Raw genomic sequence first — 45,582 nt, 5'->3', positions numbered from 1 at the left:
CTGCTACTCGACCAGCGAACCCACCGCTGGTCGAGTAGTCGGGCTTGGCGAGGAACGAGCCTGAGCCCGACGTATCGAGACCACTCTGGGCCGTCGCTGGGGGTTGGTCCGCGCGGAGCTGTTGCCGGGTGGTCTCGATACGCAGGGACTTCGCAAGCTCGTCCCTGCTACTCGACCAGCGAACCCACCGCTGGTCGAGTGCCTCCACGAGCGTTAGCGAGGGGAGGTGTATCGAGACCACTCTGGGCTTTCGCTGGGAGCCGGCTCGCGCTGGGCCGTTGCCGGGTGGTCTCGATACGCAGCACGACGCTCGTTCCTCGCGCGTGCTGCTACTCGACCAGCGGGAGGTCTCGCCGCTTGACCACGAAAACTCTTCGCAGCGCTCGGGGCGGGCCGACGGCGTCCTGTGGACACCCGACCGACGGTGCGGAGGGGGCCGTCTAGGCTCGCTGGCATGCCTGACAGCCCGAGTGTCCGCGACGTCCTCCACGCCGCGGTCGGGGCGGTCGGGGGCACGGAGCGACCCGGGCAGGTGGCGATGGCGGAGGCGGTCGCGGAGTCGCTGGAGTCCGGGCGCCACCTCCTCGTGCAGGCCGGGACCGGCACCGGCAAGTCGCTCGGGTACCTCGTGCCGTCGCTGCTGCACCGCAAGCGTGTCGTGGTCTCCACGGCCACGCTGGGCCTGCAGCACCAGCTCGTGCAGCGCGACCTTCCCGCCCTGGTGAAGGGTGCGCACGAGGTGCTCGGCACCACACCCAGCTACGCCGTCGTCAAGGGACGCTCGAACTACGCATGCCTGCACCGGGTGCGCGAGGGGGTGCCCGACGACCAGGGCACGCTCGTCGACGTCCCGGAGGGGACGCTCGGTGCCGAGGTGCTCGAGCTGCGCGAGTGGGCCGAGGAGCTCGCCACCCAGCGGGGGAACGGCGACGGGTCGCACGGCGACCGCGAGTCGGCACCCTCGCACACCGACCGTGCGTGGCGGCAGGTCAGTGTCACGCACCGCGAGTGCCTCGGTGCCACGCGGTGCCCGCACGCTGCCGAGTGCTTCGTCGAACTCGCGCGGGAGGCCGCGTCGACGGCCGACGTCGTGGTCACCAACCATGCGCTCCTCGCCATCGACGCCATCGACGGCGTGCCCATGCTCCCGGAGTACGACGCGGTCGTCGTCGACGAGGCGCACGAACTGGCCGCCCGGGTCACCCAGGCAGCGACCGCCGACCTCGACCCGGCCATCGTCGAACGTGCCGCGCGGCGCGGACGGCCCTACACCGACGGCGAGACCGACGACCTCAGCGACGCGGGCGACGCGCTCGCGGCCGCGCTGGCCGGCGTCCAGCCAGGGCGGATCGACCACGTCGTCGACGAGCTGCACGAGGCGCTGGCGCGCGTGCGCGACGCCGCACGCGCCTGCCTGTCGGCGTTCCCTCGCGAGAAGGCGGAGGTCGAGGGTGATGCCGCACGGCAGCAGGCCAAGGCCGGACTGGAGGAGATCCGCCTGGTCGCCGACCGGATGGCGTCCCTGCGCGAGACCGAGGTGCTGTGGATGTCGGACGCTCGCGGACCGGTGCTGCACGTGGCACCCATCGACGTCTCGGGCAGCCTGCGCGACAAGCTGTTCGAGGAGAAGACCGTCGTCCTCACCAGCGCCACGCTGACCGTCGGCGGCGGGTTCGAGCCCGTGGCCGCGTCTGTCGGCCTGTGGCGCGACGATGCTGACCGGTGGACCGGGCTCGACGTCGGCTCGCCGTTCGACTACCGACGTCAGGGCATCCTCTACGTCGCGAAGCACCTGCCTCCGCCTGGACGCGACGGCATCACCGACGCGCAGCTCGACGAGATCGCCGACCTCCTCGAGGCCGCCGGTGGCCGGACCCTCGGGCTGTTCTCCTCACGTCGCGCCGCGGAGGCCGCGGCCGAGGGCGTCCGCACGCGCCTGCCGGGGCGGGAGATCCTCTGCCAGGGCGATGCGCACCTGTCGGAGCTGACGCGCCGGTTCGCCGCCGAGGAGGAGACCAGCCTGTTCGGCACGTTGTCGCTGTGGCAGGGCATCGACCTGCCGGGCGACACCTGTCGGCTGGTTGTCATCGACCGGGTGCCGTTCCCTCGCCCCGACGACCCGCTGATGAGCGCCCGTCAGCGACTGGTCGAGAAGCGGGGCGGCAACGGGTTCATGAGCGTCGCCGCGTCGCATGCAGCGCTGCTCCTCGCCCAGGGTGCGGGACGGCTGATCCGGCGCACCGACGACCGCGGCGTGGTCGCGATCCTCGACCCACGCATCGTCACCGCCAGGTACGGCAGCTTCCTGGCTGCGTCGCTGCCGCCGCTGTGGCGCACGACCGACCGTGCTGCCGTGCTCGGCGCGCTGCAGCGGCTCGACACCTGAGGGCCCCGAGAGCACGCAGACCCCGCACCTCACGGCGCGGGGTCTGCGGGTCGGGCGACGGCGACCAAAGGACAGGGTTCAGAGACGACGCAGGACCGTCGTGACCTTGCCCAGGATCGTGGCGTGGGTGCCGTCGATGGGGGAGTAGTCGTCGTTGTGCGGGAGCAGCCAGACCTGGCCGTCCTTGCGCTGGAACGTCTTGACAGTGGCCTCGCCGTCGAGCATGGCGGCCACGATCTCGCCGTTCTCGGCGACCGGCTGCTGTCGGACGACCACGTAGTCGCCGTCGCAGATCGCGGCGTCGACCATCGAGTCGCCGCGCACCTCGAGCAGGAACAGCGTGCCGTCACCGACGAGCGTGCGGGGGAGCGGGAAGATCTCCTCGACCTGCTCCTCGGCGAGGATCGGCCCGCCGGCGGCGATCCGCCCGACCATGGGCACGTACGTGGCCTCGGGGCGCTGGTCGCCGAATCCCGTCTCGTCGACGAGGGAGTCGTCGGCCGAGCTGAGCGTCCGTCGGGCCTTGACGACCTCGGGCAGGAAGATCTCGATCGCGCGGGGACGGTTGGGGTCGCGCTTGACGTAGCCGAGGCGCTCCAGCACCCGCAGCTGGTGCGCCACGGACGACGTGCTGGCCAGTCCGACGGCGCCGCCGATCTCACGCATGCTCGGCGGGTAGCCGCGCTGCTCGATCTGGTCGCGCATGAAGTGGAGGATCTTCTGCTGGCGTCCGGTGAGACCGGTCATCTCGTCGACCGGTCCGTCGGGGAGCTCGCGCACGGAGTTGCGTGAGCCCTTCGGGCGGCCGCGGCGCGGGGCCTCGCTGGACGGGTCGACAGCGTCGTCGGCTGGGTCGTCGGCTGGGGTGTCGTCGCTCATGGGGACCACGCTAGACCTCGGGAAGGACGTTTACAAACACATGTTCGACAGCGTGTCGCCGTTCGAACAAGACCCTCCACGGGGCTCCTCGCGGGTGCGCTCGAGCTTGAAAACGGTGGCAGGGACGGGTGTCATCGGTCACGATCGAACATTTCTTCGCATGACTTCTGCCTGGAATCGCAGTGGTGACCGGGCAGAGATCGACATCCTGTTCGACAGGGGGCTGCTTTTGTCGGCACCTTCCCCTACAGTCGTACACGTGTTCGATCGAACATCTGTTCGCCGGATTCGCTGAGCAACCGCCCGCGGAGGACCGACGTTCGAATGACATCGGCAGGCGTTCGATCGACACACCAGACCTCGCACGATCCTCTTCCTTCCCCGGAGGCCCCCATGAGCACCATCTCGATCACCACGTACGACCGTCGCAGCCTGCGTCGTCCCGCCGTTGCCGCTCCTGTCCGGCTGACCCGCCGTGGTCGCCTGGTGCTGGTGCTCGCGGTCATCGCCGCGCTCGCCGTGGGTGCGGTCGTGCTCGGCTCCTCCACGGTCGCCACCGACGAGGCCGGCGCCGTGCCCGCCACGCGCGTCGTCACCGTCCAGGAGGGGCAGACCCTCTGGCAGATCGCCGCCGAGGCCAACCCCGAGGGCGACGTGCGCGACACGGTCGACGACATCATGCGCATGAACTCCCTGCCGAGCGCCGGTGACCTGCAGCTCGGCTCCGACCTGGCGGTCCCGGTCTACCAGTGACCCGGCCGTCCGGCCCCGCGCGTCGGGCACCATGGGGGCATGGCTCCCGGACCTGACGCGCACCCCCTGGTCGTCCACGTCGTCGCAGATGCGACCGACCGCGACGGCGGGCACGTGCTGGAGCGGCTCGAGGAGCGCGGCGCCGAGATCGACTGGCTCGACCGCGACGACCTTCCGCCGCACTGGGACGCCAACGGCGTCGACCTGCTGCTCCTGCTCGGTTCGGAGCGCTCCGCGCACGACCCGCGGTGGGAGTCGGTCGTCGAGCAGGAGTCCGACATGGTCCGCGTCGCCGTCGGCACCGGGACGCCCGTGATGGCGATCTGCTACGGCGCCCAGCTCGCGGCACGAGCCCTCGGCGGCACGTCGTACCGCGGCGACGGAGCCGAGGCCGGCTGGAAGCGCATCGACACGATCGACGAGGTGCTCTGCCCGGAGGGCCCGTGGGCGCAGTTCCACCAGGACGTGCTGGCCCCGCCGCCGACCTCGACCGTCCTCGGCCACTCCTGGTTCGGGCCGCAGTGCTTCGTGGACGAGGCCTTCGGCGGGCGGGTCATCGCCTGGCAGTTCCACCCCGAGGTCACGACGGCGACGTTCGCCCGCTGGGTCGACGAGGACGCCGCGCTCGTGCGCGCGGAGGGCTCGTCGCCGGCCGAGCTCAAGCGCCAGGCGCTCGCCAATGCCGTGCGGAGCCGTCAGGCCGCGCACGACCTCGTCGACGCGGCGCTGGCGTACCTGCGCGTCCGGACCTCCTAGGCGTCCGGGTCAGGACGTCGTGACGTTGAACAGCCAGGCCACGCCGAACTTGTCGTTCAGCAGGCCGAACTCGTCGCCCCATGGCGCGGGCGCCAGCGGCACCACGACCTCGGCGCCGTCGCTGAGCGCGGTGAAGTAGTCGCGTAGGCGCTCGTCGTCGCCCGTGAGCGCGATGTTGATGGCGGTGCCCATCGCGGGGTCGTCGCCACCCGGTGGCGTGTCGGAGGCCATGATGTCCAGCCCGGCGTCGGACACGAGGTGGCCGTGCATGACCAGGTCGGCCCGCTCGGGGTCGTCGCTCATGCCGTAGTCGCCGAAGGTGGCGATCGTCAGCTCGCCTCCGAGGACGGAGTGGTAGAACTCCAGCGCCGCGCGCGACTGGTCGCGGAAGTTGAGGTACGGGTTCAGGCGGATCGTCATGGACCCATCCTGCTCGCTCCTGTTCCGAGATGGAACAGAACGGCTGGATCCGCTGACGAGACGTCCCGCGACACGCGCTCCGGGGCGCCGTGCAGGAGGAGTCGTAGCGCCCTGACCTGCGCAAATGCGACCCCTGCGAATTTGTCGGAGCAGATCGGTTGACTGGCTTGCACGACCTTGTGCCGAGGCGTACCGTAGCCACTACATCTAGTGATTACACCGATGTAGTTCTCCACATCTAGTCCCACAGAGAACGATGAGTTACCCACAGGAATGACGGGGAATCCACCGGGAATCCCCAGATCCGTCCCCAGGTCGGTCGGCCCCGACCGACCCGATCAGCCCACCGAGAGGAGAGCACGATGAACTGTCCCTTCTGCAAGGACGGCGACACCCGCGTGCTCGACTCGCGCGTGGCCGACGACGGCGGCGCCATCCGCCGACGGCGCGTCTGTGGGAACTGCCAGAAGCGGTTCACGACCATCGAGCAGATGCAGCTCACCGTGCTCAAGCGCTCCGGCGCCACCGAGCCGTTCAACCGCGAGAAGGCCGTCGCGGGTGTCCGCAAGGCGTGCAAGGGTCGCCCCGTCTCCGACGACGACCTCGCACGTCTCGGCCAGCAGGTCGAGGACGCGCTGCGCGAGAGCGGGGCGGCGGAGATCGCCGCCGACGAGGTGGGGCTGGCCATCCTCGAGCCGCTCAAGTGTCTCGACGAGGTCGCCTACCTGCGGTTCGCGAGCGTGTACAAGGCGTTCGACTCCGTCGACGACTTCGCGACCGAGATCGCCGAGCTCATGGCTCGCGCGGCCGACGGGGAGCTCGCCGAGCACACGGCCCACCGTGACGAGCCCCGTGAGCACGACAGCACCACGCAGCACCCCTGAACCACTGCTCGTCCCGCGGGACGAGCGGACGCACCACAGCAGCACGGCCTGAGCCTCGGGCCCACCTTTTACACACCCTCAGCGAGACCACAGGAGCAATCTCATGACGGAGACGGTCGACGGATCGACGAGCCGGGCACAGTCCGGGCGCGCGCGTGCACGGAAGGCCAAGGGCCTGTCCATCGAGCGCGTGTACACCACCGAGGGCGTGCACCCCTACGACGCCGTGACGTGGGAGCGTCGCGACGTCGTGCAGACCAACTGGAAGACCGGCGAGACCGTCTTCGAGCAGCGTGGCGTGGAGTTCCCCGACTTCTGGAGCGTGAACGCGTCCACCATCGTCACCACCAAGTACTTCCGTGGTGCCGTCGGCTCGCCCGAGCGTGAGCAGAGCCTGCGCCAGCTGCTCGACCGCGTCGTGCTCACCTACACGAAGGCGGGCAAGGAGCACGGCTACTTCGCCACCGACGCCGACGCCGAGGTCTTCGAGCACGAGCTGACCCACATGCTCCTGCACCAGGTCTTCAGCTTCAACAGCCCCGTCTGGTTCAACGTCGGCACGTCGAGCCCGCAGCAGGTCAGCGCCTGCTTCATCCTCGCCGTCGACGACTCGATGGACTCGATCCTCAACTGGTACCGCGAGGAGGGTCTGATCTTCAAGGGTGGGTCGGGCGCCGGCCTCAACCTCTCGCGCATCCGTTCGTCCAAGGAGCTGCTCCGCTCCTCCGGCGGCACCGCGTCCGGTCCGGTCTCCTTCATGCGCGGCGCCGACGCGTCCGCCGGCACCATCAAGTCCGGCGGCGCCACGCGTCGTGCGGCCAAGATGGTCGTCCTCGACGTCGACCACCCGGACATCGTCGAGTTCGTCGAGACCAAGGAGCGCGAGGAGGAGAAGATCCGCGTGCTCCGCGACGCGGGCTTCGACATGGACCTCGGTGGCGAGGACATCACCAGCGTCCAGTACCAGAACGCCAACAACTCGATCCGCGTCGACGACGCGTTCATGCGTGCCGTCGAGGAGGGCACCTCCTACGGCCTGCGCGCCCGCACGAGCGGCGAGGTCATCGAGGAGATCGACGCGAAGGAGCTGTGGGGCAAGGTCGCGAAGGCCGCGTGGGCCTGCGCCGACCCGGGCATCCAGTACGACTCGACGATCAACGACTGGCACACGACGCCGGAGACGGGCCGCATCACCGCGTCCAACCCGTGCTCGGAGTACATGCACCTCGACAACTCCAGCTGCAACCTCGCCAGCCTGAACCTGCTCAAGTTCCTCTCCGAGGACGGCACGACGTTCGACGTCGAGCGGTTCGTCAAGAGCGTCGAGCTGATCATCACGGCGATGGACATCTCGATCTGCTTCGCCGACTTCCCGACCGAGGCGATCGGCGAGACCACGAAGGCCTACCGTCAGCTCGGCATCGGCTACGCCAACCTCGGCGCGATGCTGATGGCCTCGGGCCTGGCGTACGACTCCGACGGCGGCCGTGCGCTGGCCGCGTCGATCACGTCGCTGATGACCGGCGTGTCCTACCGTCGCTCGGCCGAGCTGGCCGGTGTCGTCGGCGCGTACGACGGCTACCAGCAGAACGCCGCCCCGCACACGCGGGTCATGCGCAAGCACCTCGCCGCCAACGACGACATCCGCACGATGCACTCGATGGACATCGCCGTGCAGCGTGAGGCCACCAAGCAGTGGGCCGACAACCTGAAGATCGGCGAGAAGAACGGCTGGCGCAACGCCCAGGCGTCCGTACTCGCCCCGACCGGCACCATCGGCTTCATGATGGACTGCGACACGACGGGCATCGAGCCCGACTTCTCGCTGGTCAAGTTCAAGAAGCTCGGCGGTGGCGGCTCGATGCAGGTCGTCAACCAGACGGTCCCGGTCGCGCTCAAGAAGCTCGGCTACACGGGCGAGACCATCGAGGCGATCATGGAGTACATCGCCGAGAAGGGTCACGTCGTCGACGCCCCCGGCCTGAAGACCGAGCACTACGAGGTCTTCGACTGCGCCGTCGGTGACCGCGCGATCAAGCCGATGGGCCACGTGCGGATGATGGCAGCGGCCCAGCCGTTCCTGTCCGGCGCGATCTCCAAGACGGTCAACATGCCGGAGACGTCCACGGTCGAGGAGATCGCCGACGTCTACTTCCAGGGTTGGAAGCTCGGCCTGAAGGCGCTCGCCGTCTACCGCGACAACTGCAAGGTCGGCCAGCCGCTGTCCTCGCAGAAGAGCCAGGACGACAAGACGTCGGCCAGCGCGACCGCCGAGGCGACCCCCGAGGTCAAGACGGTCGTCGTCGAGAAGCCGATCCGTCGCCGTCTGCCGAAGTCGCGTCAGTCGATCACGACGTCGTTCAGCGTCGGCGGCGCCGAGGGCTACATGACTTCGGGCGCCCACGAGAACGGCGAGCTGGGCGAGCTGTTCCTGAAGCTCGGCAAGCAGGGCTCGACCCTGGCCGGCGTGATGGACGCCTTCTCGATCGCGGTCTCGATCGGCCTGCAGTACGGCGTGCCGCTGGAGACGTTCGTGCAGAAGTTCACGAACCTCAAGTTCGAGCCGGCGGGTCTGACGGACGACTCCGACGTCCGCATGGCGCAGTCGATCATGGACTACGTCTTCCGCCGTCTGGCGCTGGACTACATCGACTACGAGACGCGGTCGGCGCTGGGCATCCACTCGGCCGAGGAGCGTCAGCGCTACCTCGACACGGGCAGCCACCAGCCGATCAGCAAGGGTTCGACGGCTGCAGAGCTTGTCGAGACCCAGCCGGAGACCCTGAAGGAGGCCGCGACCGCCGAGGCCGCGACCACCGCCGAGGTCCCCGCGGACGTCTCCGCGGAGCAGGCTCAGGCCGACACGGCCAAGCCCGCCCCGAAGGCGGCGCACACGTCGGCCGAGCTCCTCGAGGTCATCACCGGCTCCGCCGTCGACTCGCCCCTGTGCATGACCTGCGGCACCAAGATGCGTCCCGCCGGCTCCTGCCACGTCTGCGAGGGCTGCGGCAGCACCAGCGGCTGCAGCTGACAGTGTTCCGCATTCCTGGCGGGTACCGAGCTATGGGCTCGGTGCCCGCCAGGTCTTGCTTGCAGCCGTTCGGAGGCGGCGAGGCAAAGACGTTCCACGTCAATGCACCACCGAGCGCAGGTTCGGGTGTCAGCCCGTCGCTTGAAAGCGCTCGAAACGAACGGCGAGGCGCTCCGCGTCGGGCCGGTCACCGTGGTTCTTCGGAAGTTTGATGTGACGCCCGTCCATGTGCTGAAGTCCGTACTTCAGCATGGGCCCGTCTACTTCTTCGAGGACCGACGGATTGATCCTGACCTCGAAGTCAGGAGAGACGCCGAGAATGTCACTGTCGTAGGCCGCGTGGTGGATCTTGCACAACGCGAGGCCGTTTTGGACGACCGGTTCGCCGGAGTCCTCCGAATCTCCGATGATGTGCGCTGCGTCCAAGAGCCGGCCGTGGCGCAGAGCGCACACGGCGCACTGGGTTTCGTAGGCGCGGAGTACACGGCCGCGGAACTCGGCTTGGTGCAGGCGCTGCCTCGTGACGCGCGAGATGTAACGGCGTTCGGCTTCCGTCGGGTTGGATGGGTCCGCCAGGAACCGGATGCTCTCATCGAGAGCGAGCAGGAAGTAGCGCTCCTCGATGACGTCAGCTGCCACGTAGACGGGGAAGATCGGAACGTAGATCTTCGGCTCGATCTTCCGCAGGAGGATGATCGGACTACCGAGCTCGTAGGCGCGACGCAGCTTCCTGTTATCGCCGTCGGTCCCGCCTGCGCGGTAGTCGTATCGGAAAAGACTGCCGTCGAGCTCCGCATCTGCATAGGGGCCCGTCGGCGACGACATGACCGTGAGCGTCGCTTCCATCTCTTTCGGGTTCCGGATCCCCCGCGAGTAGTCGATGAGCTTCCAGCTCATATCGGCGACCGGAAGCGCGCTCAATTGCTCTCGGGTCACAGTCCCGGTCTCGGCAGCGGTACGCGCCAATGCGTCCATGATCAGGCGCCGCAGCTCGAGTTCCGCGGATTCTTCGCTCATCGGATGATCATCGCGCAGAGCCGCCGGCGCCGACGCAGAACGTGGGACTTCAGCTATTGGAACGCATGACGTCGCAGCCGCGCGCTGGCACTATGAGCGAAAACCATCGAGCTACCGGAAGGCGCGGGGGAGTCGCAGATGCAGGACAAGATCGAGGCGCACGAGCAACCGTTCCGAAGGATCTTTTCGAGCGACTTCGAGTTCGAGATCCCGGACTATCAGCGGCCGTATCGGTGGGGCAAGGAGCAGGCGCTTCAGCTTCTCGAGGACCTCCAGGAGTGCCTCGAGCGTGGAGACGGCGATGACCCGTACTTCCTCGGCTCGCTGGTACTCGTACGTCGGGAGGGCGCGAAGTACGACGTCATCGACGGGCAGCAGCGCCTGACGACCACGACCATCCTCTTCGCGGTGCTGCGCGATCTCGCTACCGGGAGGTTGAAGGACGATTTGGCAGACCGGGTCCTCGAACCGGGCAGCGAGCTCGACGACATCGAGCCCAGCCCCCGACTGAGACTGAGAGAGCAGGACGCTGTCTTCTTTCGCCAGTACGTGCAGTCGTCGGACCAGATTGAGCTGCTGATCGGTCTCAGCGACAACGCCGCGGAGAGCGAGTCGCAGCGCGCCATCCGGGACAATGCGAGGGCGCTCCGGTCCCGGCTGCTCGACTGGTCGCCCGAGAAGCGCAAATCTCTTGCGACGTTGATGAGCTCGCGTACATATCTGGTTGTCGTCATCACGCCCACCCTGGACAGTGCCTACCGCATCTTCAGCGTAATGAACGCACGAGGCCTGGACCTGACGCCGGCGGACATCTTCAAGTCGACGATCATCGGCGGGCTGTCGCCCGCGGACCGGTCCGGGTACTCGGCGAGGTGGGAAGAATCGGAGGAAGCGCTGGGTAGCGGGAACTTCACCGAGCTCTTCCGCGACATCCGGACGATCGAGTCGGAGGAACGTGCGAAGCGCGAGCTGCTCGAGGAGTTTCCGAAACAGGTCCTGGACTCGTACAAGAACTCTGCCCGAGAGAAGGACTTCGTCGACGACTTGCTCCTCCCGTACGCGCGAGCCTTCGAGCACACGATGGAGCGGGACTTCGGCCCGGGCGACGAGTGGATCCCGGTGAACCGGTGGCTGAAGCGTCTCGCGATGATCGACAACAAGGACTGGCGGCCGTGCGCGTTGTGGGGCCTGGTGCATCACGCCGACGATGCGGCCTTCCTGACGGCCTTCCTCGAGCTTCTGGAACGTCTTGCAGCCAGCATCCTCCTTCGCGAGGCTTACGCGACTCCCCGCATCGGTCGATATCTCGAGCTCCTCAAGCAGCTCAAGCGTGGCGACGGCTTGTCGGCCAAGGCCTTCGAGCTGACTCCCGAGGAGAAGCGGCAATCGCTGGAAGCTTTGAACGGTGAGATCTACCAGATGCAGCCACGACGATCCCGTTACGTCCTGCTGCGTCTCGACGAGCTGGTGGCGCGAGACCCGGGGGTGACCTACAACCACCGAATCATCTCGATCGAGCACGTGCTACCGCAAACGCCGGACGCGGCCAGCCGATGGATGCAGGACTTCACGGAAGAAGAGCGCAAGAAGCACACGCACCGCCTGGGCAATCTCGTGCTGTTGAACCATCGCAAGAACAGTCAGGCGAACAACTACGACTTCGACGTCAAGAAATCCAAGTACTTCACCATGAACGACGGTTCGGCTGTCTTTGCGCTGACGACGCAAGTCGTGAGCGCTCCCATGTGGACTCCCGACATCGTTGAGAAACGCCAGAGGAACCTCGTTGATCTGCTAGCTAGCGAGTGGCGACTGCGCTGATGATCACGCGGCCTGATCCCGACTCCCGATGCAGCGAGAGGCAGCGCCTGACCGCCGAAAGCGCCGGAGCGATTGACGAGGCACGTTTGGTCCGCGTCGACCGCCACTAGCGCGCCAGCGATGTTCCATTGTTCGACGCTCTGGGGTGGAGCTGGCGACAACTTGCAGAGGGGAGGCGCTCCCCACGCCACGGCAGAGGTCGGTCGCCGCCCTCAGGGACTCGACGCTCCAGGACGCGGCTCTGCTGCCGGGGTTCGACGGTGTCGACGCGACTTACGAAGCGGTGGACGAGTCCGAACCCGCCCTTCTGTAGATGTCACGGCTCGAGCCCCTCTGGCGCAAGGCCCTCCTTCGACAACCACCGAAGGCCTGCAGAGAGCGCCTTGGACTTTGCGTGGAGTTCCTTCACAAGTGCGGCGTCCTTGTCCGTCACTCCGCGATGACGGGCCTTCTCCCGCTCCACTTCGCCATGCATCGTCGCGAGGGCCTGCCAGTGGCGCAGATCGACGAGTCTCCCCGAGTCGTCGCGCAGACCGATCTCCCGCTTGGCTCGAGCCAGGGCCAGCTGCCTGATGACTTCTGTTTGGAATTCCGCGAGAGACGACTCCCGTGCAAGCACCCCGGCAGCAGCCGCCATACCTCCCGCCGAGACCAGCGTTCCAGACAGCACGAGCCCTCCGACCATCCCGCCCGGCCCGAAAGCGGCAAGCGCTGTCGTGAGAGCGGCCGCACCTGCGAGCGCGCCACCACCGAGCGCGATGCCCACGCCGGGTATCGCCATGACGGCGATGCCGGCACCGATCAGGCCGACTCGCTTCCAGGTCTCTGAGGGCGCGACCGCGGACCGAGCCGACCGGATGGACTCCGCGATGTGCCTGCCGTGCGAAGTGGACCGTCCGAGCTCGGACCAGATCCGCGGCACCGTCCTCAGAGAGGCATCCTCGGTGTCGATCTCGTACGGCGCGATGAGATTCGAGGTGGCGCAGGTGACGACGGCGGAGAGTTGCTCGGAACGGACCGATTCGGCGTCACCGTTTGCGCCGAAGAACGCCGTGCGCCAGACATCCGAACGCGTGTCGATCAGCGCTGCCGGGATCGACTTGTGGTGGCTTCGCCGTTTGGCGATGAGCATCTCCCGCACCTGGCTCTCGACGTCGATTCGAGCAGCTTGGTATCGGGGACGGACAGATCCCTTGAGCTCGTCCCCCGTCATGGAGCTGAACCTCAGGGCGAACAGCACCTGGAGCTCTGCAGCGTTGGGGCGGGTATCGATCGCGGAGCCACTCGACAGGGGACCGGTATCGGGCTTCTCCAGCGAGTCCGAGAGCGCCGCGCGGACCACGTCGTTCCGCAGGTACTGGTGCACACCGTGGGTGGCCGTTGGAAGCTTGACGACGAGGTCGAGCGCCTCAGGGTGGGCAGCGCCGCTCAGACCACCCACCCCGACGAGGTCGGTCGAGCCGATCATGTTGACCCAGGCGCCGACGCGACCGAATGGGAACTTCTCGCCCAGCAGCTGTGCGCCGTCGAGTGCGCGGAACTTGGGGAGTCCGAGGGGGCTTCCCAACGTCAGCAGGCGCGAGACGTGGATCCTGTCGGGAAGGTGGTTCATCAGATCGATGGCGATCACCGATCCGAGGCTGTGAGCGACGATGACGACCTCGTGCTCGTCCTTCAGGACGGTGATGAGTCGATTGCGGATCGCGATGCGGGAGGGCTCCGACTTCAGGTAGTGCTTGGCATCCGCCACGGCGTTGATGCCGATGTCGCCCCCGAGCGGGAAGCGCAGGACCTGGCGCGGCAGTGACGGCAGAAGGCGCTCCAGCCGAGCGATCTCCCGGAAGTAGGCGGTGCGATGGACCGCAGCGTTCTCGGGATCGTGCCTTGTCTTGTGCTTGATCGGGCGGACGTCAGCCGGGGTCGTGCGCAGCAGGTCGACGTATGACGGTGTGAGCACTCGTGACACAGGCAGATTCGGACCCAGTGCCGCCGACAGATCCTCGTGGAAGTCGCTTCTGAGGTTCCGTTCACCCACGCCGTGCAGGTAGATCACCGAGACCACGATCCGTACCTCGCCTTCGCTTCTACCCTTGTTGCGGCTGGAACCGTGTCGCGGTCGCAGCAGGACGGAACGATAACCCGCGTCGTGCCGACATTCTTCGGTTTCACGTGGCTCGGCTCTTGGGCGTGACGACATCTTGCACACCCGGAAGTTCAGAATGACTCGATCGAGCCATGCTCGCCGGCGAAAATACCACTGGAGTGGCCCTTCCTCCGTCTAGGGTCGTGCACGTGAGCGGGGGAATCGACACGGCAGAGACAGCAGTCCGGACCCCTGGCACCGATGTGCCGGACATCGGTCAGATCGTCACAGTGCGCGGGTCCAACTGGGCGGTCGTCGACGTGCAGCAGCAGGGCCTGGGACGGAGCACCGCCGACGATGCCGCCGCGCAACTCCAGCACGCCGTGACCCTCCAATCCGTGCAGGAGGACCGCCTCGGACACGAACTGCGAGTCGTGTGGGAGCTGGAGCAGGGCAGAAGTGCGCTCGCGCACAGAGGGCTCCCCGAGAAGATCGACGCCGGCAAGTTCGACGACCCGAACCGCCTCGCAGCCTTCATCGACGCTCTGCGGTGGGGTGCGATCACGAGTGCCGACGACGGCACCGTCCAAGCCCCGTTCCGCAGCGGAGCCAACGTCGAGCCCTACCAGCTCACGCCGCTCAAGCGAGCTTTGGCCAGCCCGCGTGCGAATCTCTTGCTGGCCGACGACGTAGGTCTGGGCAAGACCATCGAGGCAGGCCTGGTGATCCAAGAGCTCCTCCTGCGGCACCGCGCGCGCACGGTGATCGTGGTGTGTCCTGCCGGCTTGGTCTTCAAATGGCAGGACGAGATGCAGGAGAAGTTCGGGCTCGACTTCACCGTCGTCAACTCGGACACGATGAAGGCAGTACGCCGATCCCACGGCGTGCACGCGAACCCGTTCACTCTCTTCCCACGGATCATCGTCTCGATGGCCTGGTTGCCGGGACAGCGTGCCCAGCGCCAGTTGCGGGATGCGTTCGCCGGCAGCACCCATCGGTTCGCCTTCGACATCCTCGTCGTCGATGAGGCACACCACGTTGCCCCGAGCAGTCCCGTGCGCGCAGACAAGGTAGGGCAGGAGCGTCGCGGCTACGCGGTCGATTCGCAGCGCACCCGCGCCGTCCGCGAGATCGCAGAGCGCTCAGAACACCGACTCTTCCTCAGCGCCACCCCGCACAACGGATACACGGAGTCCTTCACGGCTCTGCTCGAGATGATCGATCCGCAGCGTTTCGTCCGTGGCAACAAGATCGACCCGGCTGCCCTTGAGGAGGTCGCTGTCCGCCGCCTCAAACGAGACCTCAAAATGGCGAAGGGCTTTGTCGATCGCAAGGTCAGGCAGCTGCCCTACACTTCGGCCGCTGATGAGTCGACGGCATACGACCGACTGCTCGCCTTCACCCAGCGTCGGGACAAGTCGGTCGCGGCAGGCGGCGGGAACAGGTCGGCCCGCGACATGGCGACGCTGCTGCTGAAGAAGCGCTTCTTCTCCTCACCGGTGGCGTTCGCCGAGCTGGACGCCCTCCGCGAAGCAAAGAACTCGCTGCCGCCGCTCACGGACGCTGACATCGAGGACCTCGACTGGTTCAGCGACTGGGGTCACCGCTTCGAAGGCCGACCCGACTCCCGTCTCAAAGCACTGCTCACCTACATCGAGGGCACCCTTCGTTCGCACGGCGACTGGAACAACGAGCGCCTGGTGGTCTTCACCGAGTACGTCGACACTCTCCGCTGGATCCGTGACATCCTCCGCCAACATGGTTTCGAAGACGAGCGCATCGAGATCATCGAAGGCAGCACAGATGCTGAGACCCGTGAACTCATCCGCGCTCGATTCAACGAGAGCCCGACCAAGACCCCCGTCCGGATCCTCTTGGCGACCGATGCAGCAGGAGAGGGGATCGACCTCCAGAACCACTGCCACCGACTTGTCAACTTCGACATCCCCTTCAACCCGAACCGCCTCGAGCAGCGGATCGGCCGCGTAGACCGGTATGGGCAGACCAAAGCCCCTGACATTCGCCACTTCGCGCCGGTCATCGGAGGCGACACGGCCCTCAGCAAGGACGTCGATCTGCTCGCGCGAGTCGCGCTCAAGATCGACCAGATCATGCGAGACCTGGGCTCGGCGAATGAGATCATCGCCCCCGATCTGCAGCGGCAGTTCGGCGGCCATGTGATCAAGAGCCGTCGAGCCCAGGCGGAGAAGGACCCGATCGCCGGCATGATGAGCGGCGAGAAGGTGCTCAACGCCGAGTTGGCCCGCCTGGAGCAGAACCTCGCCGAGAGTCGTGAGCGGCTTCACCTGCGCCCCGAGAACCTCCAGCGCGTCGTCGAGACTGCGTTCGAGCTCAACCACCTCCCGCCGCTCAAACTGGTCGGTTCTGAAGACACCGACGTGCCCGTGTTCCAGCTGCCGAACCTCGACAACTCCTGGGAGCAGGTCACGCGAGGCCTCTACGCACGGCTCGATCAGAATAAGCCCCGGCCGATCGCGTTCGATCCCAAAGTGCTGACCCAGGACGCGAACGTTGTCTACATGCACCTCGGATCGCCGCTCCTCCAGCGCGCCACTCGACGGCTCCGCTCAGCGCTGTGGGGCGGTGACCGCTCATTGGAGCGGGTTACCGCGACGGTCGTCCCGGGGCTCGAGGAGTCGTACGCCGTCGCGGTCACCCGACTCGTTCTGGTCGGTCGCGCCGGCCTGCGTCTGCATGAGGAGGTGTTCCTAGCAGGCACGCGGCTCGCCCGCCGACAAGCGGTGGGCGAACAGCGTGCGGAGGAGCTCTTGGAGTCGGCACTCGACCACGCAGATCTCGAGACTGTTCCGGCGCATATCGCGGCGCAGATCGCGGCCGCCTGGAACACCGCTGGAGACCAAGGACTCCGTGCCCGCGTCCAGCAGGCGGTCGAGGACCGCGCCCAGCGGCGCCGGAGGGAGGTCGAAGGCCACCTCGCCGAACGCAAGGCAACAGACCGGTCCCGCGTGAACGAGATTTTCGACCGGTTCGAGCAGACCCTGCGTGACGCGCTCCGGGAGGCGGAAGCGCTCGAAGGCGATCCCCAGCTCGGCCTCTTCGACGACGAGCGTCGCCAGAGTGAACGCGACCTTCGAGAGATCCGGCGGCGCATCGACGCGCTGGACGAGGAACGGGAGCGCGAACTCGCTGCCGTCGAGGCCCGCTACGACGACATCCGCACCTGGGAGTTCCCCGCAGCAGTGATCTTCGCCCTCGCCGCGCGCGACTTGGAGAACGGATTGGCGATTCGATGAGGCAGCGCACGAGCAAGAGCTCCGACGTCCACAGCGACTGGCTCGCCCAGGTCGACGTCGACGGGCCGTTCCTCGCCTACCCCGTGCTCAAGGACATGTGGCCGAACGGGGTGGATCGCCTTGGAGACACCGACGACCGCCTGGTCACGTTCAAGCAGGCCTACGCTCAGTGGCAGCGGTCCTTCGATCGGTACGTCGAGCAACCCAAGACTCCGGAGTCGAAGAGCACCTACGACTCGGTTCGCCGCGCCTGGATCGACGTGGTGCTCGACGACATCGCCGAGTGGGACGAGTTGCGCACGGAATCGGACGTGACGGTTCGATCACCTGGCGAGCAGATCACAGTAACAGCGACTGGCGCGCTTGAGGGCCGGGACGGCAACCCCGCGGCACTACTCCTGATCTGCGAGCCGACGTCCGGGCTGCGCGACGCCGGCCTCGACGGATGGGCAGCCAACGACATCGACCGTCTCGCGATCTTGCTGCGAAAGGCAGAGGTCGAGGTCGGCATCGTCACCGATGGCCAGTGGTGGGCGTTGGTCTGGGCGAAGGAAGGCAAGCCGACCGGTTCGGGCATGGTGAACGCGATGACATGGGCCGAGGAGCCCTTGCTGCGCGACGCCTTCTTCACCTTGATCAACCAGCGGCGCTTTCGCGCCACCGACGCCGAACAGCGCCTGACCCGACTCTTCGAGCGGAGTGAGCTTGAGGCGGAGGAGATCACCGAGGCTCTGGGCACCCAGGTCCGCCGCTCCGTAGAACTGTTGGTCCAGGCTTTCTCCGAGGCTCGGCTCAAGGCAGCTAAGGCCGGTGACCCTGATCCGCTCACCGAGAAGCCCGACGACATCTATCAAGCCGCCGTCACGGTGATGATGCGCATCGTGTTCCTACTCTTCGCCGAGGAACGCGACATGCTCCCAACCGAGCAGCTCTATTGGGACTCCTACGCCATCAGAGACCTCCTCGACGACCTCTGTGCCCAGGCCGCAGGCGGAGAGGAGCACCTCGACGAGACCTTCGATGCGTGGCACCGACTCCTTGCCGTCAGCCAAGCGCTGCACGGGGGAGTCAACTACGACGAGATGCGCATGCCCGCCTACGGTGGCTCGCTCCTGGACCCGGAGCGCTTCCCATGGCTGCACGCCACTGACGCCCACGGGCTCCGCCTCAAGGTCTCCGACCGCGTCATGCTGCACGTGCTCAAGTCCGTCCAGACCGTCATCGCCAAGGGCGAACGACGCCGGATCTCCTTCCGCGAGATCGACGTCGAGCAGATCGGTTACATCTACGAGGGCCTCCTCGGGTACTCCTGTGCCGAGGTGACTGACGACATCATCCTCGGTCTCGTCGGCAAGGACGGTGCAGAGCCGGAGATTCCGCTCAGCACCATCAACGACCTCTACGACGAGCACGATGGTGACTCCAAGAAGCTCGCCACTGCCTTGGCTGCCTGGGTCAAGGAGCAGCAGCCAGCCGCAACCGGCAAGACCGCCACAGCGTTGGCCAAGCTCGTCGAGAAGGAGCCGACCGGCGAGGAGCGCGCTGAGCTAGTGCGGCTACTGACGCCAGTGGCCGACGGGGACACCGATCTGCTGGACACCTTGGTGAGCTGGGGCAACCTGATCCGCCGCGACCTGCGCAACATCCCACTCGTCTTCCCGCGCGGCGGCCTCGTCGTGATCGAGACGCCGTCAAGGAAGAACGCAGGAGCGCACTACACGCCGCGCTCGCTGGCGGAAGAGGTCGTCCTCCATGCGCTGCGGCCCCTCGTCTACGAGCCGGGACCGTTGCAGACCAACGACGAGGCCAAATGGCGACTTAAGACGTCGTCGGCGATCCTCGACCTCAAGGTCGCCGACATCGCCGCTGGCTCCGGCGCATTCTTGGTAGCCGCGGCGCGATACCTCTCGGAACGTCTCATCGAGGCGTGGATCGCTGAAGGCATGCTCGACGAGGCTGCTTCGGCAGACGCAGAGGAACTCGGCCGCCGCGCGATGAGAGAGGTGATCGCCCGCTGTCTCTACGGCGCCGACATCAACCCGATGGCGGTCGAGATGTGCAAACTCTCGCTGTGGTTGATCTCCATGGACAAGACCAAGCCCTTCTCCTTCGTGGACGACAAGATCTTCTGCGGCAACTCACTGCTTGGCCTGACCTCTCTCGACCAGCTGCGCTACCTCCACGTCGCCCCAACACCGTCGACGATGCAGCAGCAACTCCTGGTCGACATTGATGCCAAGATCGCTACGGCCAACCAGGTGCGGCACGACCTAGCCAGCCCGGTCGACCAGATGGACCCGATGCGCTCGTCTCGTGCAAAAGCACGGCTGCTGGGGCAGTTTCACCAGCTGACGGCCGATCTGCGACTAGTTGCAGACGGCATCGTCGCCGCTGGTTTGCCGCTTGGCGGAAAGTTGGGAAGACAGCTTGACGACTCGTTCACGACACTGTCGTGGAACCTCCAGCAGGCTTTCCCTCCCGACGGGTCCTCTGGTGACCGAACGAGACTGCTAGAGCGAGTATCTTCAGGGCTCAGGCCGGCCGTGGAGACTGACTATGAGCGGTGGGAGCCCCTCCATTGGGTGCTGGAGGCGCCAGACGTAATGGTCGAGTACGGGGGGTTCGATGCTGTTATCGGGAACCCGCCATTCCTGGGTGGCAAGAAGATCACTGGGGCGATGGGCGTTCCGATGCGTGAATGGTTCGTGCACCAGCTCGCCGGTGGTGTCACTGGCAACGCGGATCTTGTTTCCTACTTCATTCTGCGTGCTTCCGGACTGCTCACATCCGCCGGGGTCCTCGGACTCATCGCTACTAACTCAGTAGCGCAGGGAGACTCGCGGAAGGTCGGTCTTGACCAACTGGTGGCGCGCGAGTTCCAGATCTTCAGGGCAGTGCAGAGCAAGCCGTGGCCATCCGAAAGTGCAAGTCTGGAGTACGCGGCGATCTGGGGTACCTATGGCGATGTGTCGCCACACGCTGAGCGAGTTGCCGATGGCGTTGCGGTGCCCCACATCTCAGCCCTGCTTGAGGGTTCAGCGGGGGTGGAGTCGATGCCGCGGAAACTGGTTGCGCAGACTGGTGTCGCATATCAGGGTTGCGTGATCGTCGGCAAGGGATTCATCGTTGACCTTGAAACCGCACGCGCATGGACCGACCAAGACGCAGGTGTTGCTGCGGTTGTCCGGCCCTTCCTGACGGGCGACGACATCAGCTCTCGTCCCGACTTGTCCGCCTCTCGGGCGGTGATCGACTTCAACGACCGAAGTGAAGAGCAAGCTCGGGCGTTTGGTGTGCCGTTCGCACGTGTTGAGGAGTTGGTGAGGCCGGAGCGCGCCAAGGTCAACCGGAAAGCGCACCGTGAGCGATGGTGGCAGTTCGGTGACAAACGACCAGCGCTGAGGCAGGCCATTGCAGGCATGCAAACAGTCTTGGTAATCGCCAGGACGAGCAGTAACGTAATGCCGGTTCGAGTCTCGGCAGACGTGGTTTTCGGCGACTCGTTGAACGTTTTTGCAACCGACAGCTACGCGGACCAGGCTGCGCTCTCGTCGTCACTCCATCAGCTCTGGGCGATCACTTACGGCGGGACTTTGGAGACAAGGATTCGCTACGTGCCGTCCGATGTATTCGAGACATTTCCCGCGCCATGTGCTACTGAGCGGCTGATGGCCGTCGGCGCGGAGTTCGAAAAGCGCCGGCGCGAGATGATGATCCGTCGCGAACTTTCGCTCACCGCTCTCTACAACCTAGTCCATTCTCCATCGGTCCAGGGCGACGCGGATGTCGATCTGCTTCGTGACATGCATGTCCAGCTTGATCTGGCAACGCTGGCGGCCTACGGGTGGGACGATGTCTCGCCGAATCCTGGCTTCCATACGTACCGTCAGTTGCAGCGCTGGACGGTTTCTCCAGATTCACGCGCGGAAATCCTTGGGCGCTTGCTCGGGTTGAACCATGAACGCGCGCGCGCCGAGGGCCAAGACGTGCCCGGCCGCAGTTCATCGAGTGGACAGGACACACTTTTCGCATGACCGTCAGCGCATCCACCACAGTGCGGTCCGACCTCGTGGCGCTCATCGAACAGGAGCTTCTTGGTCCGCGGAACGGCCCCGAGGAGGAGATCAAGGGGACTCCGCGTGCGGCGTACATGGTCGGTGCTCTCGCGCCGGTCACTATCGACCCGACGCTGGCGGTTGCGGCCGGTCGTGACGAAGGCGCGGATCCCGCCGAATCGGGGCTGGCCGTTACTGACTTGGATCTGATCACCAACGGCCAGTCGGGCGTGCCGGTTCCCACGGATGAGGATCCGGCCGAAGAGGACGAGGAGCGAGATGAGGGCGCGAAGGGCGCGTTGACGCACCCCTCGTCGATGGGGCTCCGATTCCAGGTCCCACGCGAATGCGGAGTCCTCAGTGTGACTGGGTCGTGGGGCCGGTATGGGTCGTTCCGTCAGGAGAACGAGGATGGTCGCAAGGTTCAGTTCTCCCGACGGATCCCGTTCGAGCGCACCGTTGAGATCGATGTACGCGACCACGCGGAGCACGTCGTACTCCCGCCGATGACCCTCGACTCAGATGTCACGCTTCGCGTCGAGCTCTACCCACGCGCCGATCGCACGATCGTCGAGCTTGCGCTCTCGAACGACCGGGTGACGGCACTGGACGCGCCGCCGGGGGACTGGCTCTTCCAAACCAAGCTGAAGGTCGAGGCCAACAGTGGCGACGCGGTGTTCCTCCCGACGCGGGACGTCCTTGCCGACGGCTATGACGAGGTCGACCCCGAGCGTCAGCGGCTCGACCTGCAGTATCGGCATCGCCTGGAGTTCGCGATCGGCCGCACCGCATCGGTGAACTGGGCCGAAGGATTCGATGCCGACGGTGAGTCCCTGCGCCGTGCCACGTCTGTCCAAACGACGTGGCTGCCCACAGCGGACGTTGCACAGACCGTTGCGGGCAGTGCCGGGAAGGCCGAGACGGCTATGCGGGTTCTCATGGAGCTTGATCTGGCCAGCGTGGATGAGGCGTTCATGCCGCTCATCGACGGCTACCGAGAATGGCTCGACAAACAGTCTGCGCTCGCTGAGCACTTGCCCAGCCACCTGACCGAGATCGCTGATGAAGCGATTGCGGAGGCGGGTTTGGTCGTCACCCGGCTCGAGTCTGGGCTTGAGCTTCTCAAGACGAACTCTCAAGCGCTCGAGGCGTTCCGCTTCATGAATCGCACGATGCGTGACCAGCGGATGCGTTACCAGGTCGCCGCCAAGCGCTCGGAGCGGGCGACGTTGACGATCGAGGACGCCGTCGCCGAAGTGGAGAAGGCTGGCGACGCCGCAGCGTCGTGGCGTCCGTTCCAGCTCGCGTTCATCCTGCTCCAATTGCCGGCGCTCACCGATCCGACCGATGGCTTCCGCAGCGGTCCCGCCGCCAACGTGGAGCTGTTGTTCTTCCCAACCGGTGGCGGCAAGACCGAGGCGTACCTCGGCCTTGCGGCCTTCGCCTTCGCGATCCGCCGCCTTCAGGGCGTCGTCGAGACCGACGACGGACCACTGGATGGTGGCGACGGCGTCGCGGTCCTCATGCGCTACACGCTCCGGCTTCTCACCTCCCAACAGTTCCAACGTGCGGCGGCGCTCGTCTGCGCAGCGGAGCTGATGCGTCAGGCCGATCCGGCCACATGGGGGGAACGCCCGTTCAGCATCGGCTTGTGGGTGGGCTCAGCGGTCAGTCCCAAGCGCTACACCGACGCGAAGCAGCAGGTCGAGACCGCTCGGCAGGACACCGGCAAGACGCATGGGCTGACGGTGCTCCAACTTCAGCGCTGTCCATGGTGCGGATCCAAGATCGACCCGAAGCGCGACCTGCGCACCGTCGGAGCCACCGAGCGGATCGAGGTTCGCTGTGGTGACCGCAAGGGTCACTGCCCGTTCTCGCTCGACGGTGACGCCGGGCCTCTGCCGATCACGACAGTCGACGACGAGCTCTACCGAAACCCGCCCTCGTTCCTCCTCGCGACCGTGGACAAGTTCGCCCGGCTCGCCCGCGAGGGTGAAGCAGCCAGCCTCTTCGGCTACGTCTCTGAATACTGCCCTCGCCACGGGTACCGGCACCCGGACTCACGCGGAAGCTGCACGGGCAAGTCCCACAACCACAAGGACGAGGGCGGCAGGGCCTACCCGCCTGTCCAGGTCGCGAAGGTGGGCCGCCTGCGGCCGCCGGATCTGATCATCCAAGACGAGCTGCACCTCATCACGGGTGCGCTCGGCACGGCCGTCGGCGTCTTCGAGAACGCCGTCGACGTCCTCTCCTCCTACGAGCGGGACGGCACGACCGTTCGCCCCCTCGTGGTTGCATCCACGGCGACAGTGCGCAACGCCCTCAACCAGGTCACCGCGCTCTACGGTCGGGGAGTCGCGGTGTTCCCGCCACAGGTGCTCGACGTTCGCGACACATTCTTCTCCAAGGAGAAGGCGGTGTCGGACGAGGATCCTGGGCGCAAGTACCTCGGCGTGTGTGCCCACGGCATCCGGCTGACGCTGGCCGAGATCCGTATGTCCGAGGTGCTTCTCCTCGCCGGCCAGAAGCTTCTCGATCAACACGGCGATGCGGCGGACCCGTACATGACGACGGTCGGCTACTTCTCCGCGACCCGTGAGCTGGCAGGTATGCGGCGCTACCTCGATGACGACGTCACCACCCGCGTCGCCGGCAACACCGAACCGTTCCCTCGCCGTACGACCGACTGGACCCGGCTGTCGATCGGTGAGCTCACCGCACGGATCTCGGCAGAGGAGATCGCCAAGACGCTCGACCACCTCGCGGTGCCCTTCGGCGACCGCTGGACCACTCGCGGAAAGGCCGCCTACGGCAAGGCATACCAAGCAGCGATCGAGGCCAAGCAGGCACCACCGAAGTCCCCGCCGCGCCCCTACGACGTCGTACTCGCGACATCGATGCTCCAGGTCGGGGTCGACGTTCCACGGCTTGGCCTGATGCTGGTCGTGGGGCAACCGAAGAACACCGCCGAATACATCCAGGCGTCCTCTCGCGTCGGCCGCGATGCCCGCAAGCCTGGCCTCGTGGTGTCGTTGGCGAACTGGTCGCGCCCTCGCGACATGTCCCACTTCGAGTCGTTCCGGCACTACCACGACACGTTCTACGCCCAGGTCGAAGCCTTGAGCGTCACGCCGTTCTCGGACACCGCCATGGAGCGCGGATTGATGGGCATGCTGGTCAGCGCGATACGGGTTGCGGACGAAGGACAGCCCGCGTCACTGTCGCCGGCGGATGGTGCCGGTGAGGTCCTCAGCAAGCTTCCCGCAGCCCAGAAGCTCATCGATAGGTTGATCGCACGCGCAGCGCCCGCGGCACCTGATTCACAGACGCTCGAGCGGATGCGCCAGAAGCTGCTCCAACGCGTTGACCGGTGGTACGACAAGGCCAAGGAGTACGGCGGTGCGCTCGTCTACGAGCGTCCGCGGAAGGGCCATGTCGAGTGGCCGCTTCTGATCAGCCCTGAGACGACCGTGCCGACACCGGCCGATCGCGTGTTCGTCGTAGCCAACTCCATGCGCGAGGTGCAGCCGGAGTTCAACCTCTTGGTCAGCCCCGCCCCAGCCAATCTCGCGTTCAAAGAGCCGGCCACAGCTCCAGACTGGGACTTCCCGAAGGGAGATGACGCATGAGCGAGACATCTCTTGACGCCGACGCCTCCGATCAGGGTCTTGCGCCCGTGACGATCGGTCTCGCCGAACTTGATCCCATCGCCGACGTCGAGGCCAAGGTCACCAAGAACCGAAGCAAGGTCGGCTCCGTCCGACCGTCTGCCCTGCTCTACACCTCGGGCGTCGGAGCCACTGTCGATCTGCCCCACCTGTCCGTGCCTCGATCTGGTCCAGGCATACCTCGGCGACCAGGTCACCCAGCTGCGCAAGGCGCCCTGGGCGCCCGAAGCGCCAGGCGGGTTCGGTGACGAGGCGATCGACCTCGGGATCCCGGCGCGCATCTTCCCGCAGTGGCTTCGCTGCACCGGGTGCAACCTGCTCGCGCCGGTGAGCCACCCGATCTTCGAGTTCAAGAACGTTCTTAAGTACCGACCCGACCAGGCGACGTTCGTCCACAAGGACTGCAAGGGCTGGAGCCCCGGCACAAGCAAATCGAAGACAAGGAAGGGACGTGAGCAGGCCGCAGTGCCTGCGCGCTACCTGATCGCTTGCATCAACGGGCACCTCGACGAGTTCCCGTACGCCGCCTGGGTCCACCGTGGTGGCTCCTGCCCGAACGCCAAGGTCCCGCAACTCCGGATGCGGGAGTGGAAGAGCAACCTCGGCCCGGATGTTCAGATCATCTGTCTGTCTTGCGATGCTCGGCGCGGGATGCTGGAGGCCACTGGGCCCAAGGCAGCAGACAAGTTGCCTCGGTGTCGCGGCCGGCATCCACATCTCGACGCGTTCTACCAGTGCGACCAGCCGGGCAAGCTGATGATGCTTGGTGCGGCCAACCAGTGGTTCGCCTCCACGGTCGGTCTTCTCGCGCTTCCTCGCGAGGAGGTGGCCACCGTGGCCGATCTGCTCCCAATTCTCCAATCGCTGCCGCCAGAGGTACTCGCCGCGGCAACCGGGAAGGACGCGCTCGCTGGATTCCGCGGATGGGCTGGCAGCGTCACGCAGAGCGACCTGTTCGGGAACGCCACCGACGACGTCCTGTGGGAAGCGATTCAGGCGCTCAAGGGCGCTGGTGCCCCGCCTCCGACGGCCGCGGCGAGCACTGACCCGACCGACATCTTGATTCCGGAATGGCTGGTACTCACCGATGAGGAGAAGTACACGAAGCACTCGGGTGCTGCGGACTTCCGCGCCGTCCGCCGGAATGTCCCCGCCTCCCTGAAGCCCGTCGTCCGGGAGGTCGTTGCGGTCGAGAAGCTCAAGAAGGTCAATGCCTTCCTCGGATTCACTCGGATCGACGCCCTCGACCGCATCGAGGACAGCAGGAGCCGCGTCGCACCCCTGGGCCGCGACGGCCGACCTACATGGGTCCCAGCAACCGAGGACCGTGGAGAGGGCTTCTTCATGCAATTCGACGAAGCAGCAGTCGTCGCCTGGGAAGAGCGAATTCTCGACCTCGACATCTGGGAAACCTACCGACGCGCCCACGAGCTCAACTTCAAGCGACGGACCAGCAAGACGGCAGACAGCATCGATCCCGACAGCCGATTCCCCGCGCCGCGGTACTGGGCCCTCCACACCCTGTCCCACCTGCTTATCCGCGAGGCGGCCATGTCGAGTGGCTACGGATCGGCCAGTCTCACCGAGCGCATCTATGCATGGCGCGAGGACGGCGAGCGGCCAGCTGCTGCGGGACTGCTCATCAGCACAACCGCGTCCGACAGCGAAGGGACACTGGGCGGGTTGGTCGACTTGTCGAGGCCCGAGCGGCTCGGCCCCCTCGTCCACGATGCCGTCCGGCGGGGAGGGCGGTGCTCCAGTGACCCGGTCTGTTCCCACCGACGCCCCCGAGGCAAGGAGGATTTCCTCCACGGCGCGGCATGCCACTTCTGTCTGTTCGTCAGCGAGACCAGCTGCGAGCGGATCAACCGCTTCCTCGACCGACGCATGCTACTCGACCTCCTGGTCGATCCAGACATCGCCACACCCTCGCTGTTGCAGCCGATCCTTGGAGCCTGAGCCGTGTCGCCTGTCGCCCGGTTGGGCGAGATGCTGGCGCCCGCCGAGGCTCAAGCCATCGCGGCCACCCTGCGTCAGCAGGGCCTCCCGCACCTCGCGGCTCAGCGTGCCTTCGCGGTGAACCGACGCGAGGTCAAGTTGCTGCTCGTGGCACTGATCAAGGAGGCCGGGGGCGCCGAACTAGCAGCAGCTGTCCTTGACGGGATCGCCGCCGTTCCCCGCAGACCGGGCCCCGAACCGGTATGGACCGCCCCGACCGTGCCGGGATTGGGGGGCCGAACGACGCTCGCCGTCGCCGATCTGATCAACAGGGCGACGGCGACCGTGTACGCTGCGACCTACTCGGCCGGCGCAGGATCGGACTATGTCCAGGCTTTAGCACACGCCATCGATCGCGGGGTCGCCGTCACCGTCATCGTCGACCGAGGGATGCAGGAGACGAACGGTGGGGCGGTTCCCAAAGCGCTCCGCGGCGCGAGAGTCTGGGCCTACGCGCCCGCGGCCGAGGGGGAGTGGATGCCACGTCAACATGCGAAGCTCGTGGTGGTCGACCGAACCGCAGCGCTCGTTACTAGCGCCAACTTCTCGAACGCCGCTGCCAAGCTCAACCTCGAGTGCGGGCTCCTCAGTCACGACGTGAACGTAGCCGAGAGCGTCGTGCAACAGCTGGAGACGCTTCATGACCACGGTGCGCTCGTCGACTACTGACGACCCGCGTTCGGACCGGGGGGACGCATGCTCGAGGATGTAGGCATGCGTTCGGTGGGCCTCTTCGCCGGTATCGGCGGTTTCGAACTCGGTCTGCAGCGTGCCGGGATCGTTCCAGACTTGCTCTGCGAGTACTGGACGCCCGCGTCTGAGATCCTGAGGGCGCGATTCGACGCCGATGTCGTGGGCGACATCCGTGAACTTCGTTCTATCCCGAAGGTCGACGTCGTCACGGCAGGGTTTCCTTGCACTGATCTGAGCCAGGTTGGACGCACAGCCGGAATCGAAGGTTCTGAGTCCGGGCTGGTGAGGGAAGCGTTCCGACTCATCGAGAATGCGGCGTCGACGTGGGTGGTGCTCGAGAACGTCCCGAACATGTTGAGCCTTCGCGGCGGTTCTGCGATGACGTACATCGCTGACTGGTTTGAGGAGCGCGGCTGGAACTGGGCCTACCGGACCGTCGACTCGCAACACTTCGGACTTCGGCAGCGACGACGCCGGGTGTTCCTCGTCGCTTCGCGAAGCGAAGATCCGCGAGCTGTGCTTTTCGCTGAGGATGCCGGTCCCACCACTGCTCGAGCCAACCACTCCGCTTATGGCTTCTCCTGGACGGAGGGCAACCGTGGTGTCGGCTGGGGTGACGGAGTCACCCCGACCCTCAAGGGGGGATCGAAGGTCGGCATCGCCTCACCCCCGGCGATCTGGCGTATCGACGGCGAACCCGGCCGTGCGATCATTCGCCCCAGCGTCCGCGCGGGGGAGAGGCTGCAGGGCTTCCGGGCAGGTTGGACGGAAGGTTCGAAGGACGGTGTGCGATGGAAGATGGTCGGCAACGCCGTCTCGGTACCTGTTGCGGCATGGATCGGGCGAGGCCTGACCTCGCCCGGCGATCCGCTGGACGTCGACAGACGAGCCCTCCGTCCGGGCGATCGGTGGCCGTCTGCAGCCGCGTCGATCGGCGGCGTCCGGGAAAGCTGGAGTCTGAGCGATCGGCCCATTCACGCAAAGCCGCCGTCGACACTGTCAGGGCTCATCGACCGACACGGCGGGACGCCCTTGTCCTTTGGAGCCACCAAAGGGTTCTACAGCCGTCTGCATGCAAGCTCGCTCCGAGTCCGCGATGATTTCGAGACGGCGCTCGTCGACCACCTCGAATCCTTCCAGTGCTGACGGCGCTGCGTCGATCGCGACGAGCGCAAGATCGGGGGGCGTGAGTTGACGGACTCGTGGGCCTCTTCCCCGGCTGTACGCCAATCGATGCAAGGCAATCGCGGTCGAGACACGAAGCCTGAGATCGCTGTGCGACGCCGCGTGCACGCGGCGGGCCTTCGTTACCGCGTTGACTTCAGGCCTCTTCCGAGGTTGAACCGCCGAGCGGACCTCGTCTTCACCCGCCGCCGCATCGCGGTGTTCATCGATGGTTGCTTCTGGCACGGATGTCCCGAGCATCACACGATCGCCAAGTCGAATCGATCGTTCTGGGCGGAGAAAGCCAGGCGCAACCGCGAGCGTGATCGTGAGACCGATCAGATTCTTCGCAGCGAGAGCTGCTGTGTCCTTCGGTTCTGGGAGCACGAGAACCCGGCAGAGGTTGCATCACAAATCGTCGAGGTGGTCCGGTCTGCGTCGGAGTGAAGTTCTGGCGCCATCACTCAGGCGGCATGGGCCGTTCCAGTGAGGTGCCGCCGACGATCAAGTTTCTGGAGAAGACGAAGGAAGCACTGACGGGTCGGAGAACAACCTGCGCCTCGCGAACGACAGGCGCAGGACATCTTGATGAAGCGGTCGACGAGGAAGAACCCCACGATGGCAGCCAAGTTCGCAGAGCTCGCGCAGGGTTCCGCCGACGAGCCTGGCCTTCTCTGACTCGAGACTCCGAGGGTGCCGGGCGTGCTCGACGGCGCCTGCTGGGTCGGTGCGCCGCACCGACCCAGCAGGCTTCGTGCCGTCACCGACGCGACGACGCCGGTGCGCGGTGGCCGAGCCCTCAGACGACCGCGCGGACGATCTCGTCCGCACCGACGACGACGCGTCCTGCCTCCTGCGCACGGCGGAGCGCTGCGAGCACGGGCGTCGTGAGGGCGTCGGTGCGCCGCCGCCATCCGAAGAGCAGCAGCGTCTCCTTGAGCAGCTCGTCCTCGGTCATGCCGTGGGCGTCACGGCACAGGGCGACGATGGCGTTGACGATCTCGGTGGGGTGGATGTCGGCGATGGGTCGCGGGTCGTCGAGCGTCGCCGTCCGGAAGGTGGTCCACGACGCGCGGTCGACGCCCATCGGCCACACGAAGCCCTCGTCGTCGCGCATCTCCCGCGGGATGCAGCGCACGATGGCCTCGATCCTCGCCGCGTTGAGCCGTGTCAGGTCGAAGGCGCCCGCGGCCAGGCGAGCCGCTCGCTCGGACGACACCGGCCCTTCTTGCTCGGCGATCCCGCGGAGCACCTGTGCGACCTTCTGTGCGGCCTGGTGGCCAGGGAGTGCGTCGAGCGTGGACCTGGGGCCGGCCTTGCGCGGCGCCCATGGACGGAAGGGTTCGGCGCCGGGAAGCTGCTGGTCGCCCAGGAAGCTCGACGGAGTCGCCGAGGCGAACGTGTGCGACGCCGGACTCGGATCTGTCACGACGCTCGCGGCTGCCGATACTGCAGGCTCAGACCGCTGCGGGACGCCCTGCTGCGGATGGTCCTGCTCGACGTCGGCAGACGTCGAGGGCGCCGGCTGCGAGACATCGGGGACGCGCCGCGGGGCGGTGCGCGCCGTGTCGACCTCGTTGACGAGCCTGCGCACCACCGACCCCCGGTCCTCCAGCCACTCGGGCATCCAGACCCGCTGCACCGACCGCCAGCCCATGAGGTTCTCGAGGACCGACACGGGCAGGCCGTCGCGGTCACCGACGGTGCGGCGCGCAGCCCACCCCTCCCCGTCGAGGAGCACCGCCACCAGGGGTGAGTCGGGCGCCGACGGGTGCGCCAGCGCGAGGTCGATCTTGAAGTCGGAGAGACCGAGGTCCGTCGTCACGACCAGACCCGCCTCCCGGCACGCCTCAGCGATCTCGTCGCGGTGGCGATCGACCACGGCGCGGTGGGACGTCTCTTGATGCCGATCGAGCCCGTCGCGTCGACACGCAGCTCGCTCGGGTCGAACGACGTGAAGATGACCACCTGGGTGCGGGCGCGCGTGATGGCGACGTTCAGCCGACGCTCGCCGCCCCGGTTCGTCAGAGGACCGAAGTTCAGGGGCAGCACGCCCTTGTCGTTGCGGCTGAAGGCCGTGGAGAACAGGATCACGTCCCGCTCGTCGCCCTGGACATTCTCCAGGTTCTTCACGAAGAGGCCTTCGCCGTTGGTGCCGTCCATCGCCTCGAGGATGCGGGCGTCGTCGAGGTCGCGGAGCATCGACTCCACGAGCGTGCGTTGCGGCATGTTGAAGGTCACGACGCCGACCGACGGGACCCGGCCCGGCGAGGCCGCGAAGCGACGACGGATCTCCGTGACGATGGCCTCGGCCTCGACCCGGTTCGTGCCTTTGTCCCGACCGGGCGTGCGCACGAAGGTGCCGTCGAGCTTCACGAGGCTCACGCCCGCCACGGGGCGGCCTTCGGCGTCCAGGCCCGGGTCGGGCGCGGGGAACGAGGAGAGCCGGCTCTCGTAGTAGTGCTCGTTGCTGAAGGCGATGAGGGACTCGTCCTTGCTCCGGTAGTGCCAGGTGAGGGCGCGGCGACCGACTCCCGCCTGGGCGACCTCGGTGAGGATGCTCTCCTCGTCGGGCTGCACCAGGAGGTCGTCGACCGTGGCGGTGTCATCCGTGCCGGGTTCCGCGAAGGAGGTGGGTGGCATCTGCTTGCTGTCGCCGACCACGACGGCAGAGGTGGCGCGTCCCATGGCGCCCACCGCGTCCGCCACGCGGATCTGCGACGCCTCGTCGAACACCACGAGGTCGAACGTGATCGACCCGACGGGGAAGAAGCGCGCGATGGAGTCCGGGCTGACCAGCACGCACGGCATCACCTGGGTGACCAGGTCCCCGTACGTGGCGAGCAGCTCGCGCACCTTCATGCCTCCCCGGCGTCGCTCCAGCTGGCGACGGAGCTCACCGACCTGGCCCTTCTCCGAACCGGACCGGAACGGTCGAGCCGCGAGGACGTCTGCCGCGACGGACCGCTGGAGGTGGGTGCGCAGGTCCACCATCGAGGACGCGAAGCGATGCACCGACGTGCCGTGCGCCTCGGCGTCGAAGCCGTCGAGACCGGAGGCCAGCATGCGCTCCTGGGTCGAGGCCAGCGCCAGACCCTTCTCCAGGGACTCGAAGGCCTGGTCGAGGTGCAGCTCGCGCAGCACGGCGGCCGCCGAGACGAAGGCGAGCCACCGGTCCAGCGACCTCTCGGCCTGGGCCGGGTTCGAGCGCGTCGCGACGCCCGTGGTCCAGACCGGGACGAACGCAGCGTCGTCCAGCCAGTCGTGCACGTCGCGGTCGCTCGAGCCGGACGCCGACACCAGGTCGCGCGCCGCGGTCTCGAGAGCGCGCAGGGCGCTGCTCTCCTTGTCGCTCAGCACGAGGTCCGCGTCGAGGAGCGCACGCAGCGTCTGCCCGAACGGGGTGACCACTCCGTCGGGGCCAGGAGCGATGAAGGCCGCCTGCACCTGCAACCACTGCAGCTGGTGCTCCACCGCGTCGAGCGACGCGTCCTGGTAGGGGTTCCACCCAACGACGGGGCGGGTGCCGGGGGCAGGGGCCTCCTTGGGCTTCACGGGGGCCTTCAGGTGCTGGTCGAGCGGGGCGAGGGCAGCGAGCACCCGCTTCCTGCGACCGAAGAAGCCGGTCGCGGCGGCTGCGACCACGGCATCTCGAACGTCCTCGACCGGCAGGTCCAGTGCCGCGGGTGCGACTCGTTCCAGCGCCGGCGGGTTGGTGCCCGCCAGCGCGCTGAGCGTGCTGACGTAGGCGTCGCGACGCTCGACCCAGGAACGCGTACGGACCTCGTCGAGCTCGGCCGCCGTGACCGCGGGTCCGTGCACGAGGCTGACGAGTCCCGCCAGGTCCTCGAGGGTCCGCGCCTGGTCGACAGCATCCCGCAGCGGTCCGGCAGGGGGCAGCTCGGCCACGGCACGGTCGAGGTCGGCGGCAGCGGCCAGGACGCCGCGGCGATCGTCGACGGCACGGCGCACGAAGCCCCAGGGATGGTGCTGCTGCGGACGAGCGAGGTCTGCGGTGTCCTCGAGGTAACGGAGCGAGCCGCGGAGTCGCGCCAACGACTCGGCCTCGAGGCTCGTGAGCTCCTCGGAGGTGATCGGCAGCGCCGGCAGGTCATCGGGGTAGGCCAGGAGCTGCGTGCGTGCCGAGTAGTAGGAGAGGCCGGCCGTGTTCTTCTCGTGCAGCCGCGTCGCGTACCGCTGGAGTGCCCGCCTGGAGCTGCTCACCGACTCCTGCTCGGCCGTGAGGCCCTGCCGGTCGAGCTCGAGGTGCAGGTCGAGTGCCTGCTTGATCTGGTCGCGGACGACGGCAGGCTTGCTCGACTTGTCGTGCAGGTCGAGCGAGAACGGACCCATGCCCACGGACTCGAGGCGCGAGGACACGACGTCGAGAGCAGCCCGCTTCTCGGCCACGAACAGGACCCGCTTGCCGGAGGCGATGGCGCGGGCCAGCAGGTTGGTGATCGTCTGGGACTTGCCGGTCCCGGGCGGTCCCTCGAGCACGAAGGTGTGGCCCGCGACCGCGGCGGCGACCGCCTCGAGCTGTGAGGCGTCGGCGGGGATGGGGCAGCTGGCGTCGAGCTCGTCGAGGTCGGCCATCGACGCCTCGCCGTGCGGGTCCTCGAACTCACCCGTCGGGTTCTCGACGAGGTGGCGGACGAGCGGAGCGTCCATCAACCCTTCCCAGTCGTCGTCCAGGTCCTTCCACAGGCGGAACTTGGCGAACTGCAGGACGGCGACGTCCGCCGACTCCTCCACGCGGTAGGGCAGGTCCTTCTCGATGATCACCTCCCGGACGGCCTCGAAGGTCGCGGCGAGGTCGATGCCGTGCTCGTCCTCCGTGGGGTTCTCCAGTCCCGGGATCCTGATGCCGTCCACCTGGCGGAGCTTCTCGATGAGGCAGTAGTTGGGCGTGCTGGCACCGGACTCGTCGAGCTGGAGACGGTACAGACCGCGGCGGGACCCGGGCACGAGGAGCACCGGCAGCAGGATGAGCGGCGACTTGAGCGGGCGGTCGTCGAGCTGCCAGTGCAGCGACCCGAGCGCAAGGTACAGGTTGTTCGCGCCGGTCTCCTCCTCGATGGTCCGCGCCTTGTAGGCCAGGTTCCGCATCCTGCGGAGGTAGGTGTCGAGGGTCTGGCCCGTGCGGACGTCGGTGAAGAGACGCTTCGTGTCGAGGTACTCCTTGAGCTGCGACGCGGGAAGGTCGGCGCCGAAGCGCACACCCTGCGCCTCGCTCGTCGCGGGGACCGCGTCGCCGGGGAGCAGGGTCACCGCCTGACCTGCGCTCAGCAGGTCCTCGACGTGGCCGATGCTGCCCGGTGCGACGGCGAGCTGGATCGCCGACCGCTCGGTGAAGTTGATCAGCTTGTTCCGCAGGCTGAGGTCGAGCAGCGCGTTCTTCCACGACTGGACCCGAGGTGGGACGGATGCGACGACCGCACCCGTGCGCTCGTCCACCTGCGGTGTCGTCGACACCACGTGGTGCCCCGAGTGCTCGGTCGGGACGTACTCGACCAGCGTGGCGGCGCCAGAGCTCTCGACCCGGTGGGCGGGGAGGGGGAGCACCTGGCTCTGGGCGCGCACGACCCGCACGTCCACGACCCCCTCGAAGCGGGAGAGGTCGCCCGAGAGGTAGCGGCCGCGCGTGACCTGGTGGACGTCGTCGTCGACGTCGGCGGAGTCAGAGCCGCCGGTTACGCTGGTGGTCTCGAGGACGCGCAGGCGACCGCTGTCGACGGCATTCACCGCGCTCTCGAGCGCCTCGACGGACGCGAAGCCCAGCTCCTCCGTGCGCCAGTAGCCGAGGAAGGCGTGGCCCTCGACGATGAACAGCACGGGGTGGAGGCCTGCGTGCTCGATGGCGGCGGCCAGCACGACCGAGGTGTCGAGGCAGGTGCCGACCCTGCCGTCCAGGACCTCCTCGGGAGTGCGGACCTTCTGGCCTGCGGACCAGCTGGCTGGAGGATTGCTGTAGGTGATGCCCCGCTCGCGGGCCTCGTCCCAGATCGCGCGCACGATCGCGTCGACGCGTTCGGGCCCGGCCTGGTATCCCTGCGTGGAGCCCGAGCCGGTGGTCCTCTCGAGTCGTGTTCGGACGGCGTCGAGGAAGGCTCCGACGCTGGGGTCGTTCGGTTGCACGAAGGCGGCCAGGGTCTCCGTCGCGAGAGGGTTCAGGACGGCACGGCCGTCCGCGGCCCGGGAGAAGATGGTCCTCCAGGTCCGCGCCGACCCGAGCAGCACGTCCTGCCGGTGGCTGGTCACGATGTCCTGCTGGTGGACCTCCACCACCAGCTGAGCCGTGACGTCCTCGGCGACCTGGCTCATCGCTGCCACGTCGACCTGCAGCTGCACGGGATCGACCGTTGCGCTGCCGTCCGCGTCCGGCTCGAGCTCGGTGGCGAACGGGTGCGTCAGAGCCACGCCGCGGTCCTCGAGCCGGACGTGCAGGACCGCCGGCGCGTCGTGCCCGATGTCGTCCACCCGGACGGTGTGCACGAACGGGATCCGGTTGTAGACGAGCGCGTAGCTGGCCCACTCGTTCGCCTGGACGGTGATGGACAGGGTCATGAAGTTTCTCCCGATCTTGGCTGCCCTGAGACTAAAGGTCCTCGTCGGACGGGGTGTCGGATCCGAGAATGTCGCTTCAGATTCGGGCCTGTCGTCCTAGATCAGCTTTCGATGGTTTCAACGTGCCAGCTTCGGGATGTGAGGTTTGTGCCGTAGACGAACTCCCTCCTGAGCGCGCTCTCGTGCGGCACCCCCAACGCGTCGCCGCAAGCCTGCCCCAGCAGCACGCCGGCGGCACGGTCCCGCTGTACCTCATCCATCTCGCCTCCCGTGGTGCGACGTCATCATCGCTGTGCGCGGTGGGACGGACGTCTGACGTCGCCTAGTTCGTCTGAGTCATCTTCCCAGGATCGTCCGACGCGTGACGCGATCCGACCTAGCGTCGAGGATCGACGAAGGAGAACACGATGAAGCGACGCGCAAGCGCCCTGGTCCTCGCCACGGCCCTCTCGATCGGGACGCTGGGTGCCGTCGCGGCCCCGGCCGAGGCCGCCACGACCTACAAGAACTGCACCGAGCTGAACAAGGTCTACAAGCACGGCGTCGGCCTGCCGGGCGCGCGCGACAAGGTGCGCGGCAAGACGAAGCCGGTCACGAACTTCACGAAGAACAAGGCCGTCTACAACGCCAACAAGAAGTCCGACCGCGACAAGGACGGCATCGCCTGCGAGAAGCGGTGACGCCGTCGGTGGGACGGAGTAGAACGGACGCATGAGTCGCGTCCGCATGCACAACATCTCGATCTCCCTCGACGGATTCGCAGCGGGGGAGCCGCAGGCGCTCGAGACGCCGATGGGTCACGCCGGGCAACGTCTGCACACCTGGATGTTCGACACCGCCTTCGGCGCCGCGATGATGGGCCGCGCCGGCGGGTCGGACGGGGTCGACCAGGCGTTCGCGCAGCGCTTCGCCGACGGGATCGGCGTCGAGATCATGGGGGCGGGCAAGTTCGGGCCGCCCGGCTGGCAGGACGACCCCGACTGGCGCGGATGGTGGGGTGAGACGCCGCCGTTCGGCATGCCGGTGCTCGTACTCACCCACCGCCCCCGCGAGCCCCTCGTCCTCGACGACACGACGTTTCACTTCCTCGACGCCGCTCCAGTCGAGGCTCTGGAGAAGGCTCAGGAGATGGCCGGCGGCCTCGACGTGCGCATCGGCGGAGGTGCCGACGTGGCGCGCCAGTTCTTGGCCGAGCGGCTCGTCGACGTCGCGCACGTCGTGCAGGTTCCGATCGTGCTCGGTCGTGGAGCGCGCCTGTGGGACGGGCTCGCAGGGCTCGAGGACGACTACGACATCGAGGTCGTGTCGTCGCCGTCGGGCGTCGTGCACCTGACCCTGCAGCGCAGGGCGTGAGTCAGTCGCAGTAGTCGCAGAGGCCGGTGGCGGGGAGCGCCGTGAAGCACGTCGGACAGACCTTCACCGGCTTCGTCTCGACGGCAGCGCGTGCCCTGCCGGGGCGGGGCGACGTCGTGCTCGAGCTCGCGCGGCGCACCTTGGCGGGCCGCGGCACGCCACCGTCGGCGGGTAGGTCGGTGGCGAGAGCGCGATAGCAGAGCAGCCGGTCCTCGGCCGCTCGCGTCTCGACGTCGCGCACGACGTCACCGGTCGTCGCCAGCACGGCCCGTGCGTAGACGTCGCCGACCGTGCCGTCACGCTGGACCGCGAGCGACGTGAGCGGCGGGTCACCTGCGCGTGCGGCAGCCAGGGCGGTGATCTCCATGAAGTCGCCGAGCCACGTGCGGCGCGACGTCGGACTCTCCACACGGGTGCGCACGAGGACCTGGTCGGCCAGGTCGCTGACGGTGATCACGGCGCCGTAGCGGCTCGCTGTCTCGCGGAGGATGTCGAGTGCTGCGGGGGTCCACCGGGCGAACTGGGGGAGGAGCTTGGCCACGTCTCACAACGTTAGACGACCGGTCCACGGCGTCGTCCTGGCGGATCGCTCAGAGCGCCCTCCGCACGCGGATGGGCCCCTTGGCCGTCGACGGATCGACGACATGCCCGCCCTGGGTGATCTCCACGGTTCCGTCGGCGACGAGCCGTCGCGCTGCCCGTCTCGCGGGTTCCATCAGCTCGCGCCAGCCGTCGGGGTCGACACGCCGGGCCGCCTCCGACGGGCAGATCGTGGCGCCGCCGGCCCGCGCGTCGAGGAGGTCCACGATGGCCGCCTCCAGCTCCTGGTCGGTGCGCGTCACACCGCGCTTGCGGCAGGCCTGCGAGCAGTAGCGCACCTGGTCCCAGTCGCGCTCCCACTTCTTGCGCCACTCGATCCGACGTCCGCACGACGCGCAGACCTTCGGCTCGGGGGACATGTCTCCAGTCTCGGGCCAACTCGACGATCCTGCCCGGCGCAGGCTGCCTGCTCGTGGCTGCGTTCGGCGATGTCGTCACGCCGCGGGAGCGAGCGGTCGTCCAGGCCGCGTGGACGCCGTTCGTGCCCTTCGGTGTGCCGGTGGGCGCGGTGGTGTGACCGCCAAGTCGACAACAGTTCCTAGGAGAGCAGTAACCACGCCGCGTGCACGTCGTTGGCAGTGCTACACGCGCTCCGGTTCCGACGGAGCGCACGTTCGGGGGAACGATAGACATGCGTCGACGCATCATGTCCACATCCATCGGAGCGGCCGCCTTGGCGCTGGCTGCTCTCACCGTCCCGGCGCAGGCCGGCGCCGACGACCAGGCTCGTCTGCAGCCGTTCCTGGCCGACCAGCTGTCGACCTTGAAGGGCGGCGCCGCCACGACCGTGCTGGTCCACGGCCGCACCTTGGTCGACGCCGAGCGAGCGGTACGCGACTCCGGTCTGGAGCGCGCCGGCAGCTTCGACAAGATCGGCGTGGTGATCGCCAGCGGAACGCGCAGCGAGATCGAGGCTGCCCGATCGGCCGAGGGCGTCACCTATCTCGAGGGCGACCAGCCCATCGAGTACCACCAGGAGACCTCGAACATCGCCACGCGTGGTGCCGAGGCCGCCGCGACGCTCACGGGAGCGGACGGCACGGCCCTGACGGGTCGCGGCGTCAGCGTCGCCGTGATCGACTCCGGCGTCGATCCGACGCACCCGTACCTGAAGGGCGCGACGGTCGCGAACCTGAAGTCGGTGTGCTCGCCGCTCGACGAGACCGGCTGCCAGGTCCTGCGGGTGCCCAACGCGCTCGACACGGACACGACGTCGCTCGGCGGCCACGGGACGCACGTCGCGGGCATCGCGGTCGGTCGGCCCACGACGTTGACGAGCGGGGAGAAGCTGCAGGGCGCGGCGCCGGGCGCGAGCCTGGTGTCGCTGTCGACGGGCGCGGGGATCCTCATCCTCGGCGCGGACGCGTCGCTGAACTGGGTCCTGGAGAACCACGCGAAGCCGTGCGGCGACGGGGTGTCGGCGGCCGAGTGCCCGCCGATCAAGGTCACGAACAACTCCTACGGGCCGTCGGGTGGTGGAGCTTTCGACCCGGAGTCGGCGACCGTGAAGCTTCAGCGTGCGCTGGCTGCGGAGGGTGTCGTGACGGTGTGGGCGGCCGGCAACGACGGTGGTGACGGCAGCGAGAGCCTGACGAACCCGCCCGGTCAGGACCCGACGGGCGGCATCATCTCCGTCGCGTCCTACTACGACCTCGACACCGGCACCCGCGACGGCCGGGTCTCGTCGTTCTCCAGCCGCGGTGCGGCAACGGACCGGTCCACGTGGCCGGACGTGTCGGCGCCGGGGGAGGACATCACGTCCTCGTGCCGTCCGTACCTCGTGATCTGCGCGACGGGTCTGGACCCGAAGGACGGGCCTGGTCCGCTCGACGTGGGCACGTTCAACACGATCAGCGGCACGTCGATGGCCGCGCCGCACGTGGCGGGTATCGTCGCGCAGCTGTTCCAGGCTGACCCGACGGCGACGCCAGCCGAAGTGGAGGCGGCGTTGACGTCGACGGCGTACAAGTACACCGACGGCAGTGCCTACGTCGACGGCTCGTCGTTCGACAAGGGTCACGGTCTGGTCGACGTCGTGGCTGCGGTCTCGGCCCTGCGCTGAGCCGGACCGGCGAGGTCCCGGGACACCCCTGGCGGGTCCCGGGACCTCGCCGTCTCTCGGTCAGCGTCGCGGTGAGACGAGCACCGGAGCGGCCTCGGCGACTTCGAGCGGAGTCGCTGTACCGGCGGCGGTGAGTGGCTGGCCGAGGGGTGTCCACGCTCCACCGTCGACGCGGTACCGGACGGTGTAGGTGGTGTCGACGCGGATGCTGACCCGCTCGGCGGTGCGCTGGTAGGTGTGCGTGACGTCCTTCGCCGGGTAGGGCCGACCGGGTCGCGTGGTGGTCCGGCTCGTCCCGTCCCCGTGGTGCCAGGTGTAGCCGGTGGGCGTCGCCTCGACGTCGATGTCGTGCCCGAGCAGGGTGATGCTCTCGCGCACCGGCCGCGGGTCGGTGTGCAGGATCGTCGGCACGTTCACGAGAGTCCGCCCGCCCGGCTGGACGGTGACCCGCAGCGCCGGCATCGGGATCTCGCTGACCGCCCGCCGCACATCACCCTCGGTCAGCTCCGGCTCCTCCTGCGGCGCGACCTCGTCGGGCTCGGAAGCAACGGTGCCGCGGGCTCCGCAGCGGAAAGTTCTCTCGAAGCGTCGTTCTTGAACGTCGCCGGAGTCAAAGAAACACCTTGTCTGCGCGCGGGGTGCGGCTGCTCCGGTGAAGGCACTCTCCGAGGAACGCGTTTGATGACTTCGGCGCGACTCTCCGCCAGAAGACCAGTCGCGTGCCGTCAGACTGAGATTCGGGTTGAGGCCGTCGGGCAAGACATCGACGTCGCTACCAGCGGCTGCGGGCCACACCAAGATGCTGATCATCATCGACGACGCGAGAAAGTTCATGATTTGACTCTGTAAAGGTCGGTGATGGTGAACGGTGCATTGGGGGTCATCTCGAAGGCGACGGTTGACCTCTCGCCTCCAAGCAAGACGAGGTCGAACTTGACGTCGGTGGCTACATCGTAACGCGAAACCACCATCGAACGGATTTTCCAGGTCGGGCCTTCGGGACGCTCGCTGGGCTTCAGGTCTCCGATTGAATCCGCAAAGCGGGTGCATGCGTCGCACTGACGGCTCAGCTGACGCAGTGTCTTCTCGTCGCCAGTGATGGCTGCGTAGTTGAATGCGTCGACCCAGTACGAAGCGAAGGCCACGGCGCCTTCGTCTGTTGATTCTCGCGCCTGGGAAGGAAAAGTTGGCGGAGCAGGTAGTTGCGAGGAACTCGGAGTGGGTTCGACTTCAGGCTCACGGACTTCCGATGTTTTGCTGCAAGCCAGGAGCGGCAGGAGCAGCGCTACCGCGCCGACGGTCAAGGCTTCTCTCATGTTGGATCCCCCGATCTGACGCGTCAGAAGTTAGCGAAATCCCGACGCCGGGTGAAGTCTCGATCCACAACGCTCGGATGTCCGTCCGAAAGCGCATACGTGAGCGATCGCTCTCGACGACTCTGAGCTGAACTGGCGAGCACAACCCAGGTTAGAGGTAGGCAGCACTCGAAAAGAGTCGTCCTTGACGCGCCTTACCTACCTCCCGCTGGCCTGATGCGCGCGTTACCTACCTCCTGCCGACCTAATGCGCGCCTCAGCTACCTCGCGCCGGTCCGGTGCGCGCCTTGTCTACCCCGCAAGCACTGCGGGGCCGGCTGCCCTCGCGCTGACCGATCGGCTGGAGCCGCAGGGTGCTGTGGACGGGGTCGCGACTCGTGTCCGCCCCTACGGCTAGGTTCGTCGTGTGGCGTTGACGATCCATCGGGCGGAGCGGGCCGACGTGCTCGCGGAGGGGCTCGCGGGGCTGCTGGCCGAGCCGCCCGAGGACCCCTTCGAGCGCGACCTCGTCGTGGTCGCGGCAGCCGGGGTGGAGCGGTGGCTCGCCCAGACCCTCAGCCACCGGCTCGGCACGGCCCCCGGACACGAAGACGGCATCTGCGCGGGCGTCTCCTTCGTGCGGCCCCTCCACCTGCTCACCGAGCTCACCGAGAAGGAACGCGACGACCCCTGGGCGCCGCGGCGTCTCGCCTGGGCAGTCCTCGACGTCATCGAGCAGCACCTCGACGAGCCCTGGCTCGCGATCGTCGCCCGACACGTCGGCCACGGCCTCGAACCGGGGGAGGAGGCCCTGCGGCGCAGTCGGCGCTACCCGACCGCCAAGCGCATCGCCGCCCTCCTGCACGGCTACGCCGTCCAACGACCCTGGATGGTGCAGGCCTGGACGGCCGGCGACGACGTCGACGGAGTCGGCTCGCCCCTCGTCCACGAGGTCCGCTGGCAGGCCGAGATCTGGCGGCGCGTCCACACCCTCCTCGACGGCCACCCCTCGCCCGACCTCCGCCTCGCCGACACCGCCGCGGCCCTCCGTCAGCGCACCCTCGACCCCGACCTGCCCCAACGACTCTCCTTCTTCGGGCACACCCGCATGCCGCACGCCGAGCTCGACGTCGTCGGCGCGCTCGCCCACACCCGCGACGTGCACCTCTGGCTGCCCCACCCCTCACGCAGCCGATGGGACGACGTGGCCGCCACCACCACCGACGCCCCGCGACAGCCGGCCCGTCGCGACACCGTCGACGCCCCCGACACCGGCAACACCCTCCTCGCCGCGTGCGCACGAGACGTCACCGAGCTCGAACGCAGCCTCCTCGCGTTGCCCGGCGAGGCGACCACGGTCCATCTGCCCGCTCCGGAGCGCCCCCCGACCCTGCTCGGTCAGCTCCAGGCCGACCTCGCCGCCGACCGCGACGGCCCGGCCGACGACATCCGCACCCTCGACCCACTCGACCGGTCCGTGCAGGTGCACGCCTGCCACGGTCCCGCCCGACAGGTCGACGTGCTGCGCGAGGTCGTCGTCGGCCTCCTCGCCGACGACCCCACCCTCGAGCCGCGCGACGTGCTCGTCATGTGCCACCAACCCCGTCGCCGACGTCCTGCAGAAGGTCGTCGCCATCGCGGCAGCACGTCGCACCACCGCCACCGAGGTGCGCGACCTCCTCAGCCTCGCACCCGTCCGACGACGCTTCGCGCTCACCGACGACGACCTCGAGCAGGTCGACGAGTGGACCGTGCAGACCGCCATCCGCTGGGGCGTCGACGCCGACGCCCGCGCAGCCTGGCAGCTCGGCGGACTCGCCCAGAACACCTGGCGTACCGGCCTCGAGCGCCTCGCGCTCGGCGTCGTCACCGACGGTCACGACGACCCGGACGCCCAGGACGACACCCACACCGGCAACCGGCTCGGCGGGGTCCTGCCGCTCGACGACCTCGGCAGCACCGGCGTCGACCTCGTCGGCCGTTTCACCGAGGCCGTCGAACGACTCGCCGCGGTGCTCGAGTCGTCTCGCCCGCAGCCCGTCGACGACTGGGTCGAGCTGCTCACCACCGCCGTCCAGACGCTCACCGACGTGCCCGCCCGCGACGCGTGGCAGCGCGAGCAGGTCCTCCGCGTCCTCGCCGACCTCACCCGCGCCGACACCGGCCCCGTCGCCCGCGGCACCCTCACCGTCGTCGAGGTCGCGGCGTTCCTCACCGACGCGTTCGCCCCGCGCCCGACCCGCACCAGCTTCCGCACCGGGTCCCTCACCGTCTGCACGATGGTGCCGATGCGCTCCGTGCCGCACCGCGTCGTCTGCCTCCTCGGGCTCGACTCCGGCGCCTTCCCGCGCACGCCCACCCCGCTCGGCGACGACGTGCTCGCACGCACCCCGCTGGTCGGGGAGCGCGATGCGGCAGGGGAGGACCGGCAGCTGTTCCTCGACGCCGTCCTGTCCGCCACCGAGCACCTCGTCATCACCTACACCGGCGCCAGCGAGCACACCGGGCGCTCGCTCCCGCCGGCCACCCCGGTCGGGGAGCTGCTCGACCAGCTCGCGCGCACCGTCCCCACCGCCGACGTCCGCAGCCAGGTGCTCGTGCAGCACCCGCTGCAGGCGTTCGACACAAGCTCGTTCATCCCCGGCGCCCTGGTCCCGGGCTCCGCCTTCAGCTTCGACACCGCCGCCTACGCCGGTGCCCGTGCCACCGTCCGACCGCAGGTCCCGGAACCGCCGTTCCTCCCGGCCGCGTTGCCCGGCGACGCCGACCCGATCACCACGCTCGACACCCTGCGCGACCTGGTCCGCCACCCCGTGCGCTCGTTCGTCACCGGCCGGCTCGACGTGCGTCTGCCCTACGAGGACGAGCCCATCGACGACAGCGTCCCGCTCGGGCTCGACCACCTCGAGCGGTGGAAGGTCAAGGACCGCGTGCTCGCCGCCGTGCTGGCCGGCGTGCCCGGTCACGACGCCGAGGCCGACGAACGCCGCCGCGGGCTCCTGCCGCCCGGTCCGCTCGGCGACGCCGAGCTCGCGCGGGTGCGCCCGGAGGTCGGCACCCTCTTCGCCCTCGCCGCACCCCTGCGCACCGACACCGCCCGCAGCGTCGACGTCGACGTCGAGCTCGGCGACGGCCGCCGCGTGATCGGCACCGTCGCCGGCGTCCACCCGCACCACGCACTGCGCGTCACCGCGTCGACTGTCCAAGGACGTCAGCTCCTCGAAGCCTGGGTCGACGTCCTCGCCCTCGCCGCGGCAGGCCAGGGTCGACCCGCGCACCTCGTCGGTCGCGTGCCGAGCGGCTACCGGAAGGCACCAGGCGTCATCACCCTCGCCGCACCGTCGCGGCCCCGACGCGCCGATCGCCGACCTCGTCGAGCGCGGCTTCGAGCAGCACGCGGCCACGCTCTGGTTCCCGCTGCTCGACCGGATGGAGGTCGACGCATGAGCGCCGACGCACCGGTCGTCGAGTTCGACATCGCCGACCCGCTGCCCACCGGCACCACCCTGCTCGAGGCCAGCGCCGGCACCGGCAAGACGTGGGCGATCGCGGCCCTCGTCACCCGGCTCGTGGCCGAGGGGGTCGCCACGCTCGACCAGCTGCTCGTCGTCACCTTCGGCCGGGCGGCCAGCGCCGAGCTCAAGGACCGCGTGCGCGAGCGGCTCGTGCAGGCCGACGCCGTCCTCGCTGCCGGGCACGGCGACGAGCGTGACCCCCTGCAACGGCTTCTCCTCGACGTCGACGACACCGAGCGCACCGCCCGTCGTCGGCGCCTGCGTGCGGCGGTCGCGCGGTTCGACGAGGCCACCATCACCACGACCCACGGGTTCTGCCAGGCGGTGCTGCGCAGCCTCGGCACCACCGGCGACGTCGAGCCCGGGTCGGTCCTCGTGGAGGACGACACCGACATCGTCGACCAGGTGGTCTCCGACCTCTACCTGCGAGCCGTCGGTCGAGGTCAGACCCCGCCGTTCGACCACCAGGAGGCGGCCGTGCTCGGTCGGCGCGCGGTCGAGGACCCGTCGGCGCACCTGCTGCCCACCGACGCCGAGCCCGGGTCCGCGCCCGACCTGCGTCGACGGTTCGCGTCGGCCGTCCGCGACGAGTCGGCGAGACGCCGCCTGGCGGCCCGCACCCTCTCCTACGACGACCTGCTCCAACGTCTCGCCGAGGCGCTCGAGCCCGACGACTCACCGGCCCGCACGGTCATGCGCGACCGCTGGCGGGTCGTGCTCGTCGACGAGTTCCAGGACACCGACCCCGTCCAGTGGCGCATCTTGGAGCGCGCCTTCGTCGGCCACGCCACGATGGTGCTGGTCGGCGACCCGAAGCAGGCCATCTACGGGTTCCGCGGCGGCGATGTCGACACCTACCTGCGCGCCGCCGCGCAGGCCGACACCCGACGCACCCTCACCGTCAACCATCGCAGCGACGCCCCCCTGGTGAGCGCCGTCGACGCCGTGCTCCGGGGCGCCGCGCTCGGCGACCCCGCGATCGTCGTCCGTCCGGCAAGCGCCTCGCTCGACGGGTCACGGCTCCACGACCCCCGCGGCGACGCCCCCTTCCGGCTGCGGGCCCACCTGCGCAGCGACGCCGGCTCCGACGACGACGCCCTGCGCATCGGCGACGTCAGGCCGCGGGTCGCGCGCGACGTCGCCGCCGACGTCGCCGCGCTCCTGGGGAGCGGCGCCACCTACGACCACGGCGCCGGACCCGTGCCGCTGACGGCCGGCGACGTCGCCGTGCTCGAAAATACGCGCTTTCATGCGGGTGAGGGAAAGAACGACCCCGCGTTCGCCGATGCGCTTGCCGAAATCGGCGA

The 45,582-nt window shown here is 67.9% G+C and carries 27 protein-coding genes and 1 pseudogene; 18 read left to right on the top strand and 10 right to left on the bottom strand.

Annotated elements, in window-relative coordinates; all coding sequences use genetic code 11:
• The first annotated feature begins 454 nt into the window (after positions 1-454).
• Positions 455-2,386 (top strand): ATP-dependent DNA helicase, encoded by a 1,932-nt coding sequence (locus A6Q79_RS17675; protein ID WP_286691112.1) that lies wholly within the window; start codon positions 455-457, stop codon positions 2,384-2,386.
• Positions 2,387-2,464: 78 nt separating this feature from the next.
• On the opposite strand, the gene lexA is transcribed toward A6Q79_RS17675, so the two are convergent.
• Complete coding sequence (lexA, locus tag A6Q79_RS17670; RefSeq protein WP_083516344.1) at positions 2,465-3,265, bottom strand: transcriptional repressor LexA; 801 nt, start codon at positions 3,263-3,265, stop codon at positions 2,465-2,467.
• A gap of 393 nt (positions 3,266-3,658) precedes the next feature.
• Here lexA and A6Q79_RS17665 point away from each other — a divergent pair, with 393 nt between their 5' ends.
• Positions 3,659-4,018, top strand: coding sequence for a LysM domain-containing protein (locus A6Q79_RS17665; protein ID WP_067856903.1), 360 nt, complete (start codon positions 3,659-3,661; stop codon positions 4,016-4,018).
• A 39-nt stretch (positions 4,019-4,057) separates the two neighbouring features.
• Entirely contained in the window at positions 4,058-4,774 is a 717-nt protein-coding gene (locus A6Q79_RS17660) for a gamma-glutamyl-gamma-aminobutyrate hydrolase family protein (RefSeq protein ID WP_317698881.1), read from the top strand.
• A gap of 9 nt (positions 4,775-4,783) precedes the next feature.
• Here A6Q79_RS17660 and A6Q79_RS17655 read toward each other — a convergent pair whose 3' ends face one another.
• Positions 4,784-5,194: a VOC family protein gene (locus tag A6Q79_RS17655; RefSeq protein WP_286691110.1), complete on the bottom strand. Its 411-nt coding sequence runs from the start codon at positions 5,192-5,194 to the stop codon at positions 4,784-4,786.
• A gap of 362 nt (positions 5,195-5,556) precedes the next feature.
• Here A6Q79_RS17655 and nrdR point away from each other — a divergent pair, with 362 nt between their 5' ends.
• Both nrdR and A6Q79_RS17645 read left to right on the top strand, forming a co-directional pair.
• Positions 5,557-6,078, top strand: coding sequence for a transcriptional regulator NrdR (nrdR, locus tag A6Q79_RS17650; RefSeq protein WP_286691109.1), 522 nt, complete (start codon positions 5,557-5,559; stop codon positions 6,076-6,078).
• 103 nt (positions 6,079-6,181) lie between these two features.
• On the top strand, positions 6,182-9,109 hold the full coding sequence (locus A6Q79_RS17645; protein WP_317698880.1) for a vitamin B12-dependent ribonucleotide reductase: 2,928 nt from the start codon (positions 6,182-6,184) through the stop codon (positions 9,107-9,109).
• Between the two features lie 129 nt (positions 9,110-9,238).
• Here A6Q79_RS17645 and A6Q79_RS17640 read toward each other — a convergent pair whose 3' ends face one another.
• Entirely contained in the window at positions 9,239-10,126 is an 888-nt protein-coding gene (locus tag A6Q79_RS17640; protein WP_286691107.1) for an HNH endonuclease, read from the bottom strand.
• Positions 10,127-10,264: 138 nt separating this feature from the next.
• Between A6Q79_RS17640 and A6Q79_RS17635 the strand changes: the two genes are divergently transcribed.
• The gene (locus A6Q79_RS17635; protein WP_286691106.1) at positions 10,265-11,947 is read left to right on the top strand and encodes a DUF262 domain-containing HNH endonuclease family protein; all 1,683 of its coding nucleotides are present in this window, start codon (positions 10,265-10,267) and stop codon (positions 11,945-11,947) included.
• A gap of 316 nt (positions 11,948-12,263) precedes the next feature.
• Here A6Q79_RS17635 and A6Q79_RS17630 read toward each other — a convergent pair whose 3' ends face one another.
• The gene (locus tag A6Q79_RS17630) at positions 12,264-14,009 is read right to left on the bottom strand and encodes a hypothetical protein (RefSeq protein WP_286691105.1); all 1,746 of its coding nucleotides are present in this window, start codon (positions 14,007-14,009) and stop codon (positions 12,264-12,266) included.
• A 230-nt stretch (positions 14,010-14,239) separates the two neighbouring features.
• On the opposite strand from A6Q79_RS17630, the gene A6Q79_RS17625 reads away from it, so the two are divergent.
• The 7 genes from A6Q79_RS17625 (at position 14,240) to A6Q79_RS17595 (ending at position 29,330) form a co-directional block, all read left to right on the top strand.
• Positions 14,240-17,305 (top strand): DISARM system SNF2-like helicase DrmD, encoded by a 3,066-nt coding sequence (locus A6Q79_RS17625; RefSeq protein WP_317698879.1) that lies wholly within the window; start codon positions 14,240-14,242, stop codon positions 17,303-17,305.
• Positions 17,302-21,339 carry a DNA methyltransferase gene (locus A6Q79_RS17620; protein WP_286691103.1) on the top strand — a complete coding sequence of 1,346 codons (4,038 nt, stop codon included), beginning with the start codon at positions 17,302-17,304 and terminating at the stop codon, positions 21,337-21,339. The genes A6Q79_RS17625 and A6Q79_RS17620 overlap by 4 nt, the downstream gene beginning before the upstream one ends.
• A complete protein-coding gene (gene drmA, locus A6Q79_RS17615) occupies positions 21,336-24,989 on the top strand; it encodes a DISARM system helicase DrmA (protein WP_289017637.1) in 3,654 nt (1,217 codons plus the stop codon). The genes A6Q79_RS17620 and drmA overlap by 4 nt, the downstream gene beginning before the upstream one ends.
• 69 nt (positions 24,990-25,058) lie before the next feature.
• Complete coding sequence (locus A6Q79_RS17610) at positions 25,059-26,987, top strand: DUF1998 domain-containing protein (RefSeq protein WP_317698878.1); 1,929 nt, start codon at positions 25,059-25,061, stop codon at positions 26,985-26,987.
• A 3-nt stretch (positions 26,988-26,990) separates the two neighbouring features.
• Positions 26,991-27,695 carry a DISARM system phospholipase D-like protein DrmC gene (gene drmC / locus A6Q79_RS17605; protein ID WP_286691100.1) on the top strand — a complete coding sequence of 235 codons (705 nt, stop codon included), beginning with the start codon at positions 26,991-26,993 and terminating at the stop codon, positions 27,693-27,695.
• A gap of 45 nt (positions 27,696-27,740) precedes the next feature.
• A complete protein-coding gene (locus tag A6Q79_RS17600; RefSeq protein ID WP_286691099.1) occupies positions 27,741-28,865 on the top strand; it encodes a DNA cytosine methyltransferase in 1,125 nt (374 codons plus the stop codon).
• Positions 28,866-28,910: 45 nt separating this feature from the next.
• Positions 28,911-29,330: a very short patch repair endonuclease gene (locus tag A6Q79_RS17595; RefSeq protein WP_286691098.1), complete on the top strand. Its 420-nt coding sequence runs from the start codon at positions 28,911-28,913 to the stop codon at positions 29,328-29,330.
• Between the two features lie 352 nt (positions 29,331-29,682).
• Here A6Q79_RS17595 and A6Q79_RS17590 read toward each other — a convergent pair whose 3' ends face one another.
• Positions 29,683-30,708: a hypothetical protein gene (locus tag A6Q79_RS17590; RefSeq protein WP_317698877.1), complete on the bottom strand. Its 1,026-nt coding sequence runs from the start codon at positions 30,706-30,708 to the stop codon at positions 29,683-29,685.
• Positions 30,705-35,450, bottom strand: a complete 4,746-nt coding sequence (locus A6Q79_RS17585; protein WP_317698876.1) for a DUF4011 domain-containing protein — start codon at positions 35,448-35,450, stop codon at positions 30,705-30,707. The genes A6Q79_RS17590 and A6Q79_RS17585 overlap by 4 nt, the downstream gene beginning before the upstream one ends.
• 407 nt (positions 35,451-35,857) lie before the next feature.
• Between A6Q79_RS17585 and A6Q79_RS17580 the strand changes: the two genes are divergently transcribed.
• Entirely contained in the window at positions 35,858-36,130 is a 273-nt protein-coding gene (locus A6Q79_RS17580; RefSeq protein WP_067861487.1) for an excalibur calcium-binding domain-containing protein, read from the top strand.
• 31 nt (positions 36,131-36,161) lie between these two features.
• Entirely contained in the window at positions 36,162-36,803 is a 642-nt protein-coding gene (locus A6Q79_RS17575) for a dihydrofolate reductase family protein (protein WP_286691096.1), read from the top strand.
• Position 36,804: 1 nt separating this feature from the next.
• Here the strand turns inward: A6Q79_RS17575 and A6Q79_RS17570 are convergent, their stop codons facing one another.
• Both A6Q79_RS17570 and A6Q79_RS17565 read right to left on the bottom strand, forming a co-directional pair.
• Entirely contained in the window at positions 36,805-37,344 is a 540-nt protein-coding gene (locus A6Q79_RS17570; RefSeq protein ID WP_317698875.1) for a hypothetical protein, read from the bottom strand.
• A 49-nt stretch (positions 37,345-37,393) separates the two neighbouring features.
• On the bottom strand, positions 37,394-37,762 hold the full coding sequence (locus A6Q79_RS17565; protein WP_286691094.1) for a DUF2256 and DUF3253 domain-containing protein: 369 nt from the start codon (positions 37,760-37,762) through the stop codon (positions 37,394-37,396).
• 272 nt (positions 37,763-38,034) lie between these two features.
• On the opposite strand from A6Q79_RS17565, the gene A6Q79_RS17560 reads away from it, so the two are divergent.
• A complete protein-coding gene (locus A6Q79_RS17560; protein WP_317698874.1) occupies positions 38,035-39,465 on the top strand; it encodes a S8 family serine peptidase in 1,431 nt (476 codons plus the stop codon).
• Between the two features lie 60 nt (positions 39,466-39,525).
• Here A6Q79_RS17560 and A6Q79_RS17555 read toward each other — a convergent pair whose 3' ends face one another.
• A complete protein-coding gene (locus A6Q79_RS17555; RefSeq protein ID WP_286691092.1) occupies positions 39,526-40,299 on the bottom strand; it encodes a hypothetical protein in 774 nt (257 codons plus the stop codon).
• Entirely contained in the window at positions 40,296-40,781 is a 486-nt protein-coding gene (locus A6Q79_RS17550) for a DUF6318 family protein (protein WP_286691091.1), read from the bottom strand. The genes A6Q79_RS17555 and A6Q79_RS17550 overlap by 4 nt, the downstream gene beginning before the upstream one ends.
• 406 nt (positions 40,782-41,187) lie before the next feature.
• On the opposite strand from A6Q79_RS17550, the pseudogene A6Q79_RS18780 reads away from it, so the two are divergent.
• Both A6Q79_RS18780 and A6Q79_RS17535 read left to right on the top strand, forming a co-directional pair.
• A pseudogene (locus A6Q79_RS18780) lies at positions 41,188-42,120 on the top strand (exodeoxyribonuclease V subunit gamma); the annotation flags it as partial.
• Between the two features lie 307 nt (positions 42,121-42,427).
• Positions 42,428-45,582, top strand: a 3,155-nt coding sequence (locus A6Q79_RS17535; protein ID WP_317698871.1) for a UvrD-helicase domain-containing protein, incomplete at its 3' end; no start/stop codon positions are given.

This window comes from Aeromicrobium sp. REDSEA-S32_B7, assembly GCF_001626145.1.
Classification (GTDB): Bacteria; Actinomycetota; Actinomycetes; order Propionibacteriales; family Nocardioidaceae; genus Aeromicrobium; species Aeromicrobium erythreum.
This window is presented reverse-complemented; position numbering and strand designations above follow the sequence as displayed.

Excerpts from the sequence above, each read along its gene's own strand:
- A6Q79_RS17560 (WP_317698874.1), top strand. The coding sequence starts at position 38,035 with ATGCGTCGACGCATCATGTCCACATCCATCGGAGCGGCCGCCTTGGCG.
- A6Q79_RS17550 (WP_286691091.1), bottom strand. The coding sequence starts at position 40,781 with ATGAGAGAAGCCTTGACCGTCGGCGCGGTAGCGCTGCTCCTGCCGCTC.
- drmA (WP_289017637.1), top strand. The coding sequence starts at position 21,336 with ATGACCGTCAGCGCATCCACCACAGTGCGGTCCGACCTCGTGGCGCTC.
- A6Q79_RS17620 (WP_286691103.1), top strand. The coding sequence starts at position 17,302 with ATGAGGCAGCGCACGAGCAAGAGCTCCGACGTCCACAGCGACTGGCTC.
- A6Q79_RS17665 (WP_067856903.1), top strand. The coding sequence starts at position 3,659 with ATGAGCACCATCTCGATCACCACGTACGACCGTCGCAGCCTGCGTCGT.
- A6Q79_RS17660 (WP_317698881.1), top strand. The coding sequence starts at position 4,058 with ATGGCTCCCGGACCTGACGCGCACCCCCTGGTCGTCCACGTCGTCGCA.
- A6Q79_RS17635 (WP_286691106.1), top strand. The coding sequence starts at position 10,265 with ATGCAGGACAAGATCGAGGCGCACGAGCAACCGTTCCGAAGGATCTTT.
- A6Q79_RS17575 (WP_286691096.1), top strand. The coding sequence starts at position 36,162 with ATGAGTCGCGTCCGCATGCACAACATCTCGATCTCCCTCGACGGATTC.
- A6Q79_RS17600 (WP_286691099.1), top strand. The coding sequence starts at position 27,741 with ATGCGTTCGGTGGGCCTCTTCGCCGGTATCGGCGGTTTCGAACTCGGT.
- A6Q79_RS17640 (WP_286691107.1), bottom strand. The coding sequence starts at position 10,126 with ATGAGCGAAGAATCCGCGGAACTCGAGCTGCGGCGCCTGATCATGGAC.
- lexA (WP_083516344.1), bottom strand. The coding sequence starts at position 3,265 with ATGAGCGACGACACCCCAGCCGACGACCCAGCCGACGACGCTGTCGAC.
- nrdR (WP_286691109.1), top strand. The coding sequence starts at position 5,557 with ATGAACTGTCCCTTCTGCAAGGACGGCGACACCCGCGTGCTCGACTCG.
- A6Q79_RS17565 (WP_286691094.1), bottom strand. The coding sequence starts at position 37,762 with ATGTCCCCCGAGCCGAAGGTCTGCGCGTCGTGCGGACGTCGGATCGAG.
- A6Q79_RS17555 (WP_286691092.1), bottom strand. The coding sequence starts at position 40,299 with ATGAACTTTCTCGCGTCGTCGATGATGATCAGCATCTTGGTGTGGCCC.
- A6Q79_RS17655 (WP_286691110.1), bottom strand. The coding sequence starts at position 5,194 with ATGACGATCCGCCTGAACCCGTACCTCAACTTCCGCGACCAGTCGCGC.
- A6Q79_RS17675 (WP_286691112.1), top strand. The coding sequence starts at position 455 with ATGCCTGACAGCCCGAGTGTCCGCGACGTCCTCCACGCCGCGGTCGGG.
- A6Q79_RS17645 (WP_317698880.1), top strand. The coding sequence starts at position 6,182 with ATGACGGAGACGGTCGACGGATCGACGAGCCGGGCACAGTCCGGGCGC.
- A6Q79_RS17585 (WP_317698876.1), bottom strand. The coding sequence starts at position 35,450 with ATGACCCTGTCCATCACCGTCCAGGCGAACGAGTGGGCCAGCTACGCG.
- A6Q79_RS17580 (WP_067861487.1), top strand. The coding sequence starts at position 35,858 with ATGAAGCGACGCGCAAGCGCCCTGGTCCTCGCCACGGCCCTCTCGATC.